The 55,740-nt window shown below is 35.2% G+C and carries 66 protein-coding genes and 7 pseudogenes (1 of these 73 only partly in view); 54 read left to right on the top strand and 19 right to left on the bottom strand.

Annotated features, from left to right (window positions below; genetic code table 11):
* The 4 genes from WAZ07_RS12080 to WAZ07_RS12065 form a co-directional block, all read left to right on the top strand.
* Positions 1–930, top strand: the 3' portion of a protein-coding gene (locus WAZ07_RS12080) for a recombinase family protein (protein WP_336472657.1). Its footprint begins 546 nt before the window's first position; 930 of the gene's 1,476 nt are visible here — the last part of the coding sequence; the start codon falls outside the window, past its left edge; it ends in the stop codon at positions 928–930.
* Between the two features lie 318 nt (positions 931–1,248).
* Positions 1,249–2,091: an SMP-30/gluconolactonase/LRE family protein gene (locus WAZ07_RS12075; protein WP_336472656.1), complete on the top strand. Its 843-nt coding sequence runs from the start codon at positions 1,249–1,251 to the stop codon at positions 2,089–2,091.
* A 430-nt stretch (positions 2,092–2,521) separates the two neighbouring features.
* Positions 2,522–2,662: a hypothetical protein gene (locus WAZ07_RS12070; protein ID WP_170857714.1), complete on the top strand. Its 141-nt coding sequence runs from the start codon at positions 2,522–2,524 to the stop codon at positions 2,660–2,662.
* Positions 2,663–2,725: 63 nt separating this feature from the next.
* A complete protein-coding gene (locus WAZ07_RS12065; protein ID WP_336472803.1) occupies positions 2,726–3,349 on the top strand; it encodes a hypothetical protein in 624 nt (207 codons plus the stop codon).
* A 1-nt stretch (position 3,350) separates the two neighbouring features.
* Here WAZ07_RS12065 and WAZ07_RS12060 read toward each other — a convergent pair whose 3' ends face one another.
* On the bottom strand, positions 3,351–3,506 hold the full coding sequence (locus tag WAZ07_RS12060; protein WP_336472655.1) for a DUF3930 family protein: 156 nt from the start codon (positions 3,504–3,506) through the stop codon (positions 3,351–3,353).
* Positions 3,507–3,660: 154 nt separating this feature from the next.
* Between WAZ07_RS12060 and WAZ07_RS12055 the strand changes: the two genes are divergently transcribed.
* From WAZ07_RS12055 to WAZ07_RS12035, 5 genes are all read left to right on the top strand, one after another.
* A complete protein-coding gene (locus WAZ07_RS12055) occupies positions 3,661–3,846 on the top strand; it encodes a YozD family protein (protein WP_020060656.1) in 186 nt (61 codons plus the stop codon).
* 111 nt (positions 3,847–3,957) lie between these two features.
* Entirely contained in the window at positions 3,958–4,149 is a 192-nt protein-coding gene (locus WAZ07_RS12050; RefSeq protein ID WP_090911567.1) for a hypothetical protein, read from the top strand.
* Entirely contained in the window at positions 4,149–4,967 is an 819-nt protein-coding gene (locus WAZ07_RS12045; RefSeq protein ID WP_336472654.1) for a serine/threonine protein kinase, read from the top strand. The genes WAZ07_RS12050 and WAZ07_RS12045 overlap by 1 nt, the downstream gene beginning before the upstream one ends.
* On the top strand, positions 4,949–5,707 hold the full coding sequence (locus WAZ07_RS12040) for a sporulation protein (RefSeq protein ID WP_336472653.1): 759 nt from the start codon (positions 4,949–4,951) through the stop codon (positions 5,705–5,707). Before WAZ07_RS12045 ends, WAZ07_RS12040 begins: the two co-directional genes overlap by 19 nt.
* Positions 5,708–5,779: 72 nt before the next feature.
* Positions 5,780–6,433 (top strand): phosphatase PAP2 family protein, encoded by a 654-nt coding sequence (locus WAZ07_RS12035; protein WP_336472652.1) that lies wholly within the window; start codon positions 5,780–5,782, stop codon positions 6,431–6,433.
* A 54-nt stretch (positions 6,434–6,487) separates the two neighbouring features.
* On the opposite strand, the gene WAZ07_RS12030 is transcribed toward WAZ07_RS12035, so the two are convergent.
* From WAZ07_RS12030 to WAZ07_RS12020, 3 genes are all read right to left on the bottom strand, one after another.
* Positions 6,488–7,369, bottom strand: coding sequence for a cation diffusion facilitator family transporter (locus WAZ07_RS12030; RefSeq protein ID WP_336472802.1), 882 nt, complete (start codon positions 7,367–7,369; stop codon positions 6,488–6,490).
* 194 nt (positions 7,370–7,563) lie between these two features.
* A complete protein-coding gene (locus WAZ07_RS12025; RefSeq protein WP_336472651.1) occupies positions 7,564–7,878 on the bottom strand; it encodes a thioredoxin family protein in 315 nt (104 codons plus the stop codon).
* Positions 7,879–7,946: 68 nt separating this feature from the next.
* Positions 7,947–8,447: a site-specific integrase gene (locus WAZ07_RS12020; protein WP_336472650.1), complete on the bottom strand. Its 501-nt coding sequence runs from the start codon at positions 8,445–8,447 to the stop codon at positions 7,947–7,949.
* Positions 8,448–8,779: 332 nt separating this feature from the next.
* Here WAZ07_RS12020 and WAZ07_RS12015 point away from each other — a divergent pair.
* Positions 8,780–9,091, top strand: a pseudogene (locus WAZ07_RS12015) (hypothetical protein); the annotation flags it as partial.
* A 743-nt stretch (positions 9,092–9,834) separates the two neighbouring features.
* Positions 9,835–10,020, top strand: coding sequence for a barstar family protein (locus WAZ07_RS12010; protein WP_413788888.1), 186 nt, complete (start codon positions 9,835–9,837; stop codon positions 10,018–10,020).
* A 221-nt stretch (positions 10,021–10,241) separates the two neighbouring features.
* On the opposite strand, the gene WAZ07_RS12005 is transcribed toward WAZ07_RS12010, so the two are convergent.
* Entirely contained in the window at positions 10,242–10,592 is a 351-nt protein-coding gene (locus tag WAZ07_RS12005; RefSeq protein WP_336472649.1) for a hypothetical protein, read from the bottom strand.
* A gap of 693 nt (positions 10,593–11,285) precedes the next feature.
* On the opposite strand from WAZ07_RS12005, the gene WAZ07_RS12000 reads away from it, so the two are divergent.
* Positions 11,286–12,101 (top strand): MBL fold metallo-hydrolase, encoded by an 816-nt coding sequence (locus tag WAZ07_RS12000; protein ID WP_336472648.1) that lies wholly within the window; start codon positions 11,286–11,288, stop codon positions 12,099–12,101.
* 76 nt (positions 12,102–12,177) lie between these two features.
* Here the strand turns inward: WAZ07_RS12000 and WAZ07_RS11995 are convergent.
* A pseudogene (locus WAZ07_RS11995) lies at positions 12,178–12,468 on the bottom strand (cupin domain-containing protein); the annotation flags it as partial.
* Positions 12,469–12,583: 115 nt separating this feature from the next.
* Here WAZ07_RS11995 and WAZ07_RS11990 point away from each other — a divergent pair.
* From WAZ07_RS11990 to WAZ07_RS11955, 8 genes are all read left to right on the top strand, one after another.
* Positions 12,584–12,892 carry a DUF4870 domain-containing protein gene (locus WAZ07_RS11990; RefSeq protein WP_090995817.1) on the top strand — a complete coding sequence of 103 codons (309 nt, stop codon included), beginning with the start codon at positions 12,584–12,586 and terminating at the stop codon, positions 12,890–12,892.
* 605 nt (positions 12,893–13,497) lie between these two features.
* Complete coding sequence (gene mmgD, locus WAZ07_RS11985) at positions 13,498–14,616, top strand: citrate synthase (RefSeq protein WP_336472647.1); 1,119 nt, start codon at positions 13,498–13,500, stop codon at positions 14,614–14,616.
* A 98-nt stretch (positions 14,617–14,714) separates the two neighbouring features.
* Positions 14,715–16,151: a 2-methylcitrate dehydratase gene (gene prpD, locus WAZ07_RS11980; RefSeq protein ID WP_336472646.1), complete on the top strand. Its 1,437-nt coding sequence runs from the start codon at positions 14,715–14,717 to the stop codon at positions 16,149–16,151.
* A 17-nt stretch (positions 16,152–16,168) separates the two neighbouring features.
* Entirely contained in the window at positions 16,169–17,077 is a 909-nt protein-coding gene (gene prpB, locus WAZ07_RS11975; RefSeq protein WP_336472645.1) for a methylisocitrate lyase, read from the top strand.
* A 402-nt stretch (positions 17,078–17,479) separates the two neighbouring features.
* Positions 17,480–19,240: a sigma 54-interacting transcriptional regulator gene (locus WAZ07_RS11970; RefSeq protein ID WP_336472644.1), complete on the top strand. Its 1,761-nt coding sequence runs from the start codon at positions 17,480–17,482 to the stop codon at positions 19,238–19,240.
* A 138-nt stretch (positions 19,241–19,378) separates the two neighbouring features.
* Entirely contained in the window at positions 19,379–21,088 is a 1,710-nt protein-coding gene (locus WAZ07_RS11965) for an acyl-CoA dehydrogenase family protein (RefSeq protein WP_336472643.1), read from the top strand.
* A 16-nt stretch (positions 21,089–21,104) separates the two neighbouring features.
* The gene (locus WAZ07_RS11960; RefSeq protein WP_336472642.1) at positions 21,105–21,995 is read left to right on the top strand and encodes an NAD(P)-dependent oxidoreductase; all 891 of its coding nucleotides are present in this window, start codon (positions 21,105–21,107) and stop codon (positions 21,993–21,995) included.
* A gap of 44 nt (positions 21,996–22,039) precedes the next feature.
* A complete protein-coding gene (locus tag WAZ07_RS11955; protein WP_336472641.1) occupies positions 22,040–23,500 on the top strand; it encodes a CoA-acylating methylmalonate-semialdehyde dehydrogenase in 1,461 nt (486 codons plus the stop codon).
* A 76-nt stretch (positions 23,501–23,576) separates the two neighbouring features.
* Here WAZ07_RS11955 and WAZ07_RS11950 read toward each other — a convergent pair whose 3' ends face one another.
* On the bottom strand, positions 23,577–24,629 hold the full coding sequence (locus WAZ07_RS11950) for an enoyl-CoA hydratase/isomerase family protein (protein WP_336472640.1): 1,053 nt from the start codon (positions 24,627–24,629) through the stop codon (positions 23,577–23,579).
* A gap of 452 nt (positions 24,630–25,081) precedes the next feature.
* Here WAZ07_RS11950 and WAZ07_RS11945 point away from each other — a divergent pair, with 452 nt between their 5' ends.
* The 4 genes from WAZ07_RS11945 to WAZ07_RS11930 all read left to right on the top strand — a co-directional run bounded on the left by WAZ07_RS11945 (position 25,082) and on the right by WAZ07_RS11930 (position 30,156).
* On the top strand, positions 25,082–25,342 hold the full coding sequence (locus WAZ07_RS11945) for a hypothetical protein (RefSeq protein WP_090911532.1): 261 nt from the start codon (positions 25,082–25,084) through the stop codon (positions 25,340–25,342).
* A 308-nt stretch (positions 25,343–25,650) separates the two neighbouring features.
* Positions 25,651–25,890, top strand: a complete 240-nt coding sequence (locus WAZ07_RS11940) for a DUF2584 family protein (RefSeq protein ID WP_090911530.1) — start codon at positions 25,651–25,653, stop codon at positions 25,888–25,890.
* A gap of 22 nt (positions 25,891–25,912) precedes the next feature.
* The gene (locus WAZ07_RS11935) at positions 25,913–27,070 is read left to right on the top strand and encodes an exonuclease SbcCD subunit D (protein ID WP_336472639.1); all 1,158 of its coding nucleotides are present in this window, start codon (positions 25,913–25,915) and stop codon (positions 27,068–27,070) included.
* On the top strand, positions 27,067–30,156 hold the full coding sequence (locus WAZ07_RS11930) for an SMC family ATPase (RefSeq protein WP_336472638.1): 3,090 nt from the start codon (positions 27,067–27,069) through the stop codon (positions 30,154–30,156). The genes WAZ07_RS11935 and WAZ07_RS11930 overlap by 4 nt, the downstream gene beginning before the upstream one ends.
* 58 nt (positions 30,157–30,214) lie before the next feature.
* On the opposite strand, the gene WAZ07_RS11925 is transcribed toward WAZ07_RS11930, so the two are convergent.
* Positions 30,215–31,351 carry a site-specific integrase gene (locus WAZ07_RS11925; protein ID WP_336472637.1) on the bottom strand — a complete coding sequence of 379 codons (1,137 nt, stop codon included), beginning with the start codon at positions 31,349–31,351 and terminating at the stop codon, positions 30,215–30,217.
* 298 nt (positions 31,352–31,649) lie between these two features.
* Here WAZ07_RS11925 and WAZ07_RS11920 point away from each other — a divergent pair, with 298 nt between their 5' ends.
* From WAZ07_RS11920 to WAZ07_RS11890, 7 genes are all read left to right on the top strand, one after another.
* Positions 31,650–31,988, top strand: a complete 339-nt coding sequence (locus tag WAZ07_RS11920; protein WP_336472636.1) for a helix-turn-helix domain-containing protein — start codon at positions 31,650–31,652, stop codon at positions 31,986–31,988.
* 321 nt (positions 31,989–32,309) lie between these two features.
* Positions 32,310–32,717 carry a hypothetical protein gene (locus tag WAZ07_RS11915; RefSeq protein WP_336472635.1) on the top strand — a complete coding sequence of 136 codons (408 nt, stop codon included), beginning with the start codon at positions 32,310–32,312 and terminating at the stop codon, positions 32,715–32,717.
* Positions 32,718–32,793: 76 nt separating this feature from the next.
* A complete protein-coding gene (fbpA, locus tag WAZ07_RS11910; RefSeq protein ID WP_336472634.1) occupies positions 32,794–32,961 on the top strand; it encodes a Fur-regulated basic protein FbpA in 168 nt (55 codons plus the stop codon).
* Positions 32,958–33,110 carry a hypothetical protein gene (locus WAZ07_RS11905; protein WP_336472633.1) on the top strand — a complete coding sequence of 51 codons (153 nt, stop codon included), beginning with the start codon at positions 32,958–32,960 and terminating at the stop codon, positions 33,108–33,110. Before fbpA ends, WAZ07_RS11905 begins: the two co-directional genes overlap by 4 nt.
* Entirely contained in the window at positions 33,107–33,493 is a 387-nt protein-coding gene (locus tag WAZ07_RS11900) for a hypothetical protein (protein WP_336472632.1), read from the top strand. Before WAZ07_RS11905 ends, WAZ07_RS11900 begins: the two co-directional genes overlap by 4 nt.
* Positions 33,494–33,507: 14 nt before the next feature.
* Positions 33,508–34,050, top strand: coding sequence for a DUF723 domain-containing protein (locus WAZ07_RS11895; protein WP_336472631.1), 543 nt, complete (start codon positions 33,508–33,510; stop codon positions 34,048–34,050).
* A gap of 274 nt (positions 34,051–34,324) precedes the next feature.
* Positions 34,325–34,981, top strand: coding sequence for a P-loop NTPase family protein (locus WAZ07_RS11890; protein ID WP_336472630.1), 657 nt, complete (start codon positions 34,325–34,327; stop codon positions 34,979–34,981).
* Between the two features lie 46 nt (positions 34,982–35,027).
* Here WAZ07_RS11890 and WAZ07_RS11885 read toward each other — a convergent pair whose 3' ends face one another.
* The gene (locus WAZ07_RS11885) at positions 35,028–35,702 is read right to left on the bottom strand and encodes a hypothetical protein (RefSeq protein WP_336472629.1); all 675 of its coding nucleotides are present in this window, start codon (positions 35,700–35,702) and stop codon (positions 35,028–35,030) included.
* 128 nt (positions 35,703–35,830) lie between these two features.
* Between WAZ07_RS11885 and WAZ07_RS11880 the strand changes: the two genes are divergently transcribed.
* From WAZ07_RS11880 to WAZ07_RS11875, 3 genes and pseudogenes are all read left to right on the top strand, one after another.
* Positions 35,831–36,118 carry a hypothetical protein gene (locus tag WAZ07_RS11880; protein ID WP_336472628.1) on the top strand — a complete coding sequence of 96 codons (288 nt, stop codon included), beginning with the start codon at positions 35,831–35,833 and terminating at the stop codon, positions 36,116–36,118.
* Positions 36,119–36,170: 52 nt separating this feature from the next.
* Positions 36,171–36,251: pseudogene (locus WAZ07_RS26400) on the top strand (RtcB family protein); the annotation flags it as partial.
* A 73-nt stretch (positions 36,252–36,324) separates the two neighbouring features.
* Positions 36,325–37,161, top strand: a complete 837-nt coding sequence (locus WAZ07_RS11875) for a crossover junction endodeoxyribonuclease RuvC (protein ID WP_336472627.1) — start codon at positions 36,325–36,327, stop codon at positions 37,159–37,161.
* 30 nt (positions 37,162–37,191) lie between these two features.
* On the opposite strand, the gene WAZ07_RS11870 is transcribed toward WAZ07_RS11875, so the two are convergent.
* On the bottom strand, positions 37,192–37,908 hold the full coding sequence (locus WAZ07_RS11870; RefSeq protein ID WP_336472626.1) for a hypothetical protein: 717 nt from the start codon (positions 37,906–37,908) through the stop codon (positions 37,192–37,194).
* An 89-nt stretch (positions 37,909–37,997) separates the two neighbouring features.
* On the opposite strand from WAZ07_RS11870, the gene WAZ07_RS11865 reads away from it, so the two are divergent.
* From WAZ07_RS11865 to WAZ07_RS26245, 5 genes and pseudogenes are all read left to right on the top strand, one after another.
* Positions 37,998–38,549 (top strand): dUTPase, encoded by a 552-nt coding sequence (locus WAZ07_RS11865; protein ID WP_336472625.1) that lies wholly within the window; start codon positions 37,998–38,000, stop codon positions 38,547–38,549.
* A gap of 172 nt (positions 38,550–38,721) precedes the next feature.
* Positions 38,722–39,207: a hypothetical protein gene (locus WAZ07_RS11860; RefSeq protein ID WP_336472624.1), complete on the top strand. Its 486-nt coding sequence runs from the start codon at positions 38,722–38,724 to the stop codon at positions 39,205–39,207.
* Positions 39,208–39,255: 48 nt separating this feature from the next.
* A complete protein-coding gene (locus WAZ07_RS11855; protein WP_336472623.1) occupies positions 39,256–39,714 on the top strand; it encodes an HNH endonuclease in 459 nt (152 codons plus the stop codon).
* Positions 39,714–39,926: an AP2 domain-containing protein gene (locus WAZ07_RS26250; protein ID WP_413788885.1), complete on the top strand. Its 213-nt coding sequence runs from the start codon at positions 39,714–39,716 to the stop codon at positions 39,924–39,926. The genes WAZ07_RS11855 and WAZ07_RS26250 overlap by 1 nt, the downstream gene beginning before the upstream one ends.
* A pseudogene (locus WAZ07_RS26245) lies at positions 39,923–40,504 on the top strand (hypothetical protein). Before WAZ07_RS26250 ends, WAZ07_RS26245 begins: the two are co-directional and overlap by 4 nt.
* A gap of 64 nt (positions 40,505–40,568) precedes the next feature.
* Here WAZ07_RS26245 and WAZ07_RS11840 read toward each other — a convergent pair.
* Entirely contained in the window at positions 40,569–40,925 is a 357-nt protein-coding gene (locus WAZ07_RS11840) for a hypothetical protein (RefSeq protein WP_336472620.1), read from the bottom strand.
* A gap of 199 nt (positions 40,926–41,124) precedes the next feature.
* Here WAZ07_RS11840 and WAZ07_RS11835 point away from each other — a divergent pair, with 199 nt between their 5' ends.
* From WAZ07_RS11835 to WAZ07_RS11810, 6 genes are all read left to right on the top strand, one after another.
* A complete protein-coding gene (locus tag WAZ07_RS11835) occupies positions 41,125–41,364 on the top strand; it encodes a glutaredoxin family protein (RefSeq protein ID WP_336472801.1) in 240 nt (79 codons plus the stop codon).
* Positions 41,365–41,375: 11 nt separating this feature from the next.
* Positions 41,376–41,945, top strand: a complete 570-nt coding sequence (locus WAZ07_RS11830) for a hypothetical protein (protein WP_336472619.1) — start codon at positions 41,376–41,378, stop codon at positions 41,943–41,945.
* 84 nt (positions 41,946–42,029) lie between these two features.
* The gene (locus tag WAZ07_RS11825) at positions 42,030–42,257 is read left to right on the top strand and encodes a hypothetical protein (RefSeq protein WP_336472618.1); all 228 of its coding nucleotides are present in this window, start codon (positions 42,030–42,032) and stop codon (positions 42,255–42,257) included.
* A 4-nt stretch (positions 42,258–42,261) separates the two neighbouring features.
* On the top strand, positions 42,262–42,669 hold the full coding sequence (locus tag WAZ07_RS11820) for an RNA polymerase sigma factor (protein ID WP_336472617.1): 408 nt from the start codon (positions 42,262–42,264) through the stop codon (positions 42,667–42,669).
* Positions 42,669–42,875 carry a hypothetical protein gene (locus tag WAZ07_RS11815; RefSeq protein WP_336472616.1) on the top strand — a complete coding sequence of 69 codons (207 nt, stop codon included), beginning with the start codon at positions 42,669–42,671 and terminating at the stop codon, positions 42,873–42,875. The genes WAZ07_RS11820 and WAZ07_RS11815 overlap by 1 nt, the downstream gene beginning before the upstream one ends.
* A gap of 368 nt (positions 42,876–43,243) precedes the next feature.
* Entirely contained in the window at positions 43,244–44,035 is a 792-nt protein-coding gene (locus tag WAZ07_RS11810) for a toll/interleukin-1 receptor domain-containing protein (protein ID WP_336472615.1), read from the top strand.
* Positions 44,036–44,345: 310 nt separating this feature from the next.
* Here the strand turns inward: WAZ07_RS11810 and WAZ07_RS11805 are convergent, their stop codons facing one another.
* Complete coding sequence (locus WAZ07_RS11805; RefSeq protein WP_336472614.1) at positions 44,346–45,884, bottom strand: SIR2 family protein; 1,539 nt, start codon at positions 45,882–45,884, stop codon at positions 44,346–44,348.
* A gap of 305 nt (positions 45,885–46,189) precedes the next feature.
* Between WAZ07_RS11805 and WAZ07_RS11800 the strand changes: the two genes are divergently transcribed.
* Complete coding sequence (locus WAZ07_RS11800; protein WP_336472613.1) at positions 46,190–46,783, top strand: hypothetical protein; 594 nt, start codon at positions 46,190–46,192, stop codon at positions 46,781–46,783.
* Positions 46,784–47,010: 227 nt separating this feature from the next.
* Here WAZ07_RS11800 and WAZ07_RS11795 read toward each other — a convergent pair whose 3' ends face one another.
* Positions 47,011–47,586: a hypothetical protein gene (locus tag WAZ07_RS11795; protein ID WP_336472612.1), complete on the bottom strand. Its 576-nt coding sequence runs from the start codon at positions 47,584–47,586 to the stop codon at positions 47,011–47,013.
* A gap of 112 nt (positions 47,587–47,698) precedes the next feature.
* On the opposite strand from WAZ07_RS11795, the gene WAZ07_RS11790 reads away from it, so the two are divergent.
* The 6 genes and pseudogenes from WAZ07_RS11790 to WAZ07_RS11765 form a co-directional block, all read left to right on the top strand.
* Entirely contained in the window at positions 47,699–47,899 is a 201-nt protein-coding gene (locus tag WAZ07_RS11790; protein WP_336472611.1) for a hypothetical protein, read from the top strand.
* Between the two features lie 64 nt (positions 47,900–47,963).
* Positions 47,964–48,248 (top strand): hypothetical protein, encoded by a 285-nt coding sequence (locus tag WAZ07_RS11785; RefSeq protein WP_336472610.1) that lies wholly within the window; start codon positions 47,964–47,966, stop codon positions 48,246–48,248.
* Between the two features lie 2 nt (positions 48,249–48,250).
* On the top strand, positions 48,251–48,436 hold the full coding sequence (locus WAZ07_RS11780; RefSeq protein ID WP_336472609.1) for a hypothetical protein: 186 nt from the start codon (positions 48,251–48,253) through the stop codon (positions 48,434–48,436).
* 53 nt (positions 48,437–48,489) lie between these two features.
* Positions 48,490–48,927, top strand: a complete 438-nt coding sequence (locus WAZ07_RS11775; protein ID WP_336472608.1) for a helix-turn-helix domain-containing protein — start codon at positions 48,490–48,492, stop codon at positions 48,925–48,927.
* Positions 48,928–49,269: 342 nt separating this feature from the next.
* On the top strand, positions 49,270–49,395 hold the full coding sequence (locus WAZ07_RS11770) for a hypothetical protein (protein WP_336472607.1): 126 nt from the start codon (positions 49,270–49,272) through the stop codon (positions 49,393–49,395).
* A gap of 791 nt (positions 49,396–50,186) precedes the next feature.
* Positions 50,187–50,384 (top strand): annotated as a pseudogene (locus tag WAZ07_RS11765) (N-acetylmuramoyl-L-alanine amidase); the annotation flags it as partial.
* A 22-nt stretch (positions 50,385–50,406) separates the two neighbouring features.
* Here WAZ07_RS11765 and WAZ07_RS11760 read toward each other — a convergent pair.
* From WAZ07_RS11760 to WAZ07_RS11735, 6 genes are all read right to left on the bottom strand, one after another.
* Entirely contained in the window at positions 50,407–50,724 is a 318-nt protein-coding gene (locus WAZ07_RS11760) for a hypothetical protein (protein ID WP_336472606.1), read from the bottom strand.
* Positions 50,725–50,982: 258 nt separating this feature from the next.
* Entirely contained in the window at positions 50,983–51,225 is a 243-nt protein-coding gene (locus WAZ07_RS11755) for a hypothetical protein (RefSeq protein ID WP_336472605.1), read from the bottom strand.
* A gap of 309 nt (positions 51,226–51,534) precedes the next feature.
* A complete protein-coding gene (locus tag WAZ07_RS11750) occupies positions 51,535–51,861 on the bottom strand; it encodes a hypothetical protein (protein WP_336472604.1) in 327 nt (108 codons plus the stop codon).
* A gap of 22 nt (positions 51,862–51,883) precedes the next feature.
* Positions 51,884–53,449 (bottom strand): EndoU domain-containing protein, encoded by a 1,566-nt coding sequence (locus tag WAZ07_RS11745; RefSeq protein ID WP_336472603.1) that lies wholly within the window; start codon positions 53,447–53,449, stop codon positions 51,884–51,886.
* Positions 53,446–53,808 (bottom strand): DUF3958 family protein, encoded by a 363-nt coding sequence (locus WAZ07_RS11740; protein ID WP_336472602.1) that lies wholly within the window; start codon positions 53,806–53,808, stop codon positions 53,446–53,448. The genes WAZ07_RS11745 and WAZ07_RS11740 overlap by 4 nt, the downstream gene beginning before the upstream one ends.
* A gap of 41 nt (positions 53,809–53,849) precedes the next feature.
* Positions 53,850–54,125 carry a TIGR04197 family type VII secretion effector gene (locus tag WAZ07_RS11735; protein ID WP_336472601.1) on the bottom strand — a complete coding sequence of 92 codons (276 nt, stop codon included), beginning with the start codon at positions 54,123–54,125 and terminating at the stop codon, positions 53,850–53,852.
* 422 nt (positions 54,126–54,547) lie between these two features.
* Here WAZ07_RS11735 and WAZ07_RS11730 point away from each other — a divergent pair.
* Together WAZ07_RS11730 and WAZ07_RS11725 are read left to right on the top strand one after the other, a co-directional pair.
* A pseudogene (locus WAZ07_RS11730) lies at positions 54,548–54,862 on the top strand (DnaD domain protein); the annotation flags it as partial.
* A 536-nt stretch (positions 54,863–55,398) separates the two neighbouring features.
* A pseudogene (locus WAZ07_RS11725) lies at positions 55,399–55,737 on the top strand (SbcC/MukB-like Walker B domain-containing protein); the annotation flags it as partial.
* Positions 55,738–55,740 lie beyond the last annotated feature (3 nt).

Raw genomic sequence — 55,740 nt, 5'->3', positions numbered from 1 at the left:
AAGACTTTAGAAAGAGTTAGTGCAAACGAAATAGCCAAAGAATTAGATTTGCTAGGTTGGAGGAGTAGAAGTGGTAAGGTTCTAACGACTTCTCATATCTCATCAATAAGAAGAAATGTTGTATATTATGGGGTAGTCAAAGCTTGTAGAAGGGTAAACGGGAGAGTTGTTGATGAGGTTTTTGTAGAAAATGCCCATCAACCAATCATCTCAAAGCAACAATGGTTAGAAGTTCAAAAAATACTTGAAGAAAACACAACAGGAAATTTTTTTAATAAAAGGAAAGCAACCCGAAGACTTCAAAACCTAATTTATTGTAATTGCTGTGGAAGAAAAAGATACATCCAAATTGATGGTAACGGAACTGATTTTATTAAATCTTGTTTTTACAAAATAAGCAATAATAAATGCAGAGATAGGGGACATAAGTATCTTCCTGTAGAAGACTACGTAATTAATAAGGTAAAAGAAAAGAAGGAGGATCTTGAAAAGACCATTCGGAAATTAAAATCTCTTGATATTACGGATGAAGAAAATAAATTCCTTTCACAAATGGACTCATTAGAAAAGCAATTAGAAAGATATGAAAAGAGACAAAAAAATTTAACAATAATGAGAGCAGACGGGGAAATAAGAAAGAGTGAATTTCTTGTAATGAGTGAAGAGAACGAGGAACAAATCAAACAAGTTAAGCAACAGCTTGAATTAGTTGATATTCAATTAAAAAACTTGAAGAATACAGATGAAGAACAACGACGGTTAGAAAAAATTATTGAAATGTTAGATAGGATAGAGACATATGACTCCGAAAACTGTAATGCTTTCTTTAAAACGTTTATAAAAAAAATCTGGTTCTCAACCAATGCGATTACAAATCATAATACAAAAAAAGAGGTTCCCGAAGTCATGATTGAAATCGAATGGCTATAAATAGCTCCAATATTCTTACTGCTAATGGCATGATGAGTCATGCCATTTAAACTACCGGCTGAACAGAGGTATGTAATTCTAAAAGAAACGAGTTGTTCCCGAGGATTATAAATTTACTTTAATTGAATCGATCAAGTTCAATGTGAAGTAGAAGACCCTAACTACAGTTATGTTTTTTGGATTCCTCCATTTGTTAAATATAAAAAGTTGAAGATAAATGGGATGCAAGTCTTATGAGACATTGTGACAAACTGTACTTCAACAAAAACAGCTTAATAGTTTGTCAATATTTTTTTAATAGGAAAGGAGATTTAAATCATGGGTGTTGAATCATTAAAGAGCAAAATGCTAACGAAACCACATAAATTTACAGCTGGAATAGAAGGTCCTTCATGTGATAAAAAAGGGAATATTTACGCTGTTAACTTTAAAAAATCAGGCACGATTGGCAAAGTAACTCCAAATGGGAATAGTAGTGTCTTTATTGAACTGCCTAAGGGTAGTATCGGAAGCGGGACACGTATTGACCGTAATGGAACTTTGTTCATTGCAGATTATGTTAAACATAATATATTCGCAGTTAATATTGAAACAAAAGAAATAAGGGTGTTTGCTCATAACCCTGATATGAACCAGCCTAACGATTTAGCGATAACCAATCAAGGTGTTTTATTCGCTAGTGATCCCAACTGGAGCGAATCAACAGGACAATTATGGCGTATTGATAAAAACGGGGTCACTCATTTATTAGAAACCAATATGGGAACGACTAATGGAATTGAAGTGAGCCCTGATGATAAAAAACTATATGTAAATGAAACAGAGAAAAGAAAAATATGGGTATATGATCTATCAAGTAACTACGAATTAAGTAATAAACGCTTACTTATAGAATTTACCGATTTTGGACTTGATGGGATGCGTTGTGATATGGCTGGAAATTTGTTTGTAACTCGCATTGGTAAAGGTGTGGTGGCAAAGATATCACCTGATGGTCATCTTCTAAGCGAAATTCACCTTACCGGAAAAAAATGTAATAACCTTACATTTGGAGGTCCTGATGGAAAAACCTGTTATGTGACAGTAGCTGATACAGGAAACATTCAAATGTTTCAAACAGATGTACCTGGAAGGTGTTGGAGTTTACTGCATGATAGATAAGATTATTCCATATTATCTAACTGAACATGATTATTAGTTATGTAATTTAGTAGATTGATAATGTGTGTGTATTTACCTTAATTTAAATAGTTAAGAGTTATGATATACAACATCCAGACCAATGACTGGATTCATTCTAAATTTAGTGAGGTAATTGTTGAATGGAAAGTGTAGAAGGTGAACGCAAGTTGGACGCTGATTGAACAATGGTTACGGAAAAAAGGTTTTAAAAACAAATTTTGACTAAAAGTTCATCGTCAATTATCGGAATTTTAAAAAGGGAAATCACTTCTCCAAGATACTGCTATATAGTTCGGACTGTTTCGGTGGGAGGAGGAGAAAAATGGGGAATGATAACAAGAAAAAAATACGTTGAGACAAGATTCCAAACAAAAACTTCATGCATATTCTGCAACGAGGTGATTTCATTGTGAAAGTAAAATATGGAGAAAGAGGAACCTTTGATCCGGTGAAGGCAGCCAAGGGACTAATTGAATTGTACAATAAGTTTAATAATCCGAATGTTCTAGATAATCAAGAAAATGATAAAATAAAAGATAAACCAAATTAAACTCGTGTGCCACTAAGGTATACGGTTTTTCTTTTTTATTTACAAGGAGGCGATAACCTTTTAATCGTAAATGGTTATTCATCAAATAAATTTAGAAATATAACAAATATAAAAATACTAGATGGCGTTTATGTATACGAAGTGAACAATCACGATGGATTTTACGTAGAACATACATTACAGCTTGTGACGGAACAAGAAATGAAAGATGGCGAATCCGAGTGGATTGAACTGCACTATAAATTTACGTTTGGTGATCTCGTTCAAGTAACAGGCTATGAAAAAGATGTATTTCGTGTTGTTGGCTACCGGACGGAAGTATGGCGTTATAAAAATGATGCATGGGAAGATACAATTTATGAATTATCTCGTATTACAGATGGAGAGTGGCTAGAAGCGGATGAATCTGATTTGACACTTATAGCGAATGCACAAACAGCAAATATCATTTTAAAGAAAATGAAACAAGATAAGGCAGGTATGAATAAGCTTGATTTAGGTAAATTAAAGTCTATTAATAATTCGAAAAAAGTAAGTATAAAAACGAATCGAAAAGAAATTATTGATGGTTTACTAGATATTTTTAATGATTACAGAACATTATATGAAACATTTCAAGATGAAGAGTATAAAATTGTGATGGAAGTTGTACGTAATTATTTAATTAAATTATCCGAGAAAAAATAACTTAGAAAGAGAGCAGGAATTGAAAGAAAATAAAAGCTGTATATGGTATGCCTACAATTGTTAAAAAGATAATAAATATAGAAATTAGTTTGTCCACCCATTTATCTTCATGTACAAAACCTTCCTCTATATGTATTGTTTTTTGTTTATAGTCCATTGTGTTTTCCTCCTTTATATAGCTTGTACTACATCTTATGCAAAAGTGTCCTCTTGTATAACCTATATATCTAGCAAGAAAAGAAAAATGTTTTTCTATTGTTATACATAATTTCTATTTTTCTTCATAAAACAGAATTAAAGGGGTGATGCTCATGAAGGAAATAGAGGTCGTGATTGATACGGAAGAAATTGCGGAATTTTTTTATGAGCAATTAATTGTAAGAGGCTATGTACCAAAGCGCGAAGAAATTGAAGATCTTGCAGATATTGCCTTCGATTATTTGTTAGAGAAATGTATGATTGATGAAGTATTTGACGAAGATGATGAAGGAAAGTAACGACGGGATAGACTCGTCGTTTTTTGCATCGCATAAATTAAAAAACTAATATCACCATATCGTGTTGTATTTGGTATAATGAAAGTGAAAATTTTCTGAAGAGGTGAAGAAATGTTCAAAAAAATTATTGATTCTTTGCTAGGGAATAAACATAAGCACCACTCTTACTCCAGTAGTGATTATCGACATCGACATCGTTCGTATTCTAGCAGCGATCATCATAAACATCGTCCATCTCATGGGTATGGGCATCATCATTATAAAAGAAAACATAAAAGTGGCAGTTTTTTCTCTAGTAGTTGATGAATTTTCAAAAAGTATTGGCATGGTTTGATCGACCGCTGTCCATCGATACTGTCGTTGCACAGCGGTATCAAATTCAACGCATTCTTGGTATGGGAAGTTATGGTTTTACATATCTTGTTACTGACATGTTGTCTCATGAGAAAAAAGTATTAAAACAACTTCGAAAAAGTAAGCAGCGCTACGCATTAGGTAGGAAATCGTTTACATATGAGCAAGCGATTTTACAGCAGTTAGAACACCATGCGATTCCTAGTTTTTTTCATAGTTTTACATGGAGAAAAGAACCTTTTTTTATAATGGAAGAAATGCGCGGGAAGACATTTGAAGATTTTATTTTCAAATATGGAGAAATGTATACAGAAAAAGAAGTTTTTCTTATTTTATATAAAGTACTTCATGTCGTTTCTTATTTTCATAGTCAAGGTATTGTGCATCGCGATTTGCGAATTCCTAATATTTTAATGAATGATGATGAAATATCTATTATTGATTTTGGATTAGCTCGCTTTATTGGTGAAAATGATGAACGTGCCGGGTCTTATAAAGGGGAACAAGCATCTATGCGTGAAATTCATTATCGTAGTGATTTTTATGCACTAGGACATTTTGTTTTGTTTTTGTTGTATTCTAGTTATGAATCTTCAAAAGAAGAAAGACCTTGGTATGAAGAATTAACATTATCAGCAAATAGCAGTGACGTAATTATGCGGATGTTACAAATGAAAGAGCCGTATTACGAAAATGTACAAGAACTAATAGAAGATGTGCGCTGTATAATAGAAAGGATGGGAGATACATGTTCCAAAAGTTTTTAGCAAGCGTTGGTATTGGCAGTGCAAAAGTTGATACTGTATTAACGCAAGAAGAATGGCTCATCGGAGAAGAAATTACAGGGGTTGTACATATTACTGGTGGATCAGTAGAACAAGAGATTGATAGCATTTATTTAACGTTATCTACGACATATATTCGTGAAGTGGATGATAAAAAAATGAGTTCAACATATGATTTAAAAAAGGTGCGCTTAACAACTCCTATAACGATCGGGATAAATGAAAAACGAGAAATTCCATTTTCTTTCCCAATGCCGATTGAAGCACCACTAACATTTGGAATGAAAACAGTTTGGGTACAGACTGGTCTAGATATTAAACGCAGCATTGATCCAAGTGATCGTGATTACGTTCAAATACTTCCCAACTTATTGTTAAAAAGTGTATTAGATGCAGTCCAAAATCTTGGATTTCATCTTCGTCAAACGGAATGTGAAGAACTTCCATACCGTTTGCGCGATCATGTACCATTCGCACAAGAGTTTGAGTTTGTTCCTGTATCCGGGCAATATTATGGAAAGTTAGATGAATTAGAACTGCTGATCATCCCGCGTTCGTATGATAGTTTAGAAATTGTGATGGAAGTAGATCGGAAAGCAAGTGGAATTGCTGGACTATTATCTGAAGCTTTAGATATGGATGAAAAAGTTTTACGTTTTACAGTGAAGCGTGAAGATATTCCAACAATGCAGCAAAAAATTAACAGTTATATTTCTGGGTAATTCATGCATAAAAAAGAAATGGAGAGGGAAAATAAAACACCCGCTCCATTTTTGTATAGTGAGGTTATGCAGATGAAGAGATATCGACATTTATATATGTTACTATTTGTTTTTCTCATTGGTTTTGTCGTACTATCTTTTTCTTATCAAACATCTTTCATTGATCAATTTGATCATGTAGTAAGTAATTATATACAAAGCTTTCGTAACGAATATTTTACCGCTTATTTTGTATGGATGTCTTATATTGGATCAAAAAAGGTATATTTTCCTGTATTGTTTATCCTGTTTATGTATTTCTTGATTCGAAGACGATACATGACAGCCATTTTGTTAATGATAAATTTTTATGGTTCGCGCCATATGAACTATATGTTAAAGCTATGGTATGAACGACCAAGACCTGATATATCACAACTTGTTACGGCGACAGGTTACAGCTTTCCGAGCGGACATGCGATGAATGCTGTTACATTTCTTGGGTTTATTGCATACATTACAATTACTGAACATCGCCTACAATTGCATCAAAAATTATTGCTTATTGTTATTGCCTGCTTTTTTATCTTTTCCATTTCTATTAGTCGTATATATTTAGGGGTACATTATCCGTCTGATATTTTAGCGGGCTGGGCTGCTGGAGGAAGTTGGCTTGTTTTATGTATCATGTTTCATCAAACATTTATCCCGCAAGTAGCCGACAATAAATCTTCTGTATCAAGTTAACCAATGATTCGTTATGGGTTAATTTCAATCCATTTTATTTTACATAAAAAGAGCCTATGTGAGCATAGGTTCTTTTTGCATAGGTTCCACATGAATATGTGTGTACCAAATATTGTGTTTTTGTTGCAGCTTTTCTTCAATTTCATCAGTAATACGATGACTTTCACTTACGTCCATGTGTGCGTCTACTTCGATAGTAATATCAACATACGTTTGATTTCCATACATGCGTGCTCGTATGTCCACAATGTGTTCAACGCCTGAAATAGTTTTTACTGTTTCGGCATATTTCTTCATTTTGTCTGGATCAATGCCATCTGTTAACAGATGTGACGCTTCTTTGAAAATATCCCAAGCTGTTTTACAAATAATGATGCCGACGATAAGTGCTGCAATTGGATCAAGAAGAGGCATTTGAAATTGTGAACCGAAAATACCAATAACTGTCCCTATACTCACAAGAACATCAGATAAATTGTCTTTTGCAGCCGCTTCTAGTGCCTTACTTTTTGTTTCTTTTGCAATTTTACGATTATATACGTATACGCTATACATAATAGCAGCACAAAACAAAGCAACCCAGGCTGCTATTAAATTAGGGGTCGTCTGTTCCTCCTTGAAAAAGGATTGAACAGCATTCACGATAACTTCGAATCCGACCGTCATCATAATAAAGGATGCGACGAGTGAAGCGATTTGTTCCGCGCGTAAGTGACCATATGGGTGATCCGGATCGCGAGGTTTTCGGGAAATTTTCAATCCGATTAATACAGCTAGTGATGCGCCAATATCGGTTAAATTGTTAAGACCATCTGCACGCAGTGCGCTAGAAACAGCTATGTAACTTATTGCAATTTTAACAGTTGATAAAAATATATAAGCAACAATGCTTAGTATTGCCCCTTTATCAGCAGCTTTGTTAGAAAGTGGCTCCATACTATTCATTCACCTTTCTCTCAAAGATTCTCTATGTATAAGCGTATCAAACGAAAGTCGTGTGGGTCTATACAAACATTGTTGTGTACTTTTAGCATTTTAAGAAAGGGAGAACATTGTTTCGTAAGGGCAAAAAATACAAAAAGCACTTAGATATGCTTCTAAGCACTTTTTTGTAAGTTGTTTATATTATATTAATATACTTCTAAGAACTCAGTAACTTGCTCTTCTGTCTTTGCATTCGCACTATGTAGATGGCCCAGTTTTTCACCGTTTTGATACACTAATAAACTTGGAATTCCCATTACTTGATATTCTTCAGCAATGCTTGGGAACTCATCTTTATTAATGGAATACCACTCGAATTTATTGAACTCTTCCATTACATCACCGATAAAATTGTCCATACGCACACAATCTGGGCACCATGTTGTGAAAAATTTAATTACTACTGGATTTTCTTTTGCGATAAGATCGCGAAATTCTTTTTCAGATTTGATTTCTTTCATGTTTTTAACTCCTTTCAATGTTAGACGAATTTGCTAGTATTTTTATGCAAAATTCGTATTTGCAAACATTAGTGTTTTTGAAATAGATTGTTTGCAAAATCTTCTACGGCTTTTTCTTGAAGACCTGGTACAACGTGAGAGTATGTATCTAATGTGATGCCTATTCTTTTGTGTCCTAATCGCTCACTAACAATCTTCGGATGAATACCTTGTTTTAGCATTAAAGTAGCATGGGTATGTCGAAGATTATGAAAGCGAATATCAGGAACCTCACTTTTCTTTATAAGCTTTTTCCATAGCTGTGTCAAACTTTTGAGATTACAAGAATTACCGTTAAAGGTAGGGCAAACCAAGTCAAGGTCATTATATCCACTTCCGTAACGCTCTTGGTCTGTATTAACTCGATTTAGTTGTTCTTCTAGAGCTTGTAGTGTAATTTCAGGAATGACAATTAATCGTTTACCAGAAGAAGTTTTCTGTACATGAAAACACTTTTCGCTAACATAAAATAAAAGTATCGTAAAACCTTTAAACGTCCCTTCAGTACTATTTCTGAAGGGACTTTCCATTCACATAATCAGTGTTATCGGAATGTTTTTTTAAATAGCTAGAGGAGAGAGGACTATTGGATTGATCATATGCGTTCCTACTCATATCGCAGATGTTCCATAGATGGAATAAAAAGGGCTCTTTCAACTAAAAATCCACTTGTACACATAGGTAAATGCTCAGTCATTTAAATTCTTATTGAGTAAGATAAAAAGCATGATAGGTAAACACCTTTGTTTATGATGTTTTTTAAAACAACAATAAAGATTTGTGAACGTACAAATAACAAAAGTAGGAAACCCATGCACAGAATAAGGTGATTCGATGGTTTCCGAGAAAGGATGAATGTACATTGTCCTTTCCAAATATACCTAATATCACACCTACCATTTCTATTTCTACTGCACAGACGATTCCATTGCTTTTAAGTTCCATTGCCTTAGAAGAATTAGCTTTAGCTCACATTATCAATGCTGAGGCAGAGAAGCTTCAATTTGTTTTAGGAACACTACCGCCAGGAAAAACTACACTTTCTCCTCCGGTAGTTACGGTATCTAATCTTCTTACCGTCAACTCAAGTGTGCAAAGAACCCTTCGTGATGTCATCAAGAAGGAAATGCTCTTGGAATTCAAATTCGAAAATGTGATTGATCTCATCGATACTTTACCTAAAGAACGTCAAAAGACTAACAGAATTCTGGTTTTCGGACCTTCGCTCGGTTGTAGCCCAAATGAAGCAGAGTTGGCTACTTCATTAGGATTCTCGGTTACAGTGGCTAATGAAGCAACTTGGTCAAACTTTACCACTGCAGACTTTGAACAGTTTGACGCGATTGTTATTGGAGATGCATGCTGTTTTGAAAATACTTCTCCATTAGCAGCAGCAGAAGCAAATAGAACGACATGGAGTCCAGCCATCACTGGAGCGGTTTACATCCAAGGAACAGATCCAACTTTTCATGAGGGGGCACATCCAGAAGGTTTACAGATGATTAAAGATGGAATCAGCTTTGCTGCCAGCCGTCCTGGTACAGGACTATATGTAAGTCTTGGCTGCTACTACTTCAATTCACCTGCAAATACACCAGTGACTATATTAGACCAATTTGGTACCTTTACAGTACAAGGATTTCAAGGAGAGAATGTTAATATTGTCGCTCCATCCCATCCTGCTGTGGCTGGTCTGACAGATGCTGGTTTGTCAAACTGGATCAATTCTACTCACGAGGTATTTAATAGTTTTCCAGGGTTTTTAATCCCTCTAGTCATAGAAACAGATATTGGTCTTCCCTATATTATCGCTACACCATAAATAGTTGGTAATATCGGTACACTTCATAGATGGCATCAAAACAAGGAAGAAAAAGTCATTGTTTAGTTACAGTGATTTTTTCTTTGTTTTGATAGATTGGTTTAAGGGATTGTTTAACTGGATGGATAACTCTTCCTTTAACGATTGAATGGGAATGTTTTGAAGAGAGTAAAAAATTTCTTGGTTCATATGCAGAACTGATTTTAGAAACTTTTCAACATGCACAGAAAGAAATGATAGGAGAGGTTTTTATCATTGTAAAAAGTGGTTTTGTTATATAGCGGAGTCTTTTTGATAAAAAAAAGACACTACATGAGTGTCTTTTAATTGAAAGAAAATTCTTTCTATTATATAATTGATTATGGGAAAGGTAATGTTAAAGTGTTATTTTTAATGTTATCTTATTATTTAATAGGCCATGAAATCAAATCAATTGATTTTTTGGCTTTTTTTATTATAGTAAACAGATTCTTTATTTTTCATATTATATATTACTTTCTATTTAACAGCGAATGACAGTGCCGGAATAACAAGCTATGAAATAGTCTTCAGTATCCATAATGGTCACTGCGGAAATAAATCCTTTAAACCCTTCTGAAGAGTAATAGATTTCTTTAGGGAGATTTTCAGCAGATTGGTACTTTCTTTTTTCATACTTTACATGATGGTGCTTAATTGTTTTTGGTTCAGGTATAATGGATTGTTTGTTTATGGCAGTGGAAGTATTTACATTCAAAGAATCTTGAGAAGTGACATCTAATCCTGCCGCGTTTACACTCTCCGTTTGTGAAAAAGCACCAATGCCACAAAATCCGATAAATGTTGCTAAAGTAACCTTTGCGAAATTTTTCATTTTCTTTTTTCTCCTTTTCTAATTTTTTGTAAGATTGTTCTTACACCTAACAGTCTATATGGAGTGTATATGGACTGTAAATATATATGAAAAGACAAAATTTGAGGAAAATCTTCATTTTTCTCAAATTTTGTATAATAAATCGTTGTTTGGAAATTTGTCAAAAATTGAAAGTTTTTCCTATGCGAAAAGGAGAACTATTTATGCAGAAAAAGAATAAATATTCATTGTTCAAATATTTGAATAAAATGTGAACAATTTTTAATCAGTTAGATTGGTCGATAGGCCTAGAGTCTTGTTGCATTCATTTAGGGGACTACGATTCTATTGAATGGAATGTAGATGTATTGAAAAAAATAAAGAAGTATTATCTGGTTATGGCGTTTGGATAGAGTGTCTAAATGACGGAAGCCAACGCATTATAGCTGAAGATTTCAATTCAAAAACATGGTGTGATGAGACTTATTTAAAAGTATTGTATCTATAATACGTAATATGCATCAAGATAAATACCGTGAAAAACAATCCAAAGTGTAAGGAAGGTGGTGTTTTTGATAAAAAATCTCATAGCCTATAAACAAAAAGAGTGATATTCTTTCTATATAGTTTTTGTAAAAATTTCCTTTTAATTTTAGAGATATGTACTTAAATCTTTTCAATGCAAGGGGAAAACTAGAGTGGAGGCATAAGGAAATGATTCAGTATAAAGATCATGACATAACTATCTTTCAAAGTGCTATGTATCAAACAAACTCAGTTGTTGTAGAAACTGATGAATTGGTATTAGTAATAGATCCGACTTGGCTACCAAATGAAGTGAATGAAATTCAGAATTATGTTTATAAAAATAAAAAAGATAAAGACGTATACTTACTTTTTACACATTCTGATTTTGATCATATTTTAGGGTATGGTGCATTTTTGTATGCTAAAGTAATTGCAAGTAAAAAATTAAAAGATTGCCCGAATAAGCAATCAATTATCGATAGTATTCGAGATTTTGATGATTCATATTACTTAACAAGAGAGTATGAAATAAAGTTTCCAAATGTAGATATTTCTATTAGTAAGGAATATGAGGAATTAGAAATAGGTGATATGAAATTTCATTTTTATCAAGCTCCAGGTCATACTGAAGATGGCATTATTACAGTTCTCGAGCCTCTCGGTATCGTAATAGCTGGTGACTACTTATCAAATATAGAGTTTCCTTATATTTATCATAACAGTGATGACTATTTATCAACTCTACAAAAATTAGAATCTATAATAGACAAATATGATATTAGTCTCCTAATACCAGGACATGGAGGGTTTACAAAAGATCAAGCAGAGATGAAAAAGAGAATATCCGAGTCAGTTCATTATATTTTACAAATGAAACAGTTACTTTTAGAAGATAAACAAGAAGAAACATATGATCTCATAAAAAAATATAGTTATCCAAAAGCAATGAAAAAATTTCATAATTATAATCTTACCTTGTTAAAAAAAGAACGGAACGTATAAAGGCATTTTTTCGTTCTAAGCTATATAAAAAGAAACCTATGAGTTATCAAGGGTATTATTTGAGTGGGGTGTTATATTAATATTCCCAATGGAGAAATGGAATTTGATGTTGTTGGTAATAATAAGGTGAATGCTCGGCGTGTACTTGGTTTTGATTAGGTATATGCTGAAATGCATTTCGATTTTGACTTGGGTTACAATCTTTAGGAGGACCGATTACAGTAGTAGATTGAATAGGAGATACAGTTTGTTTCCATTGTTGCTCATCGAGACAATAAGTATGGGCCATAATATTTGCGGGTGTTAATCTTAACATGTCCGATCCAAAAATAACTTCTGGAGTAGGAGCATTAAAAATGGCTAAATAAGTGGAACTTTTGGATGAGTATAAATCAGTCTCGGGCCTCATGCACATAGTATTAGTTATTATATAAAATATTACATAACAAAGAAAAAACAAAGAAAAAAGGAGTGATTTTTAAATGGAGCATAAAGGACTGAAAATATTTATTCATGCTAGTACTTGGTTTGCACCTGTATTAGTTCCTTTTATTATATTTCTTGTGAGTTCAGATCGAGAAATTAAAAATTTATCATTACAAGCAGTCATATTTCACTTTGTCATCGGCGTATTAATTGGTATTTCAGCATTTTTCTCTTGGGTATTAATTGGAATTCCATTTTTAATTATTTTTGGACTAATGGCTTTAATTACTCCAATTATTGGTATTGTTCGTGCATTGAATGATCGACATTTTCAATATCCGATTGTTGGATCATGGCTGAAATAAACTATATGAATATAAAATGTATGAAAGGGATAGCGTATTGCTATTCTTTTTTTTATTAGAAAAATAAATCGTTTATATATCTGAAGATAACGAAAATAAAATAAATTGTAATCTTCTAAAAAGTCTGATATATTTTAATAGAAAATAAAATGAGTGTAAAACGGGTGAAGATAAAGTGTTTGTTTTATCTTCTTAATACAGGGGTCGATTAGACAAAATATTGTCTCGTAACTGTATTTAAGAGTGATGTGATTCTTGTTTGTTTTACATATCAAAGTCTGCGTGGAGAGGAGGTGTAAATTTACGAAGATAAGTGTTTCTTCGTATAGTAACAGCTTCTTTGAAAGTTATTTTTTATTGTCGTAAATCATTAATAAATATGAAGCTTATGAGAGATTCTTTGTTTGGAACATTTGGTTATTTTCTCAATCCTTTCAAAAGTACCATTATGAACAATCTAAACATAGAAAAACCTTGTACGCTGCTAACCTCATATTCTTTGAGAGCAGTTAAAATAGAGAATCGTGAGGAAAATATATTTGTGCAATCTTGGAAAGGCTTACAGAAGTGTAAACGAAGATCTATTTGGATTGGAGGAAAACAAAATGGGAGCTGAAGGAAAATTTTTTCCAGGACTTGAAGGGGTAATTGCAGCAGAGACGAAGATTTCTTTTCTTGATACAAAAAAAGGAGAAATCGTTATTCAAGGGTATGACTTGATTGAGTTATCTAAAACGAAAAGCTATTTAGATATTGTTCATCTTTTATTAGAGGAGAAACTTCCTAATTCAGATGAAAAAGCGGCATTGGAAGAAACGTTAAAGCATGAATATGAAGTTCCTGTTGGTGTTTTTGATGTCTTAAAAGCATTGCCAAAACAAACGCATCCAATGGATGGATTGCGTACAGGAATTTCGGCGCTATCTGGTTATGACAATGAAATTGATGATCGCTCATTAGATGTAAATAAAAAGCGTGCTTATAAATTGTTAAGTAAGGTGCCGAATATAGTAGCGAATAGCTATCGAATTTTAAATAATGAAGAACCAATTGAACCGATTCAAGAATTATCTTATAGTGCAAACTTCTTCCATATGCTTACGGGTAAGAAGCCTTCTGAATTAGAAGAAAAAATATTTGATCGATCGCTTGTTCTGTATAGTGAACATGAAATGCCTAACTCTACTTTTACGGCTAGAGTAATTGCGTCGACACAATCAGACTTGTATGGTGCCTTAACTGGAGCAGTTGCTTCTTTAAAAGGTAATTTACATGGAGGCGCAAATGAGGCAGTGATGTACATGCTGCTTGAAGCAGGTACTGCCGGAAAATTTGAAGAATTATTGCAAAAGAAACTGTATAACAAAGAAAAAATCATGGGATTTGGACATCGCGTCTACATGAAGAAGATCGATCCAAGAGCGCTTATGATGAAAGAAGCATTAAAACAGTTATGTGATGTGAAAGGCGATTATACATTATATGAAATGTGTGAAGCTGGAGAAAAGATTATGGAGAAGGAAAAAGGAATCTATCCAAACCTAGATTATTATGCTGCTCCAGTCTATTGGATGTTAGGTATTCCAATTCAACTATATACACCAATCTTTTTCAGTTCAAGAACGGTAGGCTTATGTGCGCATGTGATTGAGCAACATACAAATAATCGCTTGTTTCGCCCACGTGTAAATTATATCGGCGAGCGACATGTGCTTAGCAAATAAAAACAACTGGGGAGTTGTTAAGGCCGCCCGCCAGATGGGTGTTTGACCGACACCCATTCTTAATAATAACGAATTTTCGATAGAAAGGGAAGAATAGCGTGATTAAAACAAATGAAATTAAACAAAAAGATGCAATTTTAGAAGAGATTACGGATTATGTATTAAATAAAGAGATTACAAGCTCAGAAGCATTCAGTACAGCACGCTATGTGTTGCTTGATACGCTTGGATGTGGGATTTTAGCACTGCAATATCCAGAGTGTACGAAATTACTAGGACCTGTCGTACCAGGAACTGTTGTGCCAAATGGTACACGTGTACCGGGAACATCATTTGTACTTGATCCAGTACGCGGTGCCTTTAATATCGGATGTATGATTCGTTGGTTAGATTATAATGATACGTGGCTTGCGGCTGAATGGGGGCATCCGTCTGATAATTTAGGTGGAATTTTAGCTGTTGCAGATTATGTGAGCCGCGTTCGTATTTCAGAAGGAAAAGAACCATTAAAAGTAAGAGATGTACTTGAAATGATGGTTAAAGCACATGAAATCCAAGGTGTACTTGCATTAGAAAATAGTTTAAATCGCGTTGGTCTTGACCATGTGTTATACGTAAAAGTAGCGACAACAGCAGTTGTTACGAAAATGCTTGGTGGCACACGTGAAGAAATCTTTAATGCATTGTCTCATGCATGGATTGATAACTCTAGTCTTCGTACATATCGTCATGCTCCAAATACAGGTTCACGTAAGTCATGGGCAGCTGGGGATGCAACAAGCCGTGGTGTTCATCTTGCACTTACTGCATTAAAAGGTGAAATGGGTTACCCAACAGCATTATCTGCACCAGGATGGGGATTCCAAGATGTATTGTTTAATAAGCAAGAACTAAAATTAGCAAGACCTTTAGATTCTTATGTAATGGAAAATGTATTATTTAAAGTATCATATCCAGCAGAATTCCATGCTCAAACAGCTGCAGAATGTGCAGTGAAATTACATCCAGAAGTGAAAGAACGATTAGATGAAATTGACCGTATTACCATTACGACACATGAATCAGCAGTTCGTATTATTGATAAAGAGGGTCCATTAAATAACCCAGCTGACCGAGATCATTGCTTGCAATACATTACTGCAATCGGTTTATTAAAAGGTGACATTGTTGCAGATGATTATGAGGATGAAGTAGCTTCTGACCCTCGTGTAGATGAATTACGAAATAAGATGGTTGTTGTTGAAAATAAACAATACAGTTTAGATTATCTTGATCCGAACAAGCGCTCAATCGCCAACGCTGTTCAAATTCATTTTAAAGATGGTACTGTAACAGAAAATGTAGAATGTGAATATCCATTAGGTCACCGTTTCCGTAGAGACGAAGCGATTCCAAAGGTTGTTCAAAAGTTCTCTGCAAATATGGCTGTTCATTATTCCAATAAACAACAAGAAAAAATTCATGAGACTTGTTTGAACGAAGAAAAATTAGAAAATATGAATGTAAATGAATTTGTAGATCTTTTCTTAATTTAAGTATAGGGGGAATAAGAATGGCTTGGGTTGTAAATAAACAGTCAACACAAGAAGAACTTGCCAATCGATTCCGAACTTTAGTAGAAGCACCTGAAATCTTGCAAATTCCTGGTGCGCATGATGCGATGGCTGCTCTTGTTGCAAAAAATGCTGGATTTTCAGCTCTTTATTTATCAGGAGCTGCTTATACAGCAAGTAAGGGTTTACCAGATTTAGGTATTGTAACATCTACTGAAGTGGCTGAAAGAGCAAGAGATCTTGTTAGAGCAACGGATTTACCTCTTCTTGTCGATATTGATACAGGGTTTGGTGGAGTGTTAAATGTAGCAAGAACTGCTGTAGAAATGATGGAAGCAAATGTAGCTGCTGTTCAAATCGAAGATCAGCAACTCCCTAAAAAATGTGGACATTTAAATGGGAAAAAACTTGTTTCTATTGAAGAAATGCAACAAAAAATTAAAGTTATAAAAGAAGTAGCACCATCGATGGTTGTTGTAGCTCGTACGGATGCTCGTGCGGTTGAAGGATTAGATGCATCGATTGAGCGAGCAATTGCTTACATAGAAGCGGGTGCAGATGCTATTTTCCCAGAAGCTTTGCAGTCAGAAGAAGAATTTCGTTTATTTACAAAAAAAGTAACGGTACCTTTACTTGCTAATATGACTGAATTTGGGAAAACACCGTATTATACTGCCGAAGAATTCGCTAATATCGGTTATCAAATGGTTATATATCCAGTGACTTCTCTTCGCGTAGCAGCAAAAGCTTATGAGCGTATTTTTCAGCTCATAAAAGAAGAAGGATCGCAAAAAGAAGGGCTTTCTGATATGCAAACAAGAAGTGAATTATATGAAACAATTTCTTATCATGACTTTGAGGAGTTAGATAAGGGAATTGCAAAAACAATTTTATCTGAAGGACAATAGATGAAGTGAAACTTCCAGCAGTGGAGGCATCCCCTTACTGCTAGTTAGTTGAACCAATCAGGTGCATGCCAGCAGTTGTCGCCCATCTATCTTCCTCACTCTATTCTGAATCGTGGGGATGAGGGTCTTACTGCCCCAAAATAGCGAGATAAAATAAGAAAGCGATGATACACATTTTTAGCAAAAACACCTGCTTGATGTGAAATGAATCATCGCTTTTTTGTCATATTAACGGATAGTAAGAATGAGATTGATAAAAGTTTTTTGACGAAAAAGAAACGAAATCCTCGTTTGTGTAGTTGCATTTTATCATAATATTTTTTCCACGGTAGAAAAGCATTAGCATGTTATGCAGATAGGAAAAGAGGAGTATAGACATTCTAAAGGAAGGGAAATTCAGTTATGATGGCTGCAAAATATGAATCTGTTCGAAATTGGATGAAGCAGGACCCGTACATTTTGAGGAAAGATAATACAATTCGAGAAGCATTACGAATACTAGCTGAATCAGAGAGCACAGAACTCCCTGTTTTAGAAAATAATCATGTGATTGGAGTTGTGAAACTAATTGATTGTGTAAAGTGGTTAGAGGATCATTCAGAGTGGGATGAACCGATTGTCACTATACTGAGACATTTTTTCTATAACGTAAGGGAAGAGTTTTCATTAAGCGAGTTAGAGAATATTCCACTTTACGTTACTTGCGAAGAAAACAGAGAGCTTAAAGGAGTGTTCAGTAATAAGGAATTATTAGCCTTTCATAAAGATTTGGTTCAAGAAATCGAATGTGCACATCAAATGATAGAATGGTTTAAACTTTGTTTTGATACTGCATACGAAGGTATTGCAATTGTGGATGAAAATGGAGTTATCCAAATGTTCAATGATACGTACAGTCGTTTTGTCGGTGTTACGAAGGAAGAAGCAATAGGGCAGCACGCTGAAAATGTAATTGAGAATACGCGGCTTCCAGTTGTATTAAAAACAGGAGTACCAGAAAGAAATCAAGTGCACCGTCTGCAAGGACAGAATCTAGTTGTGCACCGGATGCCAATTTGGAAGCAGGGAAGAGTGATAGGTGCTGTAGGGATGCTTATTCATGAAGGGATTTCAGATATTTATAAAATACTAGAACGATTTGATCAAAAGGATAGGGCAATCAAACCAACGTTTTCTAAACCGAAAAAGAAGCAGATTCGATTTGAAGATATTCTTGGAGAAAGTCAAACAATTTCTGAAACGAAAAAAATGGCTCGAAAAGCAGCTGGATCAAAAGCATCCGTATTAATTACTGGAGAAAGCGGTGTTGGTAAAGAGCAATTTGCACGTGCAATACATGATACCGGTATAACAAAAAACGGTCCATTTATTAGTGTGAACTGTGCTGCGATTCCTGATAATTTACTAGAATCTGAATTGTTTGGTTATGCAGAAGGTGCTTTTACAGGTGCGAAAAAGAATGGGAAGGCAGGGAAATTTGAACTTTCAAATCATGGAACATTATTTTTAGACGAGATTGGCGATATGTCACTATTAACGCAAGTGAAAATTTTACGTGTTTTACAAGAAAGGGAAATAGAAAGAATAGGAGGTACACATCCAATTCCTGTTGATTTCAGGCTAATCACAGCGACAAATAAAGATTTAAAACAAATGGTTAGAGAAGGTACCTTTAGAGAGGATTTATATCATCGTCTTCATGTTATTCCGATTCATATTCCACCGCTTCGCTTTCGAAAACAAGATATACCACTCATTGTTGAAGAACATTTACAAAAGTTATGTCAAATGTATGGTGCCGAAGAAAAGACACTTGATAAAGAGGTATTACGCCTTATGTTCCATTATAATTGGCCGGGTAATGTCAGGGAATTAATCAATGTGTTAGAAAGGCTATTTGCACTATCAGATGATGCACATATACAGGCTAAGGATTTACCAGAAGAATTTTATTACCGGGATATGGAGCAGAAGAAATTAGTACCTATGATTCAGTCTTTACCAGCAAAACAAGAAGCAATGAAAGTGGTGCGTGAAGAGGAAGAAAGAGGATTAATTGAACGCGTTTTAAAAGAAGCAAAAGGAAATAAGTCAAAAGCAGCGGCATTGTTAGGGATTTCTAGGGCGACCCTTTATAATAAATTGTCAAGATTCAAAATCTAAACAATTGTTATATCAAGTGTAAAACTGTCTAGACAGTTTTACGTTTTCTTTTCATTTTGCCCTTGTTCTATCAATTTTTAGATTGGCATAGATTTTGCATATAAATAAAATGAAGACTGAAATGATAGGGGGATACAGATGGAGAAAACAAAGTTGCAATGGGAAGAATTTTTTTCGCTGAATCAGGAGCTTAATACAATCTTTTTTACACCTGAGGATTTTTCAGGTGATGAAGATTTAATCGCAAAAACAACAGAACAATTTGTGAAACAGGAAATTGTTCCTCAAATTGAAAATATCGAGCAGCACAATTATCAAGTTTCCCGCAGGTTGTTTGAAAAGGCTGGAGAACTTGGATTGTTGAGTATAGAGGTTCCCGAAGAATATGGTGGATTTGAATTAGGGAAAGCAGTTTCTGGACTTGTGGCGGAAAAGATGGGATATGCAGGAGCCTTTAGTGTTTCTTTTAATATTCATGCTGGAGTAGGAACTCTGCCATATATATACTACGGAACAAAAGATCAGAAGGAAAAATACTTACCTAAAATTGCATCAGGCGAATGGATTGGAGCTTATGCTTTAACAGAACCTAATGCTGGATCTGATGCATTAAGTGCAAAAACAAGTGCTGTCTTAAACGAAGAAGGAACAGCTTGGACATTAAATGGTGAAAAACAGTGGATTACAAATGCTCATATGGCTGACGTATATGTTGTGTTTGCAAAGACAAATAAAGGAATGACAGCATTTATTGTCGAAAGAACATGTGAAGGCGTTTCGATTGGCCTAGAAGAAAAGAAAATGGGTATTAAAGGTTCTTCAACTGCGACACTGATTTTAGAGGATGTCATCATACCTGCTGAAAATGTACTAGGGGAAGTAGGAAAGGGACATCACGTAGCTCTTAATATTCTCAATTTTGCTAGATTGAAACTTGCTTTCGGAAATATTGGAACAGCAAAGCAAGCAATTGGCTTATCTGTTCAATACGGAAAAGAACGAAAACAGTTTCAAACAGAATTAGTTGATTTCACGATGATTCAAGAGAAAATTGCAAATATGATTATCGCTACATACGGTGCAGAGAGCGCAGCTTATCGAACAGCAGGCGTAATTGATGAAGCAATTCATGCGAGTGATGAAGGTATTATGCAGAAAATGTCTCAATTTGCAATGGAGTGTGCGATCAACAAAGTGAATGCTTCAGAAACACTTGGAAACATTGTGGATGAAGCGGTACAAATTCATGGTGGTTATGGTTATATGCAAGAATATGAAGTAGAACGATTATATCGCGATGCTAGAATTAGCCGTATATTTGAAGGAACGAATGAAATTAACCGCTTAACAGTTGCGAAAATGTTAATGAAACAAACGAAACAACTAGGGGACCAAGTAGATAAAGATAAATTTGAAAATGTAGAACGAAATCATCGTTATATTTTATTATCGAAACAATTATTGAAGAAATCTTTGAAAACGCTATCTCAAACTCCTGAATTAAAAATCGAACAAGAACAAGAATATTCACGCGTGCTAGCAGACATGTTGAAAGATGTATATGTAATGGAATCGGCATTTTTACGTACAAAGAAAGCGATAAGTAAAAATGGTGAAGAAAAAGAATGTACAAAACAGTTTATAACGGATGTGCTTTGTGAAGAAGGATATCGAAAAGTAGAATCAGCAGCAATTGTTCTTCTTTCTGCAGCGGTGCAAGAAGAGCAAACTAGAAACGCCATTCTAGATGAAATTCGTCAACTGTCAGTACCTCTATACACGAACTTGTTTACGAAAAAGAGAGAAATCGCAAAGACGATTATAAATCGCGGGAAATATATTGTTTAAATAGGAGGAGAGCAGTATGAAAAAGATTGGTTTTATCGGCTTAGGTAATATGGGTCTTCCAATGTCTAAAAATTTAGTTAAATCAAATTATACGGTATATGGAGTCGATTTAAATAAAGAGGCTGAAGCTTCCTTCGAGAAAGAAGGAGGAATCATCGGTTTATCAATTAGAAAATTAGCAGAAACATGTGATTTGATTTTTACAAGTTTACCGTCACCGCGAGCTGTTGAAGCTGTTTATTTTGGAGAAGAAGGTTTAATTGAGAATAGTCATTCGAATGTTGTTTTAATTGATACAAGCACAGTAGCTCCGCAACTAAATAAAAGATTGGCAGATGCTGCGAAGGATAAAAAAGTTGATTTCTTGGCTGCACCGGTTAGCGGCGGAGTGATTGGAGCGGAAAACCGCACATTAACTTTTATGGTTGGTGGACCAAAAGAAGTATATGAAAAAGGTTTACCAGAGATGGAAGTATTGGGAGCAAATATATTTCATGTGAGTGAGAAAATTGATAGTGGTACGACTGTAAAATTGATTAATAACTTATTAATTGGTTTTTATACAGCGGGTGTTAGTGAAGCTCTGACATTAGCAAAGAAAAACAATATGGATTTAGATAAAATGTTTGATATTTTAAATGTGAGTTATGGACAAAGTAGAATTTATGAGCGCAATTATAAAAGCTTTATTGCGCCAGAAAACTATGAACCAGGATTTACTGTAAATCTACTAAAGAAAGACTTAGGATTTGCAGTTGATTTAGCAAAAGAAAGTGAGCTTCACTTACCAGTAAGTGAAATGCTTTTGAATTTGTATGATGAAGCTGGTAAAGCAGGATATGGTGAAAAAGACATGGCTGCTTTATATCAAAAGGTAAGTGAACAATTAACCTCTAGTCATAAATAACAATGAATACTAGCAAATATAAAAAATAAAAAGGAGCGAATACAATGATCACAACAGAAATTAAACGCGTGAAAAATCATATTAATGGTGAATGGGTAGAATCTACTGGCACAGAAGTGGAAGCTGTTCCGAATCCTGCGACTGGGAAAATAATTGCTTATGTTCCACTTTCTCCAAAAGAAGATGTGGATCGTGCTGTTGAAGCTGCAAAAGCAGCATATGAAACATGGTCTAAAGTACCAGTTCCAAATCGCTCAAGACAGTTATATAAATATTTACAACTTTTACAAGAAAACAAAGATGAGCTTGCAAACATTATTACATTAGAAAATGGTAAAACATTAAAAGATGCAACTGGCGAAGTGCAGCGAGGAATTGAAGCTGTAGAACTGGCAACATCAACACCAAATTTAATGATGGGGCAAGCACTTCCAAATATTGCAGGTGGAATCGATGGTTCAATTTGGAGATACCCAATTGGAGTTGTTGCCGGTATTACGCCGTTCAACTTCCCAATGATGATTCCACTATGGATGTTCCCATTAGCAATCGCTTGTGGTAATACATTTGTATTAAAAACATCTGAAAGAACGCCGCTTTTAGCAGAAAAACTAGTAGAATTATTCTATGAAGCGGGCTTCCCAAAAGGGGTTTTAAACTTAGTACAAGGTGGAAAAGATGTTGTAAATAGCATTTTAGAAAATAAAGATATTCAAGCTGTTTCATTTGTTGGATCTGAGCCAGTTGCACGCTATGTATACGAAACAGGAACAAAATATGGAAAACGAGTACAAGCACTTGCAGGAGCGAAAAACCATGCAATTGTTATGCCGGACTGCAATATTGAAAAGACAGTACAAGGTGTCATTGGTTCTGCATTTGCGAGCAGTGGAGAGCGCTGCATGGCATGCTCTGTTGTAGCGGTAGTTGATGAAATTGCTGATGAATTCATTGATGTTCTTGTATCAGAAACGCGTAAATTAAAAGTCGGTGATGGTTTCCATGAAGAGAATTATGTAGGTCCATTAATTCGTGAATCTCATAAAGAGCGTGTACTAGGCTATATTAATAGCGGTGTAGCAGATGGAGCTACTTTATTAGTAGATGGCCGTAAAATTAATGAAGAAGTCCGCGAAGGGTATTTCGTTGGAGCAACAATCTTTGATGGTGTGAATCAAGATATGAAAATTTGGCAAGATGAAATTTTTGCTCCAGTATTAAGCATTGTGAGAGTAAAGGATCTAGAAGAAGGAATTAAGCTTACAAACCAATCAAAATTTGCAAATGGTGCAGTCATTTATACGTCAAGTGGTAAACACGCACAAACATTCCGTGATAATATTGATGCAGGGATGATTGGCGTAAACGTAAACGTTCCAGCTCCAATGGCATTTTTCGCATTTGCAGGAAATAAAGCTTCTTTCTACGGTGACTTAGGTACAAATGGAAAAGATGGTGTACAATTTTATACACGTAAAAAAGTAGTGACAGAACGCTGGTTTTAAGAAGAATGTAAAAAAGTGTCCATGGTATTGGACACTTTTTATTTGAAATAAAATGTATAAGTTTCACTTGATATAATTAGCTTCTTAGAAGGCTGAAAAAGCTGTTCACAACCTCGTCTGAAACATCCTCTAATTGCTTATATTTATATTGAGGGTTTTGGTCCTTATCAATGACAACAGAGCGTATTCCTTCGAAAAAATCTTCATGTTTCAGAAAATTTTTAGCGAGTACAAGATCAGTAGCAAAGCACTCTTCTAATGTTTTTTCTTCTCCATCAATAAATTGTTTTAAAGTTATCTTTAAAGAGAAAGGTGATTTTGACAACATTGTTTCTTTTGTGTGCGTTGCAAAATGGCTTGCATCTTTTTCTAAAGAATGGATAATTTCTTCAACAGTGTAATAAGAAAAATGCCTATCAATATTTGATTGGAACGATGATAGTTCACTTTCGGTAGTAGGAAGCTCAGAATAGTCATTGATTAGCTCTGTTAATGATGTATGGATATCTTTTGCATGCCAATCTACTTGTTCAATATGAGTAAGAAGAGCATTCAATTTTTCGCTTGTCATGTAAAATTCTGCAGCATTTATATATAGTACATCAGGGGCTTTAATGACAGAAGCTGTTAATGCTAAGTAACGTCCTATATAGCCCGGCGCTTTATTTAAAAAGTAAGCAGATCCGACATCAGGGAAAAAGCCGATATTCATTTCTGGCATCGCCCACTTTGTTCGCTCAGTTACAATTCTATGACTAGCTCCGTAAGTGAGCCCAACTCCTCCGCCCATAACAAAGCCATCTAAACACGCGACAATTGGTTTAGGAAACTTATAAACGAGCATATCTAATTGGAATTCATCTTCAAAAAATTGCTCGGCTTTTTGCAGGGCAGAGTCATGTAAACGAGCTTCGTAAAGAGTCTTAATGTCACCACCGGCACAAAGTCCCTTCGTACCTGCGCCTTTTATAATGACAAGATGAATTTGATCATCCATTTCCCATTCTTTCAATTTTTGTGAAATTGGTCCTATCATTTCATAAGAAATGGAGTTTAATGCTTTTGGGCGATTTAACGTAATGGTAGCTACTCCATTTTTGTTAACTGAAAATAGAACTTGATCAGTCATAATATATCCTCCTTTATCATTCTCTGTTTGTTTTCACAAGTTGTGTCAGTGTATAAACAAATAGACATTTTGTAAAAAAACAGAGAAATTGCGTTTTTATATATAAATTTCTTGTTTTTTTTCTTTAATCCTGCAATACCACATGTCTTTCTTTGTTTTAAAATGAAGAGCAAATGAATATACTGTAGAAAATAGACATAATCTTTAATAGTAATGCGTTTTTTGGAGAGATATTTGGGAAGGATTTTATAAAAGAAAAAGGAATAAAACTTCTAACGATTAATTGATATGATTTGCAATTTTTTATAATAAAGGTTTTAATAAATTGATATAATGAGTTTTCTATATTTTGGTCTTATTTTCGTTTTTAGGTTTGTTGATAAGTTTATTTTTACTAAATATAGAATGTTTACTTAATGTACCCTAAGAAAGTAGAGGGAGGGGAGATTGGAATGCCAGGGCTTTTGTTATTATCAGTCATTATTTTGTCTTCTCTTATGGTTGGTTTAACTTTTTATTTTCATCAAGAAGATACAGAGCAAGATACTGTGCGAGATAAAGTACGATTGGTATTTCCAATTTTCATTTTAACAATTGCAATTAGTTTTGCATTAACTGAAAATAATTACGTTGCAATTCTTTCATGGTTTTTTATGACAGTGTTATTATTCATTGTGTTGTACGTTGTAATGAAGGATTATTTACAAAAATAAAAGTGCCATTTATGGCACTTTTATTTTAAAGTAATATTTAATTTCACATACCGTAATAAAAAGAAAATAAAAAATCGATAGAAATAAATCCTTTAGAAATATAAAATAGTTGGGTATGGACTGGAAAGAATAATGATAAAAGTTTTTCTTTATATTCTGTTGTCACTTTTCTCATACTACAAATGAATAATGGTAGAAGCCAAATGAGTTTTCGTTAGGGAAGTCATACCATTCTTACTCATTCTCTTGTCAATCAGTAATACCCACTATACTATGAAAATAGAGACATAAAAAAGGGGTGTTTTTGCATGAAGTTTGAAATGCATACAAAGATTACTACAAATGAAACCGAGAAACGATTACATACAGAAGATAATATATTTCAGTTAGTGTTAGAAGGATATCATTTATTTGTTATTGATGAAATATTGCCGGTGTATAAAACAAGACAAGAGCTTGTTGGAAGTGCCGTTGTAAAGAAAGTGGAATGGGCAGAGGGAAGAACGACGCTGTTATATCAACTTATTTCACTTCAATCTGTGAATTAATAGAAAAGAAAGGAAGGGAAAGATGAAATTTTTTCATACAGCCGATTGGCATTTAGGAAAGCTTGTACATGGTGTTTATATGACAGAAGATCAGCGCTATGTTTTAGAACAATTTATACAAGCAGTGAAAGAAGAAAAACCAGATGCTGTTATTATTGCAGGAGACTTATACGATCGTGCCATCCCGCCGACAGAAGCGGTAGATTTGTTAAATGAAACATTACAAAAAATTGTAATTGAATTACAAACACCAGTACTAGCGATAGCGGGAAATCATGATAGTCCAGATCGTATTCATTTTGGAAGTAGTTTAATGAAGAAACAAGGCTTACACATCGTCGGACAATTTCAATATCCATATGAGCCTGTTGTTATGCAGGATGAATATGGAGAAGTACATTTTCATTTAGTCCCATATGTTGATCCGAGCATCGTTCGTCATGTTATGAAAAATGAGGACATTCGTAGTCATGACGATGCGATGCGTATTTTTATGAATGAGTTATCGGAAAGTATGGATAAAGAGGCGCGTCATGTCTTTATCGGACATGCTTTTGTAACATCATCAGGGGAAGCAGAAGAAAATACAAGTGATGCTGAAAGACCATTATCCATTGGCGGAGCAGAATATGTAAACAGTCATTATTTTGATGCTTTTCATTACACAGCGCTCGGACATCTACATCAGGCGCATTATGTACGAAATGAGACAATCCGCTATGCAGGTTCTCCGCTCGCTTATTCTATTTCGGAAGAGCATCATAAAAAAGGGTATTACATTGTTGAATTAAATGAAGCAGGACAAGTAACACTTGAGAAACGATCGTTAACACCAAAGCGTAAAATGAGAACGGTTGAGGCAAAAATTGATGAATTGTTGAAACAATCTGTTTGCGAAGACTATGTATTTGTAAAATTATTAGATGAAAATCCTGTATTGCAGCCGATGGAAAAGATTCGTTCTGTTTATCCGAATGCAATGCATGTAGAGCGTGTTATACAAAGAAAAGAATTAGCAAATGAAAATATTGCAGTCACTTCACGTCATAGAATGGATGATCTTTCCCTTGTGAAAGCTTTTTATAAAGAAATGAAAGGGTCAGAGTTATCAGAAGAAAAAGAACGCCTCTTCTTAGAAGTATTAAAGACAGTTCATGAGCGAGAGGGGGAGAGAGCATGAGACCTATCAAACTTATTATGACAGCGTTTGGTCCATATAAGCAGCAAGAAACGATTGATTTTAAAGAATTAGGCGAACATCGAATCTTTGCGATTTCTGGAAATACAGGTGCAGGAAAAACAACGATTTTTGATGCGATTTGTTATGCGCTGTACGGAGAAGCGAGTGGAGAGGAACGCAATGATACGAGTATGCTTCGTAGTCAATTTGCTGATGATAGCGTATATACAAGCGTTGAATTATTATTCCAATTAAAAGAAAAAACTTATTGTATAAAGAGGCAACTTGGTCATAAAAAGCAAGGAAATAAAACGATTACGGGCCATGCAATTGAATTTTATGAAGTTGTTGATAACGAACAAATTCCATGTGTAGATCGTTTTCACGTGACGGATGTAAACAAAAAAGTGGAAGATTTAATTGGTCTTAGTAAGCATCAATTTAGTCAAATTGTGATGCTTCCACAAGGTGAATTTCGTAAACTGTTAACATCTGAAACAGAAAATAAAGAGGAAATTTTACGCCGCATTTTTAAAACAGATCGATATAAATTAATGAGAGAGTTATTAGATCAAAAGCGTAAAGAATGGAAAGATGTTCTGCAAGAAAAGCAAAAAGAACGTGAATTGTACTTTCGTAACGTTTTCAAGCTTCCTATACGTGGCGGTACATTACTTGAGATATTAGTAAATCAAGAACATGTAAATACACATCAAGTAGTAGAAGTACTTCGGCAAGAAATAGATTTTTATGGAGAACAAGCAAAGCAATTAGAACAACAAGAATCCATGCAGTTAAAGCAATTAAAAGAAGCAGAAACAGGTTATCATGAAGCAAAAGCTTTGAATGATAGATTACAAGATTTGCAAACAAAACAAAATCGTTATGAAACATTAGGACAAGAACGTCCTTCTATTGTAGTGAAAGAACAACAATTGAAACAAGCTGAGCAAGCAAACCGGTTATTACCGTTTGAACAGTGGTATGATGAAGCAGTTCAAAGTGCAGAGCAAGCTGAGCAATATATGAAACAAACGGCTGCTAAACAAGAACAACTAGTATTAGCTTATGAACGTGCAGAGCAGCAGTACGAACAAGAAAAAAACAATGAAACAGTCCGTGAAGAAACGAAGCGAAACATTCAAATGTTAGAAGAATTAAAAGAGGTTATTGCCACATTTGCTGATAAACAACTAAAATTAGCGGCGTCAGAAAAGCAAAAGGAGCAATTTAAGCTTGAGATGAGCAAATTAGAGGAGCAGCAAGAATTCGGTAGTGCACAAAAACAACAGCTTTCTGCTAAGTTAAAACAGATGGAACAAGCGCTTGAGCAATATATAACAAAAGCAGAGCAGTTAAGTCGTATGCGTGAAGATGCAAAAGTATTAAAAGATACTTACCAAGTATGGCAAGAAGTGCAAAAATATGAGAAGGAAAGAAAAGGTACCTTAAAGCAGATGAATACTGCTCAGCAAACGTATGAAGCTTTGGAGAAATCATGGTTAAACGAACAAGCTGGTCAGTTAGCGATTCATTTACATGATGGTAAACCTTGCCCGGTTTGTGGCAGTACTTCTCACCCGAATAAAGCGACTGAACAAGAACTGTCCATTGATGAAGAACAGTTAAATAGTCTTCGTGAACAAAAAGTACAAGCTGAAAAGCAGTTTGTTCAAATAGAAGAAAAATGTAATTTTTATAAAGGGCAATATGAAGAATTATGTAAAGAAGTGCAGAGTCGTGGATATGCTGCACTAGAGCTAGGAGATGCGTATCAAACATTAATCCAGCAAGGAAAACAATTAGCTGCAGAAGTAAATGACTTAAAAGCGACTGAAGAAGAACGTAAACAACTTTCACCACAGCTGCAAAAGCTAGACGAACAATTAGATAAATTGCAGGGGGCTAAACGTGATGTAGAAGAAAAATTGCATCGCTCTGAAATAGAATTGATTCAATTGCGAACAGCGTATGAAAATGACAAAGAAAAAATTCCAGCAGAGATGCAAACATTAGAAGCGTGGCAACAAGCATACGAAGCAAAAGCTTCTTTACTTCATCGTCTGCAAGAAGCATGGCAAAGAGCACAAGATGAATTTCAGCGCTCTACGAGTGAAAAAATTCGGGTGGAAGCAGCGTATAAGGAAGCGCAGCGACAATTTATACAAAGAACTGAGAAAAAAGAAGAACAATATGCACGTTTCATGAAAGAACTTGAAGCAAGTGGTTTTGCGAGTCAGCAAGTATACACTGAAGCTAAATTATCAGACGCAGAGCGAATGAGCTTACAACAGCACATTCAATCTTATTACTCAGCGCTCGAAGTATTAACAAAACAAATTGAAGAATTAACAGAGGCGCTCCGTGGAAAAGAATGGATTGAGTTAACGCAATTAGAAGAACAGTTAAAAGAATTAGAAATTCAGCTTGATATTATAAAAGAACAACGTCAGCGTACGAAAAGTGCCAATGAATATATTTCCGATCTGCATGAAAATATTCGTCGCATTGATGAACAAATTCATGAAGAAGAAACAGCATTCCAAGAGCTCATTGATTTATATGAGGTGATGAAAGGTGACAATGAAAGTCGCATTTCATTTGAGCGTTACATTTTAATAGAATATTTAGAGCAAATTGTTCAAGTAGCCAATGAACGACTTCGTAAACTATCGAACGGACAGTTTTACTTAAAACGAAGTGAACGCGTCGAAAAACGAAATCGTCAAAGCGGTTTAGGATTAGATGTATATGATGCCTATACAGGGCAAACACGTGATGTGAAAACATTATCCGGCGGCGAAAAATTTAACGCATCGCTTTGCCTAGCACTCGGTATGGCCGATATCATCCAATCATATGAAGGCGGTATTTCAATTGAAACAATGTTCATTGACGAAGGCTTCGGTTCATTAGATGAAGAATCATTAACGAAAGCGGTAGATGCTTTAATTGACCTTCAAAAATCAGGCCGTTTCATTGGGGTAATCTCGCACGTACAAGAACTGAAGAGTGCAATGCCAGCAGTGCTGGAAGTAATGAAGAAGAAAGATGGATGTAGTAAGACGAGGTTTGTGGTGAAATAGATACGATTTCTTGTCGATTTTACCCATCGTTCTTAACGATTTTTAAGTCCGAGTCACACTAGCGGTCACACTTTTCGAATACTTCGTCAAGTTTTTCAGCTACAGAACGTTGCATATCAGGTAACACATGACTGTACGTATTTAACGTAGTTCCAATATCGGAGTGACCTAAACGTTCCGATATTAATTTTACATTAACGTTTTGTTGTATTAATAGAGTAGCGTGTGTATGTCGTAAGTCATGGAATCGTATTTTAGGTAGTCCGAGTTTTTCAGTTACATTATAAAATGATCTACGTATACTATGTGAATCCAATGGTTTTCCATATTTAGAAGGTAGAACTAAGTCTAAGTCGGTGTATTTATCACCGACTTTTTCTTTTTCGTATTCAATAAGCTTACGATGGGAATTTAGTTCTTCAACCAAAATTTGCGGAATATGGATCGTGCGTATACTCGTTTTATTTTTCGTTCCATATTTTAATTCACCGCGCTCGGATAACGTTTGTCTAACGAAAATTCTATTGTTTTCAAAGTCGACATCTTTCCATCGTAGCTCCAAAATTTCACCTTGACGCATGCCAGTAAATATTGCTACTGAAAAACAAATATGAAACCTGGTAGCATTCTTCATTTTCTTACTTTCCCTCAAAAAGTGATTTACCTGATTTAATGTCCAAACATCCATTTCAGTTTTAGAAATTCTAGGTAAAACAACATCTGTTGCTGGATTATCCTTAATCAATTTAAGTATCTTCGTTCTTTTCAAAGATGTTCTTATAAAACTAAAAGTTAAATTTATTGTACCTTTTGAATAACGCTTTTCCTCAATCAATGTATTGATATAGTGTTGAAGATGCATGGTTGTGATTTCTTTCATTTTCAAATGACCAAGACGAGGCTTTATGATATTCAAATAGTACGTATAATTTGCTCGAAAGGTAGTTTTTTGAAGTTGATTCTGCCTTTCTTTAAACCATTGCTCCATAAATACTTCATATGACATGTGGGATAGTTTAAGAAAATCATCGTTAAGATAGTCGGCCTTTAAAAGCGTCATCTCCTCATTTGCTTCACGTCTAGAATCGAATCCTCTACGTCTTACCTGTTTTCGTTTTCCTGTCATAGGGTCTTTAATAGCGAAAACAAAATCCCATTTACCTGTATTTTTGTTTTTACTTACTGTACCACTCAATCTTATGTCCTCCTTTAAAAGTCACAAGAAAGAGAAATATGCCTTCCATTAACTGTATTTTAAAGCTGTAGTCACAATTTGTATAGGGGATAAAAAGTAGAAAAACGTCAATTAATTATTTTTTTCGAAAAAAGTGCGCGAGATTCAAAAGTCACGCGTCATAGTAAGTGTAAGGAGTTCACAAGGCATTACACGGAGGTGGGAACGGGTGAGCGAAAATAACAACTTAGTATCAATCGAAGCCCAAACGGAATATTTAGTAACGAGTGGAAAGTGAGAAACGCGCATCTTTCTAAAAATGTATGTTGACGCTGTACATTCCGGTTTAATAGCAGACTTAAGTCCGGAAAGATGGACGACACTTTGTGTTCTAGCATCGTTTATGGACGAAGATGGTGAATGTTACCCAACACAAGACATGATAGCTAAACGTCTTAATATAAGTCGTGAGAGCGCTAATAGGCGCATTAAAAAGTTATGTGAGTATCGTTGGCAAGGTAAACCGTTAGTCATAAAGGAAAGACGAAGACATGAACGCACGCAGCAGTGGGAGAATACGGTTTATACGATTCTACCGATTAGCCAGCTTGCGATATTCGGAAATGAGCCGGAGACATTAGAGCCAAGTGGCGTGTAACCATACATGGTAACTTCCACACATGGTTGTAGTTCACACTAACAAGAACTATCTTTTAACAAGAAAAAGATTAAGAGCCCAAACCTGGAAGTTTATTTCTATTGAAATAAACTTCCTCATTAATATATTCGACGATAATTACTTATTAAAAGAACGCCGCTAATAGATGATAAGATACAACGAGCGAAAGCGAAGTTGTAAGGTTTAAAAAAGAGAGAAATGTTTTATAAATATAAACAAATTTTCAGATGATAAAAAATAAGTTTTATATGGAACACGATAACAAACATATAAAAGTATGTTTAATGTGAGGTGTTTACGATGAAAGATATAACGGCAGGTAGATTACAACGACTACTAGCGAACCTCGACAAAGAGATAGCACCGTTAGAAGCGGTATTCAACGAAGGCGACCGTCAATTAAAACACATTGAATGGGTTCAAATAGACTTGCTTCATATCGTTGAGTTAGAGACGTTCAGTTCTGTACGAGGTTATCACTTAGCGAAAAAACTTAAAGAAGTCCGTACAGAACGCCGTGCAATAAAAGATCGTTGGGAGGAACTTAAGATAGCGTTAGACTCACTACAGGAAACGAAAGAGCATATGCTAGCGATTCGTGAAAAGAGAAAGAATTTAGATGATCGTAAGTACCGCATTAGAAAGCTAGATGGAGACTTCGAAATATATGCGGATGATATTGTCGGTAAAAAGAAACCACTAACGTAGATTCTACGGTCAAATAGCTAGAAACTTATCGAAGAATTTACGGACGTTTTTATCAGTTAATACAAATGGAGGAGCAATGCAGTTACACGATTTTTTACTGAAAGAAATCTACATCGAAGCGCTAATCCGTCGCAACGTATTCAAAACGGAAGACGGACGGGACTTATGGCAGGCGTCTAACGAGGAATTACACGCGCGGTTATTTGGAAGGGACTTATTATTTGACGAGGAGGGAACGAAATGAGATTCGGAGATTGGTTCGAAGCGCATCATGGAATGTCATTAACAGAAAAGATTCAGTCGCTTAGATGTGATGGCTTTCGTGAGGGTTATATTTCACAATATATGCTCGATAAATATATCGAGTTTAAGAGATTGGAGGTTACGAGATGACTCGAATATCAACGAAAGATTTTCGCAACCTACCAATCGGAAAGTGGAACGTAACAACATTCCGAGAGTACCTAAAACACGTACATGAAGGGCGTTACGGAATCCCGTACGTCACTCGCAGTTACACAATGGAAGGGCGAATGTTGAAGATGTCACTTGCGGAATATAACCAGGTAGTTTTGAAACGATTCATCGACGCATGTTTTGCCGACTATAAGCCGACGCGGGAGTATCCCGGACTGAATTACGCGCTTATGTATTCGTATATACGAGGGCGGTTGTTACCGAGAGTATTAGATGAATTATGTAGGGAAGAAGCGAGGTTACAGAGACAAGTAGAGGTTACACAAGTAAGTACGGAAGAAATTATTGATTATTTATAAACGGAGGGATCACGATGAGTAAAAGAGGACGACGCGCCTTGACATACGAAACAGTCAAGGTGGAATTTGAAGCGAAAGGCTATACGTTATTAGAAACGGAATGCAAAACCGCAGCTACAAAAATGCGTTATACATGTCCGTACCATGCGGATCGTGCGTTATCGATAACTTACAACGCTTTACAACAAGGTAGTGGTTGCCGTTATTGCAGCATAGAAAAGCGGGCGGAGGATGCGAAACATTCGTTTGATTACGTCAAGAGCGTATTTGAAGCACGCGGCTACAACCTACTCGAAACAGAATACGTTAAAGCTACCGCAAAAATGCGTTATGAGTGTCCGCATCATCCAGACAGAATATTTTCGATATCATTCGCTCATCTACAACGTGGGCATGGGTGCCCACAATGCGGTCATGAAAGCAGTAGTAAGATACGGTCAGGGGCACATTTAAAACCAATTAATTATACGAAAGCTGAACGTCAGGAAGCACGTAAAGAGACTTCGAGACTTTTAAATACGTATTGCTACGATTGTCCTAATCGAGACTTACCATAGATCGGAGCGATTAAAGAACATTGCTATAAAAATTGTCCGCACGGAATCGGATTAGATTTACGTAGATGTGGCGCTATATTAGCCGGAGAAGATGCGGACGTAGTGATTGAACGTATAAAGTACGATTTGAGAAGGAGCGTATTGACCGTAAGGAAGTAGCGGTATAATGTAGTGTATTTTATCTTCTCACTGTTCGCTATACCAAAGCGAATCATGCAACCGTCAGTGTAACTCGTACATCGCACTACACGGCTATAACAGTAACGGTGGGCGTATGGCAGCGACCAACTTACCGAAAGAATACCGTCATTTAATGTTACAGAATTCGCCTGTACGATCGTCTCAGTCGAAAGTCTATAAATCTATCGAGGCGTATGTAATAACTTTCTCACGGCAGTTTGAGGTGAATGAGTCGACGGACCCGAAGGACAAGATCAAATCGATGTATTTGTTTTCCGAAGAAACTGGAACGGGGAAAACGACGACAGCAGCCGTTATTTTAAACGAGTGGCTTATACGGCATTATATCGGTAGTTTGCAACAAAATAGGCAATCGTTGCAGGTACCTGGATATTTCTTAGATGTTAACGAATGGCAAACGTTATTTAACGAATTTAATCGGTCAAACATACCGAAAGAAGTTGCTGAGAAATCGGCAAAAGAATACTACCGTCGCATGAGTAACGCAAAGACGGTACCTTTCGCAGTATTCGACGATATTGGAGTACGGAGTGCGACCGAGGCATTTCGAGGTGATTTACATGCGGTGATAAACCATCGGGTAACGAACGGATTACCTACGGTATACACTTCGAACATTCCTATCGACGAGTTGGAAAGCGTGTTTGATCGTAGGTTGTACGATAGAGTACGAGATTTATGCGTGGTGTTGCCGTTCGAGGGCGATTCGAAGAGGGGGATGCGGAGATGAGTAAAGGCACGCCATTTTGAATGGTTATTATAGCGTGCCAAGACTATTAAACTTCTAATAATTTGTTGATGTAGGATTGAGTATTAGAAAACCATTCCGGTGAAATCAAATCTTCTTGGATTGTATAATCTTGTAAATCTTTACCTTCAGACAAGTATATTTTCCAAATGTTTTGCTTTATTTTTGTTGATTTACCCCATAGTTGTTCCAGTGTTTGGACTGATGGTTCTAAAACAAAATAAAAGTCATCATTTCTTGTTTTTCCACCTTCTGATTCTTTGAATTTGTCTTTGAAAGTCAGAAGAACATAAGGGATATAAAGGGAGGTTAGACCTTGTTGATACCAAAGTTTCTTATCATTAGCAATTTTTATTAATTCTCTGAACTCTGATACTGATAAGCCGTCAGCTAAAGTAGTACATTTATTAAAAATATCAAAGGAATGGTTTTTTACGTATTCGATTATTTTTTCTCCATTCTCCCTATCAATTTGAGAACTTAATGAATTAGAATAATCAACGCGATTCTTTTTAATTGTTGGACAAATTGAGTTGCTAGGATGCCTAAAGTAGGCGCTTTTAACAAGGGATTGTTCAGCATCTACACGGATATCAACTTCACAGACGGGGCATATAATAGGTTCATCTTTATGCTTGGTTAAATAGGTTTTTAAGTTAACCTTTTTACGAGAATCTTTTAATAGTGCAGTATATAAAGTCACCAATTTTCCCTCCTATGTCAATTACTATCTCTATAAATATTTTAAAGTATATTAAAATTTCTGAAAAGAGGAAATATTACAATAGCATAGTAGGTATATAATATAAATTAATATTAGGAGGAAATGGAATGACCGCATATTCAACGAAAGAACAAGAAACGGTATTAGTATTCGACAACGTAGTAAAGGAATGGAGCGCATATTCTTGCGTTCCTAAACACATTGGTAAATTAGTAGATTTGGTCGGAGAGGAAAACGTTACATTTATTGAAAGTGATGACGATGGTAAACCATTAGCGGTGAAATGTACGTTACAGGAGAAGAACGTCAGTATGAAACGATTGCGCACATATAGCGAGGATCAGAAGCGTAAAATGGCGGAGAGAATGCGGGCGGTTAGGACTATAAACGTATAATTTAATGTATAATTAATACAATTTACCAGATATAGGAAAAGGGGAATACGATATGTTGAAATTACAAAGGAAATACAATGAAGCGAAGGTATTTACGAATAACGTTGAAGAAACAGCGGCAGGTCAAATTGTTACGAAAGTTACGTACAAGAAGAAAGTACGAATTATATGAATGACCAGATAACGATGATGAAGAGAACACGGCAATGTACGACTTAGATTACTATATCGTACTTTATGTGAACGCATCGAAGAAAGCCTGGAATATGAGCGAAGAGGACTATATGAAATACCCGGATTTCAGAGCGTTCGGCATTGCGGTAACGGATGAGATGCGTAACGAAGTGTTGGACAAGTTTGCTAGTGTTGTTGAGTCCGTTAAGAAGCAGCCACCAAGACTGAATGTAGAACGATGGATGTTCAACAACTTCAAAACAGCGTGTGCTCAGTCGTTAAGTGACGAAGAGTATGAGGAGATTCAAACGCAAGTCAATCGAGTAAAGCGTTCGAGTTTATCAGACGTAAAAAAAGCTCCGTATATTGGGACGAAAAAGCCTTCCGCACACTCGCTATCGACACGTCACTTGGTTGCCCAGCCAGGCATTTCGGTAATCGATGTGATAAACAGAATGCCTCTCTTAATCGACGTATCACACGTTAAAACGAAATCAACCGAACCGATAGCACTCCGCACTAAACATATCGAGTCATGGGCGCACTTGTTCATACGCAAGTACGCGCCTTACGATTTGATAGTTCGAGAGGGATTCGCTAGTAAAATACCACATACGAATTATACGGTGTTTAGTGCCTGGAATGCGGTGGATCGTGCATTAAATGATTTCGGATTGAAGGTCGATGATAGCATCGGACAAGCTTCCGTTAAAAAGAAACTACTCGGTAAGGGACGGGCGGAGAAGGAAGAGGTCGAGGCTGGCGTGAGGCGTTACGTTGAGTGGGGTGAGTTTAAGACGAGTGATGAAAGCGACGCGTGTGCGATAGGGCTAGCGTATTTACTCGATAAAGGGATTATTAAAGAATAAATATTCTAAATTATTTTTTAAAAATACCCACTATTGTGAAATGAACTGTTTAGCTATTTTAGTATTTTCGTTTAGTTCAATCCAGCTAATAGTTAGCTTAATAAAGAGTTTAAGGCCTTCTAGATTTTTATCATTGTGTTTTTGTTTGTAGTGTGTTTGATCATTACCAAGCCATGCAGCAGCCTTTGCAACATCTTTTATTGTTTGATTATCTATATAATCATCTATACATCGTGCAAGAGGAGTTTTTTCTATTATATCTTTCTTTTCAGGATAATTTTTTATAGCGAAATCCTTAATAAGAAATTCTAATGACTTTCTATATCCTGGACCAGAAATAGCTTTTAAATTCATTTGTTCTGCGTTTAAGGATTGATTATAAAAATCTATAAATTCAGGAGATATATCCTCGATTATATCACTGAAAATTTCTTCTGTTAGGCCTTTAGGCTCTATATATTGTAGTGTTGCCGGATTGATGTGACCCTTATTAATCCCATAAACGAACATATATTGACATATAAACGTGTCAAAGCAATTAGAACATAAATACGTAAACGAAAGCTTTAGGCTACCAGTGTTCTTATCTCTGAATATGGTGTTATTTAATTCTTCAGGTACTATTGCATGTTTGCATTTTGGGCATTTTCTAATATGTGTATCTAGCTCACAATTATAATAACTGTCACCATATTGAATTGTAATATTTTTATTAGACTTGTCGACTTTATCAATGTTCTTTTTCATAAATTTACCATCCTTCGAAAATATTATAAATCAAATCTATGTAATGAAACTATTAATATATTTAAAACACCTTAAAGGGAGGACGTACAATGAGCGACAAATTAAACGAACTATTCGAATTACAATCCGATTTAGATAATCGAATCATCTCTGAAAGAAACATCGACAAGTCACTCGATGAATGGGTTGTAGGTATCACGCTTGCAATGGAAAGTGAGATTGATGAAATTCGTCGAGAAGGGAATTGGAAGTGGTGGAAGAACGAAAAGGAAATCGATAAGGAAGCATTACAAGGTCAAGTAATTGATATGTGGCATTTCTTGATTAGTCTATCGCTTAAATGCGGTTTATCAGCGGAAGATATTTACCGTATCTACCTAGAGAAAAATCAAGAGAATCACGCAAGGCAGGACGGAACAGGTACGAAAGAAGGATATGCGCTCGAAGGACACTCGAATTTGATTTCGAGAAAGCCGAAATTAAATAAAACCCGTAGTTATACGGGCTTAGAGTTTATCTATAAACGTAATACATTCAACATTTCTAATAGGGATTGTACGATCATGGCTATCTTCTCCTTTTACAGTAAACATTTCAATTTCAGGATGGTAACCACTTATGTATCCCTCAGTACATTGTAATTTATCACCAACTAGATGTTCAACTCGGATTATAAAAGTGTTTTCAACACATAGGTCAAAGAAAGTGTAGTTTTCATTTGTTTTAAAATCATACTGTTTCATTTATATCACCTCAATAAATTTTACGCTTCTCTATTAATTTTTAGAACTATTAAACAAGGAGGTTCTTAGTATGACGGAAATTATTAAATACGAAAGTAAAGACGGAAATATCTACGAGGTTGACGGAAAGAGATATCATGAGTTAACGAAAGAACCAGCGGTTGGGGATACAGTGTTAATCGTAAACGCTTGGGGAGGTGGAGATGATTACGAAGAGGGTGAAGTTCATTCGCTTGTTGTGATTAAGAATCTTGACCCTAGCGACGTATGTGCTGTAATGTTCGTCGACCGAGAAGGTGGGGATAATTATTTACGATTAGACGAGTTTGTAATTGTCAAACCAATCGAAGAAACAACCGAGCAAGTTGACGAGCTTGAAGAATCAGAAATCGCTAAACTAGTACGTGAAGATATCATATTTCTTGACGAAAAGGTAAATGAATTAGCGGGGGCAAAACCATTGCCAAACATTACGATTAACATCGCAAACATCAACGTTATAGACATCGAATCTGCTAAATTAATCGTTGAATCATTTACGAAAGGGCGTGAGTAATTTGAAGATCCTCTACGAGGTAAGTACGGAAAAGGGGAATTCGCTCTTGTGTCAGACGATGATTACAGCGAAATGTCACAGTATAAATGGTATGTTACACAGGGTGGTTACGCATGGCGAGATTGGAATGAAAACGGAAAGAAAAAGAGTATCGGTATGCATCGTCAGATAATGAAACCTCCAAAAGATTTGGTAGTAGATCATATCAATGGAGACAAATTGGACAATAGAAAAGAAAACTTACGAATATGTACTCAAGGAGAAAACTCTCTAAACAAAATCCTCGGAAAAGATAATGCAAGTTGCTATAAAGGTGTGAGTTATATCAGGCGAGATAATAAATGGCAAGTCCATATTAGACTGGATGGTAAATCGTATTATTGTGGCGCGTTTGATAGGGTTGAAGAAGTCGCATGTGCCTATGATTATTATGCTGACAAACACTATGGGAATTTGCACGTCTTAATTTCCCTAATGAAGTACCCAGGGAGCCACGCAGACCTATAGTGAAGCGGAATAATAAGTCTGGATATAGAGGAGTAACTTGGGATGGTAGACGTAATTCATGGAGAGCAACCATTGTTAGAAATTATAAACAGAAACATATTGGTAATTTTGAGTCAGTAATAGATGCGGCTGAAGCATATAACAAGGCAGCGATAGAATTGTTTGGCGAAAAGGCAAAGCTAAATTTAATTAAGAGGGAGATGTCTGTATGATTAAGTTAGCACTTACAGGAAAAGCACGTTCAGGGAAATCCAAACTTGCTTGGTATGCGTATTTCATATATGGGTTTAAAGAGTTCGACTTTTCAGCGGTGTTAAAGGACGAGTTTCATCGACTGTTTCCGCATATCCCACGTAATCCCAAACCACGTGCCTACTATCAAAAGTTTGGTCAGTGGTTGCGAGAGATTGATCCGGATATTTGGGTGCGTAAGACTTTCTAATCTATTGAGCAGACGGAAGTAGGCAAGATGTTAGTAAATGGAGTAAGGCAGCCCAATGAGTATAAGCGTTTAAAGGACGAAGGTTTTATAATTATACGAGTAAACACATCGGATAACTTACATATTATTAGGGCGAGAGAAGCAGGCGATTCATTCATCGAAGCAGACCTAGAGCATGAAACGGAAAGTCATATCGATGGGTTTTCGGTAGATTACGAGGTAAGTAACGACGGAGAGTTACTGCATACGTACGATCAGTTCGATAAGATTATGCGGGAATTAGGAGTGCAGCCGGTTAGCAGTCGTGAGATTATGGCAGATGCTTTTGACGATTTGAAAGTTATTTGAAGGTTACCTTACCTAAGGCATTAGGTAAGGTAACTCGTTTGTTATTTTACTCGTGATACTAATTTTACGCTAAAGCTGTAGCTATAAATGTAGCTAATTCTATTGCATCCTCTAACGATAGAGACGGGTTACCTACTGGTGTATGAATAGTTAGTGTTAACTTATCTGCTGTATTTTGAATATTCTCTAAATCAATCGTACCTTCTACATCTGAAGTAATACTATAAATGGTATGTCTTCTACGGAATAAAGGATCACGTGCGGTTTCTCTAGCGCGCACTGTAATTTTGAAGTCAACTTCAGGGTAATGAACATCAAATCTGTCAACATGGACGAATCCTTCATTTCCTAACGCAAATCTTTTATACGTGTCCACAATTCTATCTGTGACTTGTCTTAACGTTTCATCATTTACTGGCATCTTTATCACTCCTGATTTTAATATTTTTAATGACGATGTTTATTTTAATCTAATCAATGATTGTTTATTCTCTTTTGAAAAACGAATAAATGGATTTTTTAAAGTTCCCATAAAATTTAAAAAATAAATTTTAATTTGGATCAATTTGATTATTAAAATGATGTAATTTTTTATTTAACAAAGCAATGGAGGAACTACGATAACAGAAACTAACGTAATCATTTACACAAAGAACACATGTCCAAACTGCGAACAAGTAAAATGGATACTAAACGCCGCAGGAGTAACTTATGAAACTCGGAATATCGATGAGGATAATACACATGCAGCCTGGATGGTGAATAAAGGATATATGAGTGCACCTGTAACCGTATTTCCTAGCGGTAAGGAATTAGTCGGATTTGATATGGGCGAGTTTGCGGCGGAATTAGGGCTTTAGGAGGTGATATAATGGATCGTTATTACTTACCGGAAATGAGTGTTTTTAATCGTTACGAATCAAGAGTACGTAATAGACTAATTACGGGGTATCATAGAAAACTAGCGTCTAAGCATCGTTATTTTGTACGTTATCAATTATCGAAAAAGCGCCCGTTCTATACTGACTTTGATTTGTCGGAAATCATTTCTGTTTTAGACGACGTCGAAATTATTAACTGTGACTGGACCGAAAAAGAATGGAATGTAACTCCTTGGAATTATTTCGTAACTAGCGGAAAGGTGTACGAAGGTTACATGGATATGAACACTATCCCATTTGCGCGAGGTTATAGTGGTGATGATGTAGGCAAACGAACTGATAACGGCTTTTACTTTAAATACTTCAACGGTAATAATTGTGCGTATTGGCGGGATAGAACTTCGGAAATACCGACATGGCATTTAAGATACGGTAATCAATACGTGAATTTACGTAATGATACTTTCTACGTTGGTATTTTCGGAAGTACAAAAGCAACTCAAAGCGCACCAACCGATTTAATATTACCGTTATTGAAGCAAATGAACGCAAAGAAATGAACGCAAAGAAATGGCGAGGATTTTACGACGACGAGATCGACCTTATATTAGAGCAGACATGGATTGAGCGGAGGTTGATATAGCGTGAAAGTTACGAATTTAGCGGAATATCAACCGAGGTTTATAGCGTTTTGCAAAGCGCACAACTTATCAGAAGGAAACAACTGGAAAACGCGGGGATACATGGCGTGGATTTCAAAGAAAGCAAATGGGTTTCGTAGATTACACGGACTAGATGGTTGGGATTCATTAGGTAAGTTAGAAGACAGACACGCATGGTTTACTGAATATTTACAAGGAAAAGGAGCGTGAGTAAATGGGCGTAAGCAAATACGATAACGAAGCGGCACACCGTCGTATTGAACAAGAATACGCATTGGACAATCCGAAGTCAATTGAATTACTACGGCATTTACTGTATATGCAAGAGCGCAGGTATAACGGCGATTATGCTGCAAGTGATGTACTAATGGATATGGAGACGGCCGTTGAAAACGCGGACTTGACGGATAGGCAGCGTCAAGTCTTGCGATTAGTATATTTCGAGGATATGAAGCAGCGGGACGTGGCGGTCTTGCTCGGCATAACGGCACCGACGGTTAATTTATATAAGTGTTTGTTAGCACAGAAGATTGTGGCAGTATTCGAGAGATGGGGCTGGGAAGATGAAGGTTATAAATTGATGGTAGTTAAAACGGCAGAGGAAAGAAAGGCGGTCGCTTAATGGAGGAACAAACGAAGTATACATTTGATATCAACGGAGATTACAAAACGCAGTTCGAAACGTACGTGCGAAAGAAATTAAATCGCTCACAGACGCTTATGTGGAAGCGGTGGGAGAACGTCCAGAACCGAAATAACTCGAAAAATTATCCGATTTGTTACTATACGAAGAGCTTTCGGACACACATCCCGACAAGATGTCGTTAGCAGAATATCCGATTATGAGCGAGCATCAATTAGTACGGAGGCATAGTAGTGAGGTATCGATGAAAGTTGCGGAGGAATATGGCTCTGATAGGCGTTGTTATAAACCGCCGATTCGGAGGAAGCGTACGAGGTGTGAGTTATGGAAAATCGATAGGGAAGCGAAGCCTAGGAACGAGGAGAGACGGAAGGTATATCGGGAGTTTACGAGGGTGCAGGCGGTTAGAAATTATTGTTTGAATGGGAGCTGATGAGGCTCTCTTTTTTGTTTTCTTCAAAAATGGTAAAATATTAATTGGAATGAATTTTTAAGAAAACTGACATGATATTCGAAATTTATGTAGTAAGTAATTTTGCATGGAGGGAATTAAATGGATGTTTTAAGAAAGTTAAAAATGGAAACAAAAGGGATACATGGATCTGTTAGAAAATACACTAGCGAACCGTATATTATTAATGCATTAGAAGAATTAATTAGAGCAGTAGAAGAAAAACAGCTAGAAGAAATTCTGTATTTATTAGAGTTAGTTGATGATTGGTATGGAAAGAATCAATCAGAAATACAATCAAATAGTTATGTATCTAATAAGCAGCATATTGATATAGAACAAAAAATAAAAAGTTACATTGTTGAATTAAAAGAGTATAAGGATGAGGTGGTTCAAGTAGAGTCTACTCAAGTGCCAGTTAGTGCAAAACATAGACTATTTATTAGTCATGCATCAGCAGATAAAAAAGTTTGTGATGCGTTTGTTAATTTATTAGAAGAATTAGGAGTTCCGGAAGAGGAGATTCTGTATTCTTCATCATCGAGACACGGGATTCCTGGTGATATGGATATTTTCGAATACCTAAAAAGTAATATATCGAACGGTATAACAGTTTATTACATGTTATCAGATAACTATTATCAAAGCGCTTACTGTTTAAATGAGATGGGTGCGGCTTGGGTGACTCAGAACGATTCCTCCACTTTTATACTGCCGAACTTTACAGTTGGTATAAAGGGTGTTATCGATAGTAATAGAAAAGCCTATAAACTATCTGATCCTGTGGAATTAATTCAACTTAAGAATAAGATCCTTAAGGAATTTGGTGGGAAAATATCTGAGGGGAAATGGGAAACAGTTAAAAGTGAATTTTTAGAGGCTATAAAAGGGTAATTACGAATTTAGTATTTTATTACTAATTTTCCCCTTATTAGTTATCTATATGTAATAGTGAAACGAAAGTGACGGGTAAGCAATTATGACCGTCCACCCTTCGTATTTATAATTGATAGGGAAGCGAAGTCTAGGAATGAAGAGAGACAGAAGAAGTATCGAGAGTTTATGAGGCGCAGGCGGTTAGAAATTACGTCTTAACAAACGAAGGAGACCGCTAATATTAGCGGTCTTTTTTATTTATATTTCTTAATATCCAGCAGTGAAGTCAATCTTCTGAATGCTGTACTGTATGTCACATTTCCTTGTTCTATATATATATATCAAATTTTTGAAATAGGTATGTTTCAATCTCAGCTACGTCTAATGATTCAATATTATAAGAAATAACATCCATCTCTTTTGACTCTTTGTACGATTGCTCTAATATTTCTGCTAAAGAATCAAATTTTATCTTATGGTAACGAGAGATTACTTCGATAGAGTCTTGTATATCACCAAATTTTTTGACTCTTGAACGTATTTTTTCCTTTTCGCTCGTATTTAAAGAAGTCTGATTAAGTTCAACATCTTTTAAAAACTTAAATAAAGGGATTCTAGCATTCGATCCCTGGGTAGTAGCTACAAACTTTAAAGCTATATCCGTATGTATTTTTCCACCACCATAAAAAAATTCTTCCATATATGTTGGTAAATCAGGTAATTTAAAGATTAAAGTTGAATCGCCTAAAGCAACAACTAAATTTTCGTCATTAATTCTTTCTCCTAGTTCGTCAATTTGTTGTGGAGAAATTAGAGCGGATTTTAGACTTCCTTTTTTACCTCTATCGACTATTAGTTCTCTAATTAGACTTTGGAACTTTCTTACTTCAGAAGGATAGACCCCTTGATTTATACTAAGTAATTCCTTATAAATTGAGGCATAGTTGTCGGTTTCAATAATTGTATACGTACACTCTAAACCATTTTCAGTTGTTTTATACTCTATTAGGTTATTTTCTCCTTCTTTACGATTAACAAGGATGATTCTATCTTTCATAATTTCTTTTTCGCTGGCAGATAATGAGTTTGAAAAATCTTTTATAATATTTCTTATATTTCTATCGGTCAAAGAATAGCCTAAAAATATGATTGGAGAGTTTAGTAAAAGTGAAATTATTTTTGCGCTAATAAGTACAGAATTGTTATCAAATTGTTTATAATCTTCTTCAGAAATAATTATAGATTCTGGATCTGTTACACACCCATGTATTTTAAAAATCTCTCCCCAATCCGTTGTTTGCTTAAATAAACCTTTTTGTCCAATAAAAATCTGAGGATTTAAAGCTTCATCTCCTTCTACAAATATATCTTCAATCAATTTATCATAGTTAGTTGTTAATATTATTTGTGATTTATTTAATACCTCTCTAAATAAATCAAGTTCTTCCTGCATTTCAGGCTTTATTTCATACTCAGAAAATCTATTAGATAAAGCTTGTTTAAAAGGAGATATTTTAGTAAAGTATGCATCTCTTGCAGAAAAACCATCAATAGTTATCTCAGAGTTGAAGAATTTTTTTGTATATTTTTCTTCAATAAGCGTACTTATAGCGATGTTAGTATCATACTCTAAGTCACATTCATCTTCATAATTATTTCGTTGTTTTAAATCATAGTTTATTTTATTTAAAGTTTCGAAAAAACCTTCTTCAGGTTCAACAATATCCCAAAACTCCTCTAATAAATCAAGCCAACTAGGATAATTTTGGAGGTAACGTTTTGATATACCCGATCCGATAAATATCATAGGATATTCATTGGATTCTGCAAGCTTATATAGACAGGAAATTTCAGCTATTTTTACCACTCCCTTTACTATACTAAGTATACTAGATTTTACATCCCTATAAAACAGATAATTTTTATATTAAAAGATGAGATTTATTAATAAATTGAGGTGGAAAAGTCACTACTACTAAATTCTAAATTGCTCACAGACGCTTATAGGAAAGCGTTGTAAAATTCAATCGGTAGAAGGAGGATAATTAGTAGTACTAAAAAAGAATCTTTTTAGTATGTTGAAGTGGAAATATACTTACGGTAAATTTTTTTGTATTATGTAATAAAATGGATTTTAGGATGTGTTTAAAGTTAATAAAAGGGGTGAATAACATGGAATTTTACAGAAGAAAATGGATTACTATTAGAGTTATTTTAGTAAGGATGTTTGTTGAATTCTTAATGTTAGCCGTGGTTGCTTTTATTGTGTACAAAATTATTAAAGAAATATATAGTATAAATTTAGTTTCATTAATACAGTCTATTTTAAAACCAATCCCTTCAGGGATTTTAATTTCTATTATATTTTTAATAATAACTAGGGTTTTTTACAAGCGTTATAAATTTATTGAATTTCTAGACTTTTTGCATGAGACTAAAAGAGAATATGAAAATCTACAAGCTCATATTGAATGGTATATTGTATATGTAAATAGTGAAATTGATTTATTAAAATTAAAAGCTGATATATTAAAGTCCTTTTCTCCAATCCCAATTATCATTTTATTTATTGGAAGTATATTTGAAAAAGATGCAGTTATGGATTTAAACTTATATAGCATAATGGTTTTAATTGTAGTGTTATCCTATTTTGGGTGGTTAATTAGTGTCTATAACAAATTTGTTATTGTTAGAAGAAAACTTGCATACTATGAGCAAGAAATAATTCAAATAAAAAATAAAGACTTTTTTAATACAAAGATTTAAAAAGAAATTTAATTAAAAAGATAGAACAGCATGAATCATGCTTATCAAACAGGGGAAAATAGCACCAGTGAAAAAGTTGTACAAGGTTAGTTTGTTTCTGCGAGTGGATGTCTAAGAAAAGCGTAAGGAACTCGAAAGCATTATGAGAGAAGTACCAGCCGTATAATGCAGCGAAGGAAGACGAGTAGAGCCGCCAGAGATGGCGGCTATTTTTACTTAGTATGAGGTTAATGTTCAGGAAAAATTCTTCTGCATGCCATCCGAGCTAATGGAGCAGAATCTGCAACCATAACACCAGCAACTACAGTACTTAATGCTACTCCGGCAGCACCTCCTACTACATAATAAGTTCCTACTGCTTTTATAGTATCTGAAACAGCGTTACAGCAGTCGGTATAGTTACCATTCTCCTCTTCTTTTTCATCAAATGCTTGTGCAGATAGTTGTGCAATATCATGGATTGCCGCTACATCTACATCATCTTTTCCAACAGAAAAATTGAATAAATCCCTAATCTGATCATTAAATCCATGAAAATGTTCGTCAATGCGTGGATTTACAAAAGGATTAACCTTGTTAGTTGCAACTAGATAAGATATAACCGTAGGTAGTAATTCTTCGTTGTCTCCTATTTCTTTGAACATATCTACAACTGATGTTCCATATCCAATTTTCAAGACACGTTCTACTTCTGACATTGTAGAATCAGGTAACCATGGAACTTTTGGGAATACTTTTGGAATTTTTAGGCCATCACAAGTATCTAAAAATTCACATGCTCGACGGTGAAAAATATTAGACATTAAAAAACCTCCTTTAAACGATTTCATTTTAGTATTCCTTAGTAATTAAATGATCTAAGTGTAAGTTTTAGGTAAATTAATTACATTCTATACTCGAGGAGGAGACGATAATATGGTAGGTAGTTATGCAATCGAAATTAAAGACGTTATAGACAATAAAACATATTTACTTTGCGAAGAAGATAGTAACAAAGTATTAACGTTCACTACATACGAAGATGCAGACGGTTACAATTACGAATTTGAAGATACATTATCTGACTGGCTTACAAGTCGCGTCGTTAAAACAAGTGAATATTTTAACATAGTTTAAGTGAGTAGGGCAGACGCCTTGCTCGCTTTTTTATTTACTTTAATTTAACGGAGATTTTAATTTAATGAAGTTTACAGAGCGAGAACGACATTTAACTAAGATGCTATTACTAATGGATAAATCATGTAACAAGCTTTCAGACAAGTTAACTAACTTATTTGGCGGTGATTCATACGTATCTATCGAGTTAGTAAAAGATGATTTTATCTTTGACGCATTAGAGATAGGGACGTCTGATGCAGCAGTAAATATCGTAATGGATTACAGCAACGGGAAATCAACATTAGGGCAAGCTGTCGATGAAATCGAGGAATTACTAACACAGTTCGAAGAAAGGGACGTGATTTAGTCATGAGTAAACAAAAAGAATTCTTCTACTGCTATTCACCAGTATTACACGTATTTCTTAAAGAGCGTAATCAACGTTATACATGTACGGGACTTAACGAAAATACATTACGTAAATTTTGGCAGTACCCACGAACGGAAGAATTAGACGATCTATTAACGCAATGGCAAGTGAATAAGCCTAAGTAATTTAATTTTACGTTTACTTTAAGTTGAATACCTATAAGTGGAGGACGATAAGTATGTCGAATAAATTTTCACATTTAGCTACCGAAGCTACCCAACGAAAAGAGTACGCAATGTCACCAGGTAATGGATTAACAGGTAACGCACCGATTCCCCACGACTTATGGCGTCGGATTATTCCTATCGTAAGGGAGTATGATAAAGCAAACGTATCTATTGCGCAGCTATATTCGTACTTATTAGCGTATGTAAACGGGAATAAGGAGAATAATCGTTATATGAGTGCATTTCCTTCGGTTGATAAAATAGCCGAAGAAACAGGCATTGGACGCAATAGAATTGCGAAGTTATCAAACGTATTGGTAGCCGGCGGTTTAATTAAGACAGCGTATGACTATATGACTAATAAGCGAGATGAATTATACTTTTCGATGTATTACTCGTCGCTAACGGAGGATGAGATTAGACGGAATTTAGACGAGTTATATTGTTAATCACTCTACAGTGACGGTAATAATAACAAACGTAATAATAATGAACTTAATAATAACAAACAAAAGATTAAACGGCTAAAAGAATAAAAATTTAAAAGATATTCGGTAAGTATTCACTAACGTTCATACTTACCGGTAATCCTTTTCTATCGAAAATAATTACTATATTATATATTATCGGTAAAGTACTTATATAAAAGATACTCCGCTAAATAGTAATAAAGATAAAAAGAAAAAACATAGCTGTATTGGTGGGACGGCGATATACCGTTTTATCTAAAGAGGAATCTTCTATATAAAGTAGAATTATAGCTTTATCTATTTTTATAGGAGGTAGTTTAAATGGCGGAGAAGTTAGTTATCGATTTCGAAACGGTTGCTAGTCCGAAAAAGAAGAGTTGGGTAGAGCAGTACGAAGAGAGAATCAACAAATTAAGATCGGAAATAGCGCTTCAGAACCATATATAAGACAAACTCAAAGCGATTATATACCACTGTGAGCAACAAGATAATGAAGAAGTAAAAGCATTCGCTAATAGTATCGTGAAGAAAATAGAACCATTAGTTAAAACGAAATAGTACTATCCGACGTCTCTTTTTGTAGAGGCGTTTTTATTTTATGAACTGTTATTCGGAAGTCGTTATTATTCGATAAGATAATTGTCTATATAAATAGGAAGAAACTTGGTAAGCATTACGTTATATGTATACGGGTTACTTCCGTTTTAGTGTGAGTATTCGGTAGAGCGGACGCTTATTTAACAGCCGATGCCTTCACGACAGACATGCCTCGAAAACTTCAACCCTCGCTTATGAATATCGTATACATTTACGAATTATACAGGCGATGTATAAACTGTATTAAATCAACGTTTGTTAACTATGCATAAACGATATAAATCATATGCAGTAATCGAAAAGTGTTCAAACGTTGATATGACGCTGTTTATTCGCTATTGTAACCTTCGTTATTACTTCGTATAACTTAACTAGCGATGAATAAAATACTGTATAAAAAGCGGGCGATACCGAGTCGAAAAAATGCCGGGGGCGGTCTGTTCGGCAGCTTGGTTTCCGGACGCAGAAAACATAGACGCAACAAAAATTTTACCTCAGGCTTGAAATATGAAATCGCCAGTATATTCATTGCATTTCCTATGTTATAAATTCCTTCTATGTATTACTACCATTCCGCACATAAACCGCTGAATTACTAGATAATTCTCTAGGGAAATAGCGTAAAAATGGACGTTAGCCCTTCCAAAGTAAACGATTTGAATTTCTATACGAGATCTACGTGGGACAAGTCGTATGTAGCCGGTACAGTCGATGATGGATTCGGATTTACTATCGACGCAAAGGTGAACGTTGATGGATATCCGAAGTATAAAGTACACAATTCGAAAGGACATACGTTCTATATTACGGCTAGTGATGCGTATGTAGACGTGAGATAAGTAAGCGTAAAAAGACCGCCTATTACTGGGCGGTCTTTTTACTAAGTATTTTTAATGCTTGTTTTAACGTTTCAACTGTTTGTTCAAGCCATTTCAATGGTGTTATTTCTAATCCTTCAAAATATATTCCATCTGCAGAATACCGTATGTACTCATTTTTTTCTTTATCACAATAATTACTTTGAATAAATTCAGTTAGAAAAATAATAGCATCTTCTAAATACTCTTTCGGTGCCTCTTCTAGTAATTCTTGGAGTGCTTCTTCATAGAAAGTATCTTGGTAAAATGTTGCTGCTAAGAACTGATAAACCGGATCTTCTGTATTTTTTTTGAATACCATATATTTCTTCCCTCCTATTAGTCAACTGGATAACCGTAGTGCAAAGTACACAATTCGAAAGGGCGTACGTATTACATTATGGCTAGTGACGCATATGTAAGTGTGAAGTAATAACAAGGTCGACTCATGTCGTATTGAGTCGGCCTTAATAAATACTTTGCATTATTTGAAATCGCGGTTTTGTAAGTAATTTTCATACTCTTCTAACCATACTAATATCAAGTTCTTTAATTCAATTGTTTCAATTTCGCAAGTATTCTATTCTTCTTCATAATAACGATGAACAATTTTAGTATAATTTGCTTGTATTTTCAAATCGTAGCTATTTCCACCTATTTCAATATGGTCAACTTCGCCATTTAATACTCTATTAAGATATTGTAGACTATGCTCACTATGGATATCGTCTTCTAAAAAATCCGAAACTAAAGAAATTTCTTTTGGAAGTTCAATTCTTAAGATATTTAAAGGACATATATAAATTTTATATTCATATTTCATAAACTAACTTCACCTCTTCTATCAATCAATAAATTGGAAATGCTGATATAATCCTACCAGTTGATTTATCAAGAAACATTTCGATTTGCATTCCGTTTGCCGCTTTACCGGTATATGTATTTCTAGTTCCTTTTACAAATTGAGCGTTTAAATTATAGTCGGTGAATAATACCGGCTATTTTTATTAGGGGCAGCGGGATCTTCGTTCGCTAGGCGTCTGAAAAATCCGCGCAAAATTTAAAACTTAGGGTCAAGAGTAATGATTTGAGAAGAAAAAAGACCGACTCTATGAAAAAAGTCGGTCTTTTTTTATATTTTTCGATTTTCCGCAACCCATATTAAGATTAATTCTTTTAGCTCAAAAGTTTCAATCATGCATGAATTGTTTTCATCTTCTATATAGCGATGAGTAATTTTTGTATAATCCCGCTGTATTTCTAAGTCGCAACTATTACCACCTAACTCTATAATATCAAGTTCCTTATTTAAAACTTTATCTATGCGGGATATCCAGAAAAGGCCGTCCCCATTTTGAATATCATTCTCTAAAACTTCTCCTACTAAGGATATTTTTTCGGAAAGCTTAATCATTAGGGTATTGAATGGCCCTTTAAAAAATTCGTATGTATATTTCATAAAGTAAAATTCATCCTTTCATCTATCGACGTATTGGAAAAGCAGAAATAATACGACCATTAGAGTCAATAAACATCGAAATTTTCATGCCGCTCGATGTTACGCCAATATATTTATTACGTCTTCCTGAATACGTTTTATTATTATAGGCCTCTTTAACTGCCTGTAAAACTTCTACTCTACTCCATTCCTCTGGAAAAAATGTTGATTCAAGATCTTTTGGAATTCCATCCACTTCAACTTCTGCTTTATATACTCCATGTCTATCTTTTGGTTCAGTAATGGATCGAATCTTTCCTTTTGCCATCATACTTTCGTGGTGATATCCGCCAGCTTCTCCTCTATAATTTATATTTCCATGAAAAATATGTTCAACGGTACCATTATTTTTATAAATAGAATTTGGATGAGACTTATATTTATCGAAGAATAAAAAAGTATCCTTCGCTTCATTAAACATAGGATTATCGAAAGACCTTAGATTAAGTCCACTAGTATCAGCAAAAGCAAGTCGATTTTCTATACTTAAGTTATCAACCCAATTTGTAACAGTTTGTTGTATACGTGGTACTTTGACGTCCTTTACTTCTGCATATCTGGCTCCTTTTAACACTGTTGCAATTTTACCAATACCTTTATCAAAAAGTGCACCTGTTGCGAATTGTGTTGCGCCATAACTGAACCATATTACAGCATCTTCAAAATCACCATTTTTTACATTCTTAATATACGAATCTGAAAGGACATTGTACATGGTTCTAAGGGTATAAAAAGGGTGCGATGCAGCATACGCCATATCTTCCCACGTTTCCTTGTCTCCCAATGCTTTAAAATCTTCTATTGCGTCTCCAATAGCTCGTCCAGAACCGATTTGCCATCCTTCTTTAAATTGATCTAATGCAGTCTTGTCATTCTTCATGAAATCAGATTGACCAAAATCTTCAACTCCTTGACTGGAAAACCATTCTGCTTCACGCTTTGCTATAATTTCTTGAATAGGGGCTGCCCAATCCATATTCAACCCTTGCGTACTAAATGTTCCTGATGCGAGGCTAAAACCTTTCCCGCTTTGAACTTCCGCAAGACCTCGCGCAATGCTGGAAGCTAATTGGATTGCTGTATCATAATTACTACTAGAATTATAATCAAATTGATACAGATGTTCCAACTTTTCGTGTAGTTTTCGTTCCATCTCATCGAAAATATTTACCATAGCTTGCATAGATGGAAGGACATTACTAATTCCTTCCATGGATGCTTTTGTTCGGTTAATTCCTCGCATTTGTTCTTTTATTTCTTCTTCGATGACATCTGTTGTAGCTACTTGTGATTGAAAATTGTTTGGAAAGGCATCATTTTGACGAATTAACTCTTCACACAAGTAAATGATTCCTTGTGCTAAAGGACGAAAAGTTTGCATAAAGAATGCTTTTGCGCTGTCATAAGTTTGTCCTTGCAAAATAGTATCGCCTACAAAAGCGTCAATCGAATTGATGACTTGTTCCATACCTTGAATCGTTGCAGTACACATAGCATTCATACTTTGTGTTTGAGATTGTACTTCTCCTAAATACATGTTTAGGCTCATGACCTCACCTCCAGTGTTAATTTTTGGCGCTGATGGTGAATGTCATTTTCTAGATTGCTTAGGTTTTGTTTTTCCTTTAGCAACGTTTCTTTTTGGTCTTCCAATTCGTAGGTAAGCTTTCGCTCAATTTGCCCTGCATCTTGACGTAAATTATGAAAGAATTGTCCTAGTTCTCTATCATTATGCCAAGTTTCTAATATACGGTCAAACAAGCGATAGCTTTGACCTTTCCATTGATAAAAATCTGCTTCTGCTTGTTCTTGTCTTTGAATAGAACGTTGATTTTGATATTGGTCCTCAGATAAAATTCTTAATTTATAATTTAGTTGATCCATTTGTTTTTGGATATCTTGATTCATTTTTTCACTCCTACTTCTCCATGTTTGTGTAGGTTGTTATATTACTTGAAAATTCTTTGAAGTTCGTTATCCATACGCTCAAATTCCTGGGCTACAGAATGAATGTTATTAACCGCTTGTTGAAAGGCGCTATAAAATTGTTTCGTTAATTCCAATGCTTGTTGATTCACTTCTTGTGCTTTGGAGTTAATGGATAACGTTGTACGTGACGATTTTGTGATCGATCTATTTGTGGCACTTTGAATGGTATCAGCAGCGGTACCCATTTGTGTCGCGATTTGCTGTGCCGTTTGAAAATTACTTTGAAATTGTCCCATTACTTGAATCCTTTCTATACTTAATAAACCATGAAAATTATACCATATTAGTATAAATTTTTATATTGATATAATTAGAGAAACTTTATTCTAAAGATGTTTTTTAAGTCCGAAAGTCAATTCAAGTATAAAAATAGTTTTTCATAATCCTTTAACATTAATGGGAAATTTCGCTTCGGCATGATAAAAACCGAAAGACCGCAAAGTCAAGGGCAAAAGCGAAGTTAAACGAAAAAATAACGCCGCTGGCTAAACGAGGTTGAGGACGACAGTGACTTCCGCTAACTATACGGAGTGGAAGTACGGTAGAGGTAAACGGTAGGTGACTATAGGTGACGATGGAAGTGAAAAAAATGTTAAAATATAGATATTATATAAAAATTAACATAACTAATTTGTGGTTGGAGGGAACTATGAATTTACAAGAAGAAATGCTGATCATACAACTTGAAAGTATCACACCGTTACAATTACTGAAAGAAATGGCAGGAGGGGTAAAACCTACAACTACTGACCTGAAAATTGTCGAAGATGTAATATTGAATCAAAAACTACCTATAGGTGTAGTGAATGTGTTGATTTATTATGTTTTGCTTCGAAATGATATGAAGTTATCGAAATCATTCGTCGAAAAGATCGCTGGGCATTGGTCACGAAAAAAGATTACTAGTGTTCGTGAAGCTATGGCACTTGCGAAAGAGGAACATCGTCAATATCAAGAATGGGCAGGCCGGAAGAATGCTAATTCTCAACCAACTCCTGTTGAAAAGGCTAGACATACAGCAATTGAGTAAGTAATTCTTCAGGATATTTCAGATGAAGAGTTAGGGAAATTTGTTCGGTCATTATTTGAGGGGAATAAGTAAATGCTAATGATATGTTGAAACGCAAACCGGTAGTGGTAAAATGCTAGGTGGAATGGTGGCAAGGTAAATGTCGATACTAACGTCAATTCTAAGCGGAGATATAGAGAGGATACATTGATAAATTGGAGGAGGACAGACAGATAGGGTTAACGATAAGTGGGCGACAGTTAACGTGGAATATCGTGAGTGTAATCAGAAAAAATAACCTAACTAAAGTGGCTCCTAGTGACCAAAATAAAAAGCGTAGGAAAGCCCTACGCCTAAAGGAATGGAAGCTATTTAAATACATGTATTGCACTGTTTAACATTTAGATTTATAACGTAATAAACGAGTCACCTCGGCGGTCACTTTTAGGTCACTAAATCGATATTTTAAAGCCTGAAAAACCTATAAAATCAAGGATTTCGTACATGATGCCTATACAGGGCAAACACGTGATGTGAAAACATTATCCGGCGGCGAAAAATTTAACGCATCGCTTTGCCTAGCACTCGGTATGGCCGATATCATCCAATCATATGAAGGCGGTATTTCAATTGAAACAATGTTCATTGACGAAGGCTTCGGTTCATTAGATGAAGAATCATTAACGAAAGCGGTAGATGCTTTAATTGACCTTCAAAAATCAGGCCGTTTCATTGGGGTAATCTCGCACGTACAAGAACTGAAGAGTGCAATGCCAGCAGTGCTGGAAGTAATGAAGAAGAAAGATGGATGTAGTAAGACGAGGTTTGTGGTGAAATAGATA

Origin of the sequence: Bacillus bruguierae (genome assembly GCF_037104725.1) — a bacterium.
GTDB lineage: Bacteria > Bacillota > Bacilli > Bacillales > Bacillaceae_G > Bacillus_A > Bacillus_A bruguierae.
Note: the sequence above shows the minus strand (reverse complement) of the source record. Positions and strands in the feature narration are given on the sequence as shown.

Bases quoted from the DNA above. Each gene is read 5' to 3' on its own strand.
- WAZ07_RS12075 (WP_336472656.1), top strand. From the start codon at position 1,249: ATGGGTGTTGAATCATTAAAGAGCAAAATGCTAACGAAACCACATAAA.
- WAZ07_RS12060 (WP_336472655.1), bottom strand. From the start codon at position 3,506: ATGGACTATAAACAAAAAACAATACATATAGAGGAAGGTTTTGTACAT.
- WAZ07_RS12055 (WP_020060656.1), top strand. From the start codon at position 3,661: ATGAAGGAAATAGAGGTCGTGATTGATACGGAAGAAATTGCGGAATTT.
- WAZ07_RS12050 (WP_090911567.1), top strand. From the start codon at position 3,958: ATGTTCAAAAAAATTATTGATTCTTTGCTAGGGAATAAACATAAGCAC.
- WAZ07_RS12045 (WP_336472654.1), top strand. From the start codon at position 4,149: ATGAATTTTCAAAAAGTATTGGCATGGTTTGATCGACCGCTGTCCATC.
- WAZ07_RS12040 (WP_336472653.1), top strand. From the start codon at position 4,949: ATGTTCCAAAAGTTTTTAGCAAGCGTTGGTATTGGCAGTGCAAAAGTT.
- WAZ07_RS12035 (WP_336472652.1), top strand. From the start codon at position 5,780: ATGAAGAGATATCGACATTTATATATGTTACTATTTGTTTTTCTCATT.
- WAZ07_RS12030 (WP_336472802.1), bottom strand. From the start codon at position 7,369: ATGGAGCCACTTTCTAACAAAGCTGCTGATAAAGGGGCAATACTAAGC.
- WAZ07_RS12025 (WP_336472651.1), bottom strand. From the start codon at position 7,878: ATGAAAGAAATCAAATCTGAAAAAGAATTTCGCGATCTTATCGCAAAA.
- WAZ07_RS12020 (WP_336472650.1), bottom strand. From the start codon at position 8,447: ATGGAAAGTCCCTTCAGAAATAGTACTGAAGGGACGTTTAAAGGTTTT.
- WAZ07_RS12005 (WP_336472649.1), bottom strand. From the start codon at position 10,592: ATGAAAAATTTCGCAAAGGTTACTTTAGCAACATTTATCGGATTTTGT.
- WAZ07_RS12000 (WP_336472648.1), top strand. From the start codon at position 11,286: ATGATTCAGTATAAAGATCATGACATAACTATCTTTCAAAGTGCTATG.
- WAZ07_RS11990 (WP_090995817.1), top strand. From the start codon at position 12,584: ATGGAGCATAAAGGACTGAAAATATTTATTCATGCTAGTACTTGGTTT.
- mmgD (WP_336472647.1), top strand. From the start codon at position 13,498: ATGGGAGCTGAAGGAAAATTTTTTCCAGGACTTGAAGGGGTAATTGCA.
- prpB (WP_336472645.1), top strand. From the start codon at position 16,169: ATGGCTTGGGTTGTAAATAAACAGTCAACACAAGAAGAACTTGCCAAT.
- WAZ07_RS11970 (WP_336472644.1), top strand. From the start codon at position 17,480: ATGATGGCTGCAAAATATGAATCTGTTCGAAATTGGATGAAGCAGGAC.
- WAZ07_RS11965 (WP_336472643.1), top strand. From the start codon at position 19,379: ATGGAGAAAACAAAGTTGCAATGGGAAGAATTTTTTTCGCTGAATCAG.
- WAZ07_RS11960 (WP_336472642.1), top strand. From the start codon at position 21,105: ATGAAAAAGATTGGTTTTATCGGCTTAGGTAATATGGGTCTTCCAATG.
- WAZ07_RS11955 (WP_336472641.1), top strand. From the start codon at position 22,040: ATGATCACAACAGAAATTAAACGCGTGAAAAATCATATTAATGGTGAA.
- WAZ07_RS11950 (WP_336472640.1), bottom strand. From the start codon at position 24,629: ATGACTGATCAAGTTCTATTTTCAGTTAACAAAAATGGAGTAGCTACC.
- WAZ07_RS11945 (WP_090911532.1), top strand. From the start codon at position 25,082: ATGCCAGGGCTTTTGTTATTATCAGTCATTATTTTGTCTTCTCTTATG.
- WAZ07_RS11940 (WP_090911530.1), top strand. From the start codon at position 25,651: ATGAAGTTTGAAATGCATACAAAGATTACTACAAATGAAACCGAGAAA.
- WAZ07_RS11935 (WP_336472639.1), top strand. From the start codon at position 25,913: ATGAAATTTTTTCATACAGCCGATTGGCATTTAGGAAAGCTTGTACAT.
- WAZ07_RS11930 (WP_336472638.1), top strand. From the start codon at position 27,067: ATGAGACCTATCAAACTTATTATGACAGCGTTTGGTCCATATAAGCAG.
- WAZ07_RS11920 (WP_336472636.1), top strand. From the start codon at position 31,650: ATGTATGTTGACGCTGTACATTCCGGTTTAATAGCAGACTTAAGTCCG.
- WAZ07_RS11915 (WP_336472635.1), top strand. From the start codon at position 32,310: ATGAAAGATATAACGGCAGGTAGATTACAACGACTACTAGCGAACCTC.
- fbpA (WP_336472634.1), top strand. From the start codon at position 32,794: ATGCAGTTACACGATTTTTTACTGAAAGAAATCTACATCGAAGCGCTA.
- WAZ07_RS11905 (WP_336472633.1), top strand. From the start codon at position 32,958: ATGAGATTCGGAGATTGGTTCGAAGCGCATCATGGAATGTCATTAACA.
- WAZ07_RS11900 (WP_336472632.1), top strand. From the start codon at position 33,107: ATGACTCGAATATCAACGAAAGATTTTCGCAACCTACCAATCGGAAAG.
- WAZ07_RS11895 (WP_336472631.1), top strand. From the start codon at position 33,508: ATGAGTAAAAGAGGACGACGCGCCTTGACATACGAAACAGTCAAGGTG.
- WAZ07_RS11890 (WP_336472630.1), top strand. From the start codon at position 34,325: ATGGCAGCGACCAACTTACCGAAAGAATACCGTCATTTAATGTTACAG.
- WAZ07_RS11880 (WP_336472628.1), top strand. From the start codon at position 35,831: ATGACCGCATATTCAACGAAAGAACAAGAAACGGTATTAGTATTCGAC.
- WAZ07_RS11875 (WP_336472627.1), top strand. From the start codon at position 36,325: ATGTACGACTTAGATTACTATATCGTACTTTATGTGAACGCATCGAAG.
- WAZ07_RS11870 (WP_336472626.1), bottom strand. From the start codon at position 37,908: ATGAAAAAGAACATTGATAAAGTCGACAAGTCTAATAAAAATATTACA.
- WAZ07_RS11865 (WP_336472625.1), top strand. From the start codon at position 37,998: ATGAGCGACAAATTAAACGAACTATTCGAATTACAATCCGATTTAGAT.
- WAZ07_RS11860 (WP_336472624.1), top strand. From the start codon at position 38,722: ATGACGGAAATTATTAAATACGAAAGTAAAGACGGAAATATCTACGAG.
- WAZ07_RS11840 (WP_336472620.1), bottom strand. From the start codon at position 40,925: ATGCCAGTAAATGATGAAACGTTAAGACAAGTCACAGATAGAATTGTG.
- WAZ07_RS11830 (WP_336472619.1), top strand. From the start codon at position 41,376: ATGGATCGTTATTACTTACCGGAAATGAGTGTTTTTAATCGTTACGAA.
- WAZ07_RS11820 (WP_336472617.1), top strand. From the start codon at position 42,262: ATGGGCGTAAGCAAATACGATAACGAAGCGGCACACCGTCGTATTGAA.
- WAZ07_RS11815 (WP_336472616.1), top strand. From the start codon at position 42,669: ATGGAGGAACAAACGAAGTATACATTTGATATCAACGGAGATTACAAA.
- WAZ07_RS11810 (WP_336472615.1), top strand. From the start codon at position 43,244: ATGGATGTTTTAAGAAAGTTAAAAATGGAAACAAAAGGGATACATGGA.
- WAZ07_RS11800 (WP_336472613.1), top strand. From the start codon at position 46,190: ATGGAATTTTACAGAAGAAAATGGATTACTATTAGAGTTATTTTAGTA.
- WAZ07_RS11795 (WP_336472612.1), bottom strand. From the start codon at position 47,586: ATGTCTAATATTTTTCACCGTCGAGCATGTGAATTTTTAGATACTTGT.
- WAZ07_RS11790 (WP_336472611.1), top strand. From the start codon at position 47,699: ATGGTAGGTAGTTATGCAATCGAAATTAAAGACGTTATAGACAATAAA.
- WAZ07_RS11785 (WP_336472610.1), top strand. From the start codon at position 47,964: ATGAAGTTTACAGAGCGAGAACGACATTTAACTAAGATGCTATTACTA.
- WAZ07_RS11780 (WP_336472609.1), top strand. From the start codon at position 48,251: ATGAGTAAACAAAAAGAATTCTTCTACTGCTATTCACCAGTATTACAC.
- WAZ07_RS11775 (WP_336472608.1), top strand. From the start codon at position 48,490: ATGTCGAATAAATTTTCACATTTAGCTACCGAAGCTACCCAACGAAAA.
- WAZ07_RS11770 (WP_336472607.1), top strand. From the start codon at position 49,270: ATGGCGGAGAAGTTAGTTATCGATTTCGAAACGGTTGCTAGTCCGAAA.
- WAZ07_RS11760 (WP_336472606.1), bottom strand. From the start codon at position 50,724: ATGGTATTCAAAAAAAATACAGAAGATCCGGTTTATCAGTTCTTAGCA.
- WAZ07_RS11755 (WP_336472605.1), bottom strand. From the start codon at position 51,225: ATGAAATATGAATATAAAATTTATATATGTCCTTTAAATATCTTAAGA.
- WAZ07_RS11750 (WP_336472604.1), bottom strand. From the start codon at position 51,861: ATGAAATATACATACGAATTTTTTAAAGGGCCATTCAATACCCTAATG.
- WAZ07_RS11745 (WP_336472603.1), bottom strand. From the start codon at position 53,449: ATGAGCCTAAACATGTATTTAGGAGAAGTACAATCTCAAACACAAAGT.
- WAZ07_RS11740 (WP_336472602.1), bottom strand. From the start codon at position 53,808: ATGAATCAAGATATCCAAAAACAAATGGATCAACTAAATTATAAATTA.
- WAZ07_RS11735 (WP_336472601.1), bottom strand. From the start codon at position 54,125: ATGGGACAATTTCAAAGTAATTTTCAAACGGCACAGCAAATCGCGACA.